Annotated in this window: 45 protein-coding genes and 1 riboswitch (1 of these 46 running past the window's edge); of the genes, 11 read left to right on the plus strand and 34 right to left on the minus strand. The window is 51.7% G+C overall.

The genetic code is table 11. The features are described 5' to 3' along the window. The 9 genes from AC50Y3_RS27445 to AC50Y3_RS27485 all read right to left on the minus strand — a co-directional run. A protein-coding gene (locus AC50Y3_RS27445) for a cob(I)yrinic acid a,c-diamide adenosyltransferase (RefSeq protein ID WP_494821896.1) crosses the window boundary here: on the minus strand, positions 1 to 41 show its start. Its footprint begins 535 nt before the window's first position; only the first 41 of its 576 coding nucleotides appear in the window; it begins with the start codon at positions 39 to 41; the stop codon falls past the left edge of the window. 169 nt (positions 42 to 210) lie between these two features. Beyond that, a complete protein-coding gene (locus AC50Y3_RS27450) occupies positions 211 to 1,392 on the minus strand; it encodes an MFS transporter (RefSeq protein ID WP_494821897.1) in 1,182 nt (393 codons plus the stop codon). A gap of 89 nt (positions 1,393 to 1,481) precedes the next feature. Next, positions 1,482 to 1,694 (minus strand): aspartyl-phosphate phosphatase Spo0E family protein, encoded by a 213-nt coding sequence (locus tag AC50Y3_RS27455; protein WP_475781310.1) that lies wholly within the window; start codon positions 1,692 to 1,694, stop codon positions 1,482 to 1,484. Positions 1,695 to 1,802: 108 nt separating this feature from the next. Further along, a complete protein-coding gene (locus AC50Y3_RS27460; protein WP_494821898.1) occupies positions 1,803 to 3,020 on the minus strand; it encodes an aminotransferase class I/II-fold pyridoxal phosphate-dependent enzyme in 1,218 nt (405 codons plus the stop codon). Between the two features lie 14 nt (positions 3,021 to 3,034). Next, positions 3,035 to 3,526, minus strand: coding sequence for an Lrp/AsnC family transcriptional regulator (locus tag AC50Y3_RS27465; protein WP_090977785.1), 492 nt, complete (start codon positions 3,524 to 3,526; stop codon positions 3,035 to 3,037). A gap of 226 nt (positions 3,527 to 3,752) precedes the next feature. Next, complete coding sequence (locus AC50Y3_RS27470) at positions 3,753 to 4,175, minus strand: spore coat protein (protein ID WP_494821899.1); 423 nt, start codon at positions 4,173 to 4,175, stop codon at positions 3,753 to 3,755. Between the two features lie 19 nt (positions 4,176 to 4,194). Next, positions 4,195 to 4,419, minus strand: a complete 225-nt coding sequence (locus AC50Y3_RS27475) for a hypothetical protein (RefSeq protein WP_494821900.1) — start codon at positions 4,417 to 4,419, stop codon at positions 4,195 to 4,197. A 115-nt stretch (positions 4,420 to 4,534) separates the two neighbouring features. Continuing rightward, entirely contained in the window at positions 4,535 to 5,200 is a 666-nt protein-coding gene (locus tag AC50Y3_RS27480; RefSeq protein WP_090977246.1) for a DUF2642 domain-containing protein, read from the minus strand. A gap of 480 nt (positions 5,201 to 5,680) precedes the next feature. Beyond that, complete coding sequence (locus tag AC50Y3_RS27485) at positions 5,681 to 6,304, minus strand: DUF6897 domain-containing protein (RefSeq protein ID WP_494821901.1); 624 nt, start codon at positions 6,302 to 6,304, stop codon at positions 5,681 to 5,683. A gap of 1,162 nt (positions 6,305 to 7,466) precedes the next feature. Here AC50Y3_RS27485 and AC50Y3_RS27490 point away from each other — a divergent pair. Continuing rightward, entirely contained in the window at positions 7,467 to 8,540 is a 1,074-nt protein-coding gene (locus AC50Y3_RS27490) for a CotH kinase family protein (protein WP_494821902.1), read from the plus strand. A 170-nt stretch (positions 8,541 to 8,710) separates the two neighbouring features. On the opposite strand, the gene cysK is transcribed toward AC50Y3_RS27490, so the two are convergent. From cysK to AC50Y3_RS27515, 5 genes are all read right to left on the minus strand, one after another. Beyond that, entirely contained in the window at positions 8,711 to 9,628 is a 918-nt protein-coding gene (gene cysK, locus AC50Y3_RS27495) for a cysteine synthase A (RefSeq protein ID WP_494821903.1), read from the minus strand. Between the two features lie 21 nt (positions 9,629 to 9,649). Further along, entirely contained in the window at positions 9,650 to 10,978 is a 1,329-nt protein-coding gene (locus AC50Y3_RS27500) for an MFS transporter (RefSeq protein ID WP_494821904.1), read from the minus strand. A gap of 124 nt (positions 10,979 to 11,102) precedes the next feature. Then, positions 11,103 to 11,651: a hypothetical protein gene (locus AC50Y3_RS27505; RefSeq protein WP_494821905.1), complete on the minus strand. Its 549-nt coding sequence runs from the start codon at positions 11,649 to 11,651 to the stop codon at positions 11,103 to 11,105. A 176-nt stretch (positions 11,652 to 11,827) separates the two neighbouring features. Further along, positions 11,828 to 12,247 carry a DUF350 domain-containing protein gene (locus AC50Y3_RS27510; RefSeq protein ID WP_494821906.1) on the minus strand — a complete coding sequence of 140 codons (420 nt, stop codon included), beginning with the start codon at positions 12,245 to 12,247 and terminating at the stop codon, positions 11,828 to 11,830. Positions 12,248 to 12,265: 18 nt separating this feature from the next. After that, positions 12,266 to 14,632 carry an endonuclease MutS2 gene (locus AC50Y3_RS27515; RefSeq protein ID WP_494821907.1) on the minus strand — a complete coding sequence of 789 codons (2,367 nt, stop codon included), beginning with the start codon at positions 14,630 to 14,632 and terminating at the stop codon, positions 12,266 to 12,268. A 220-nt stretch (positions 14,633 to 14,852) separates the two neighbouring features. Between AC50Y3_RS27515 and AC50Y3_RS27520 the strand changes: the two genes are divergently transcribed. The 3 genes from AC50Y3_RS27520 (at position 14,853) to AC50Y3_RS27530 (ending at position 16,632) form a co-directional block, all read left to right on the plus strand. After that, positions 14,853 to 15,206 carry a phage holin family protein gene (locus tag AC50Y3_RS27520; protein ID WP_090977267.1) on the plus strand — a complete coding sequence of 118 codons (354 nt, stop codon included), beginning with the start codon at positions 14,853 to 14,855 and terminating at the stop codon, positions 15,204 to 15,206. A gap of 102 nt (positions 15,207 to 15,308) precedes the next feature. Continuing rightward, entirely contained in the window at positions 15,309 to 15,698 is a 390-nt protein-coding gene (locus tag AC50Y3_RS27525; protein ID WP_494821908.1) for a cupredoxin domain-containing protein, read from the plus strand. 253 nt (positions 15,699 to 15,951) lie between these two features. Further along, positions 15,952 to 16,632 carry an SDR family NAD(P)-dependent oxidoreductase gene (locus tag AC50Y3_RS27530; RefSeq protein WP_494821909.1) on the plus strand — a complete coding sequence of 227 codons (681 nt, stop codon included), beginning with the start codon at positions 15,952 to 15,954 and terminating at the stop codon, positions 16,630 to 16,632. A 77-nt stretch (positions 16,633 to 16,709) separates the two neighbouring features. Here AC50Y3_RS27530 and AC50Y3_RS27535 read toward each other — a convergent pair whose 3' ends face one another. From AC50Y3_RS27535 to AC50Y3_RS27565, 7 genes are all read right to left on the minus strand, one after another. After that, entirely contained in the window at positions 16,710 to 20,486 is a 3,777-nt protein-coding gene (locus AC50Y3_RS27535) for a hypothetical protein (protein ID WP_494821910.1), read from the minus strand. Positions 20,487 to 20,685: 199 nt separating this feature from the next. Next, entirely contained in the window at positions 20,686 to 23,130 is a 2,445-nt protein-coding gene (pheT, locus tag AC50Y3_RS27540; RefSeq protein WP_494821911.1) for a phenylalanine--tRNA ligase subunit beta, read from the minus strand. Positions 23,131 to 23,149: 19 nt separating this feature from the next. Continuing rightward, the gene (gene pheS, locus AC50Y3_RS27545) at positions 23,150 to 24,181 is read right to left on the minus strand and encodes a phenylalanine--tRNA ligase subunit alpha (RefSeq protein ID WP_494821912.1); all 1,032 of its coding nucleotides are present in this window, start codon (positions 24,179 to 24,181) and stop codon (positions 23,150 to 23,152) included. A 1,360-nt stretch (positions 24,182 to 25,541) separates the two neighbouring features. Then, the gene (locus AC50Y3_RS27550) at positions 25,542 to 26,324 is read right to left on the minus strand and encodes a YcnI family copper-binding membrane protein (protein ID WP_494821913.1); all 783 of its coding nucleotides are present in this window, start codon (positions 26,322 to 26,324) and stop codon (positions 25,542 to 25,544) included. A gap of 134 nt (positions 26,325 to 26,458) precedes the next feature. Further along, positions 26,459 to 27,118, minus strand: coding sequence for a response regulator (locus AC50Y3_RS27555; RefSeq protein WP_494821936.1), 660 nt, complete (start codon positions 27,116 to 27,118; stop codon positions 26,459 to 26,461). Positions 27,119 to 27,179: 61 nt separating this feature from the next. Next, positions 27,180 to 28,040 (minus strand): sensor histidine kinase, encoded by an 861-nt coding sequence (locus AC50Y3_RS27560; protein WP_494821914.1) that lies wholly within the window; start codon positions 28,038 to 28,040, stop codon positions 27,180 to 27,182. A gap of 20 nt (positions 28,041 to 28,060) precedes the next feature. Continuing rightward, positions 28,061 to 29,713, minus strand: a complete 1,653-nt coding sequence (locus tag AC50Y3_RS27565; RefSeq protein ID WP_494821915.1) for a copper resistance CopC/CopD family protein — start codon at positions 29,711 to 29,713, stop codon at positions 28,061 to 28,063. Between the two features lie 446 nt (positions 29,714 to 30,159). Between AC50Y3_RS27565 and AC50Y3_RS27570 the strand changes: the two genes are divergently transcribed. From AC50Y3_RS27570 to AC50Y3_RS27585, 4 genes are all read left to right on the plus strand, one after another. Next, entirely contained in the window at positions 30,160 to 32,385 is a 2,226-nt protein-coding gene (locus AC50Y3_RS27570; RefSeq protein ID WP_494821916.1) for a ribonucleoside-diphosphate reductase subunit alpha, read from the plus strand. Between the two features lie 221 nt (positions 32,386 to 32,606). After that, positions 32,607 to 33,644 carry a ribonucleotide-diphosphate reductase subunit beta gene (locus tag AC50Y3_RS27575; protein WP_090977289.1) on the plus strand — a complete coding sequence of 346 codons (1,038 nt, stop codon included), beginning with the start codon at positions 32,607 to 32,609 and terminating at the stop codon, positions 33,642 to 33,644. A 195-nt stretch (positions 33,645 to 33,839) separates the two neighbouring features. Then, positions 33,840 to 34,712: an AraC family transcriptional regulator gene (locus tag AC50Y3_RS27580; protein WP_494821917.1), complete on the plus strand. Its 873-nt coding sequence runs from the start codon at positions 33,840 to 33,842 to the stop codon at positions 34,710 to 34,712. Positions 34,713 to 34,841: 129 nt separating this feature from the next. Further along, positions 34,842 to 35,576 carry a hypothetical protein gene (locus AC50Y3_RS27585; protein ID WP_494821918.1) on the plus strand — a complete coding sequence of 245 codons (735 nt, stop codon included), beginning with the start codon at positions 34,842 to 34,844 and terminating at the stop codon, positions 35,574 to 35,576. Positions 35,577 to 35,589: 13 nt separating this feature from the next. Here the strand turns inward: AC50Y3_RS27585 and AC50Y3_RS27590 are convergent, their stop codons facing one another. From AC50Y3_RS27590 to AC50Y3_RS27615, 6 genes are all read right to left on the minus strand, one after another. Beyond that, on the minus strand, positions 35,590 to 35,997 hold the full coding sequence (locus AC50Y3_RS27590; protein ID WP_494821919.1) for a gamma-glutamylcyclotransferase family protein: 408 nt from the start codon (positions 35,995 to 35,997) through the stop codon (positions 35,590 to 35,592). A gap of 32 nt (positions 35,998 to 36,029) precedes the next feature. Beyond that, a complete protein-coding gene (locus tag AC50Y3_RS27595; RefSeq protein WP_494821920.1) occupies positions 36,030 to 38,159 on the minus strand; it encodes a putative bifunctional diguanylate cyclase/phosphodiesterase in 2,130 nt (709 codons plus the stop codon). A 108-nt stretch (positions 38,160 to 38,267) separates the two neighbouring features. After that, positions 38,268 to 39,065 carry a LamB/YcsF family protein gene (locus AC50Y3_RS27600; protein WP_494821937.1) on the minus strand — a complete coding sequence of 266 codons (798 nt, stop codon included), beginning with the start codon at positions 39,063 to 39,065 and terminating at the stop codon, positions 38,268 to 38,270. 39 nt (positions 39,066 to 39,104) lie between these two features. Further along, positions 39,105 to 40,145, minus strand: coding sequence for a 5-oxoprolinase subunit C family protein (locus AC50Y3_RS27605; protein WP_494821921.1), 1,041 nt, complete (start codon positions 40,143 to 40,145; stop codon positions 39,105 to 39,107). Further along, positions 40,142 to 40,849, minus strand: coding sequence for a 5-oxoprolinase subunit PxpB (pxpB, locus tag AC50Y3_RS27610; protein WP_494821922.1), 708 nt, complete (start codon positions 40,847 to 40,849; stop codon positions 40,142 to 40,144). The genes AC50Y3_RS27605 and pxpB overlap by 4 nt, the downstream gene beginning before the upstream one ends. Before the next feature lie 146 nt (positions 40,850 to 40,995). Then, positions 40,996 to 42,387 (minus strand): VWA domain-containing protein, encoded by a 1,392-nt coding sequence (locus tag AC50Y3_RS27615; protein ID WP_494821923.1) that lies wholly within the window; start codon positions 42,385 to 42,387, stop codon positions 40,996 to 40,998. A 160-nt stretch (positions 42,388 to 42,547) separates the two neighbouring features. Here AC50Y3_RS27615 and AC50Y3_RS27620 point away from each other — a divergent pair, with 160 nt between their 5' ends. After that, entirely contained in the window at positions 42,548 to 42,850 is a 303-nt protein-coding gene (locus AC50Y3_RS27620) for a hypothetical protein (RefSeq protein WP_494821924.1), read from the plus strand. Positions 42,851 to 42,935: 85 nt separating this feature from the next. Here AC50Y3_RS27620 and AC50Y3_RS27625 read toward each other — a convergent pair whose 3' ends face one another. Further along, positions 42,936 to 43,517, minus strand: coding sequence for a TetR/AcrR family transcriptional regulator (locus AC50Y3_RS27625; protein WP_494821925.1), 582 nt, complete (start codon positions 43,515 to 43,517; stop codon positions 42,936 to 42,938). Between the two features lie 274 nt (positions 43,518 to 43,791). On the opposite strand from AC50Y3_RS27625, the gene AC50Y3_RS27630 reads away from it, so the two are divergent. Further along, entirely contained in the window at positions 43,792 to 46,716 is a 2,925-nt protein-coding gene (locus tag AC50Y3_RS27630; protein ID WP_494821926.1) for an efflux RND transporter permease subunit, read from the plus strand. Between the two features lie 60 nt (positions 46,717 to 46,776). Here AC50Y3_RS27630 and AC50Y3_RS27635 read toward each other — a convergent pair whose 3' ends face one another. Beyond that, positions 46,777 to 47,391 carry a hypothetical protein gene (locus AC50Y3_RS27635; RefSeq protein ID WP_494821927.1) on the minus strand — a complete coding sequence of 205 codons (615 nt, stop codon included), beginning with the start codon at positions 47,389 to 47,391 and terminating at the stop codon, positions 46,777 to 46,779. Between the two features lie 100 nt (positions 47,392 to 47,491). Then, on the minus strand, positions 47,492 to 48,280 hold the full coding sequence (locus tag AC50Y3_RS27640; RefSeq protein WP_494821928.1) for a phytanoyl-CoA dioxygenase family protein: 789 nt from the start codon (positions 48,278 to 48,280) through the stop codon (positions 47,492 to 47,494). A 141-nt stretch (positions 48,281 to 48,421) separates the two neighbouring features. Between AC50Y3_RS27640 and AC50Y3_RS27645 the strand changes: the two genes are divergently transcribed. After that, the gene (locus AC50Y3_RS27645; protein WP_494821929.1) at positions 48,422 to 49,312 is read left to right on the plus strand and encodes a helix-turn-helix domain-containing protein; all 891 of its coding nucleotides are present in this window, start codon (positions 48,422 to 48,424) and stop codon (positions 49,310 to 49,312) included. A 57-nt stretch (positions 49,313 to 49,369) separates the two neighbouring features. Here AC50Y3_RS27645 and AC50Y3_RS27650 read toward each other — a convergent pair whose 3' ends face one another. The 4 genes from AC50Y3_RS27650 to AC50Y3_RS27665 form a co-directional block, all read right to left on the minus strand. Next, complete coding sequence (locus AC50Y3_RS27650) at positions 49,370 to 50,335, minus strand: aldolase catalytic domain-containing protein (RefSeq protein WP_494821930.1); 966 nt, start codon at positions 50,333 to 50,335, stop codon at positions 49,370 to 49,372. A gap of 106 nt (positions 50,336 to 50,441) precedes the next feature. Continuing rightward, positions 50,442 to 51,977: a methyl-accepting chemotaxis protein gene (locus tag AC50Y3_RS27655; RefSeq protein WP_494821931.1), complete on the minus strand. Its 1,536-nt coding sequence runs from the start codon at positions 51,975 to 51,977 to the stop codon at positions 50,442 to 50,444. 73 nt (positions 51,978 to 52,050) lie between these two features. Further along, a riboswitch (cyclic di-GMP riboswitch) is annotated at positions 52,051 to 52,140 on the minus strand. A gap of 108 nt (positions 52,141 to 52,248) precedes the next feature. Then, positions 52,249 to 53,628, minus strand: coding sequence for a class II fumarate hydratase (fumC, locus tag AC50Y3_RS27660; protein WP_494821932.1), 1,380 nt, complete (start codon positions 53,626 to 53,628; stop codon positions 52,249 to 52,251). 169 nt (positions 53,629 to 53,797) lie between these two features. Beyond that, positions 53,798 to 54,187: an acyl-CoA thioesterase gene (locus tag AC50Y3_RS27665; RefSeq protein WP_494821933.1), complete on the minus strand. Its 390-nt coding sequence runs from the start codon at positions 54,185 to 54,187 to the stop codon at positions 53,798 to 53,800. Positions 54,188 to 54,856 lie beyond the last annotated feature (669 nt).

A 54,856-nucleotide genomic window follows, 5' to 3' on the forward strand; every position in this document is an offset into this window, starting at 1 on the left:
GATGTATCTCCACTATCTCCGGTGCGTGTATATAGTTTCAAGGTGCTCACCTTCCTGGCGATTGAATAATAGAAACGGCTACAAAGGCGAACGCTGACGCTTCTGCACAACGATTCCGCCCACTTCGCTGCTTTTTCCGCTTGTTCTTTAGTTCAACTAATTTCGCAACACAATAGCTCCACTATAGCACATATGCTTGTAAAGCAGACATCATTCCGACCAGCTGGCGCGCATTTCCTGCGAGTCTGTGCTTTGCTGCTTGCCATAGATAGAGAGCAGCACCAGGCTGAACAGCAACGCGCAGAATGACAGCCCTGCAATGATCAAATAATAGACATGACCGGTGACCGACTCATATACCCAGCCGCCTGCGTAAGAAGCAACGATACCGGATACGCCGAAGAACAGCAGCGCCAGCACGGTTTGGCCCGTTGCGCGCCACTCCTCCGGCACGATACGGTATAGATATTGTATGGCCGCTGTATAGAAAATCGGGAACGTAAAAATCTGCAGCACTTGCAAATAAGCCAGCAAATGCGGATCTGTAATCCAAGCGGAGAGGAAGAAACGCACAAAGTAGAATAGGCTGGCGAAAGCGATCAGTGCCAGCTCCCTGCCCTTGCGCATCCACCAGAAGCTGAGCGCAAATACGAGAATTTCGGTCCCGGCAGCGAGGAACCATGCTTGTCCAATCAGCTCCGGACCACCGCCAAGCTCGCGCAGGTAGACACCTAAATACGTATCATTAATCCGAGATGGAACTGCCGCAATGAAGATCAGAATGAGGAACATCAGCGTTTCGCGATGAGTTAAAAATTGTCCAAGCTTCTTCAGCTTGACCGGTTTGCTGGCAGCAGGTGCATCCGCTAAAGTGAAGCATACGAGAAAGCTGATCAAGCCGATGACAGCGAAGAGCGGCGCCATGCCATCAACGCCGAAATACTTCATCACATAACCGACAGCCAGCGACATCACGGCATAACCCAATGCGCCGAATGTTCGGATAGAACCATAGCTAACGCCTCTGGCTTCAGCCGTTTGAAAATTCAAGCTTTCCGTTAATGGATCCATCGAAAGTAAGAAGAAGTAGAGCAGCATCGTAAAGACGACGAGTAAAATAAAGCTGCCTGAGGCATAGAGCATGTAACCGATTATGGTGGAACAGAAGATGAGTAACAGGAGCACTTTGCGTATGGTTTTGGTCCGATCGCTAATCATTCCCCAGAGCGGTGAAGCGAAGAGCGAAACAAAGCCGCCTGTGCCAATAATAAAGCCAATCTTCGTCGCAGGAAGCCCTTGCGCATCCAGATAGACCGGCAGAAACGAAATAAACATCGCAAGTAAGGCAAAATACAAAAAATTGAATATTCGTAAATTAGCAGGTGATTTCATGGTAGTTCTTAACTCCTCTTCAAGTTGCAAAAAAGAAAAGAAGTCCTGTTAAGGACCCCTCTCAGGCGAAGAATGAAAGGCATCTGTCATTAAGACTGCTGTGCCCAGCTTCTTCTAAATTGCATATATTCATTTATTTTCTTATCCAGACGGCGGCTTAAGTCAATCACTTTCTCGGAGCCGAATGTCGCTTCTTCTACGTAAGATTGTTCCATCTTCATGCGCAGCGCATATATTTCGTCTTCCAATCGGCGTATAGATGATGAGGACACAAGCTTAAGACCCGTTTTCGCACAAGTCATGGCCATCCCTCCTGTCATCACTCAACAAAACCTAACGACGCTTGTGCATTGCGTTTATAAAGTTTTATTAAATTATAACAAAGTCTGACAAAAATGAGTATCCCTATTTTAATTTCCCTTAAGTTTCCTCACATAATTGCCAATCCGCTCAATCGCTTCCGTTATTTGGTTCACGGAAGTCGCATAGGAGCAGCGCAGATGACCTTCACCGCCAAGTCCGAATACATCACCTGGCACCGCTGCAACCTTCTGATCGTTAAGCAGTCCCGTAGCAAATTCCTCCGAAGTCAGGCCGAGCCCCGCTATAGATGGGAAAGCATAGAATGCGCCTTGCGGCTCGTGGCATTGCAAACCAATATCCCGGAACCCTTGCACCACGAGTCGACGACGTTGGTTGTAAGATTCCACCATGCGGTTCTTTTCATCCATGCCGTTGCGAAGCGCCTCAAGTGCTGCCACCTGCGACATATTGGATGCGCACATAACCGTGTATTGATGAATCTTCAGCATAGCCGAGATAAGATCGCTGTGACCGCATGCATAACCGATCCGCCAGCCCGTCATCGCAAACGACTTCGAGAAACCGCTGACCAGAATCGTACGATCCTTCATGCCAGGCATCGAAGGGAAGCTGACATGTTTGGAGCCATACGTAAGCTCCGCATAGATCTCGTCGGAAATGACGATTAGGTCATTTTCCTCTACGACTTTAGCAATCGGCAGCCAATCCTCATACGTCATAATACCGCCTGTCGGATTGCTCGGATAACACAGGATGAGTACTTTCGAGCGAGGCGTAATCGCTGCTTTGAGCGATTCTGCCGTCAGCTTGAACTGATCCTTCGCGAAGGTTTCTACCCCGACCGGAACCCCGCCGCTAAGTGCAGTTATTGGAGAGTAGGAAATATAACAAGGTTCTGGAACCAAGATTTCATCCCCCGGCGAGATCAAAGCGCGCAGCGCCAAATCGATCGCTTCACTTCCACCGACGGTTACGAGAATCTCATTCGCAGGATTATAAGCGACATCGAATTCACGGTCCATGTAGATTCCGATCTCTTCACGGAGCTCCGGTGTCCCCGCATTCGAGGTATATTGTGTCTTGCCCATTTCAAGCGCATAAACGCAAGCTTCGCGCACATGCCATGGCGTTACAAAATCAGGCTCACCGACACCAAGCGTAATAATATCTTTACGACCGCTTGCTAAATCGAAAAACCGACGGATACCCGAAGGTTTGATTCCTCTAACTTGCGGAGACAAATAATCAGCCATCGACGTGCGGCGCGTCAGCGTACCGCTTTGCTTCTCTTCATCTTTTATCATAAGCAATTCACCCTTTACGGCGAGACGAGAAGACGGTGATCGTCCTCATGCTCTTCGAATATAATGCCGTCCTGCTTATATTTTTTGAGAATAAAAAAGGTCTTGGTAGAAAGTACGGCATCAATCGGCGACAGCTTATTGGAAACGAAGGAAGCCACGTCTTTGAGCGTTTTCCCTTGCACTTCAACGAGCAAATCATAGGCGCCGGACATGAGATAAACCGATTTCACTTCCGGATATAAATAAATGCGTTCCGCAATGCCTTCAAAGCCGCGGCCGCGCTCTGGCGTAATTTGGACTTCAATAAGTGCGGTTACTTTCTCATCTTCAACCTTGCTCCAGTTGACAACGGTCGCATATTTGACGATGACGTGATCCTGCTCCATCTCCGCAATCGCCTGCTTCACCTCCGCCGCTGGCGCGTCCAGCATTGTCGCGATCAGTTCCGCGCTGCGTCTTGCATCTTCTTTCAGCAGTTCAAGTATTTGCATTTTCCGTTCATTCATCGTCAAACCCTCCTGATTCTTCAAATCGTCCCGCAAGCTTACAAGCCTGCGATGTGAAATAGCTATAAAGACTATATTACAACGAATCCAAGCATCCTGCAAAGAAGAAAAGCACAGCAGCCCGCCTGCAATAGACAACCTTTTCAAGCAGTCAACCGGAAAATAATGCAAGAGCTGTCGCATTTCGCGGCAGCTCTTGTGTTTAACAGCTATAGGGCGACAAGGTTTACATGTAATACGGATTGGGATTTCCCGGCATTGGACTTTGATTGGCGGGTTGAGGCGGATGATATTGACCGTAAACAGGCGCGCTACGGTAACCGCCATACCCCAGATTCAGTTGCTGCAGAAATTGCTGCGTTTTCTGTGTGGTTTGTTGATTTTGCTTAAGCTGCTTGTCTATTTCTTGGCGCAGTGCACCTGATGAGGCGCTGTACATATTGTTTTGTTCCATTATTTTATAGAGATGTCCCTGCATCTGAAGTGTACTGTTCATCAAATTGGTGAACAGCTGACGAATTTCCTGACAGTTAGACTCGGTGGCTGCTGTTGCATACTCGCGTACAACGCGCTTGAGGTCTGCTAAGACCGTGTAAGCCAGGTCTTCGTCTGACAATATCGGCTGGGCTTGTCCTGGTTGTTGAAACATGCTGCTCCTCCTATAAAAGTTAATTCTGCGGCTGTGTCGGTGCCAGCGGCTGGTGCTGGCTGAGCGCTTGAAGCAGCATTTGTGTATGCTGCTGGTGGGTTTGAATCATTTGCAAACTTGCTTGCTTTAACGCCGGCGTAGTCGCCGAAGCGGCCATGACCGCATTTTGTTTGATGAGCAAATCTTCGTTTGACAATGAATCCACCACATACTCCATTTCTTTGGCAGTAATCGGTTGAAGCAATGTATTCCCTCCTGTGTTTCCATTTCATGTCGTACTTGAATACCATTCCCGCAATAATCATTTCCTATGTAGCCGACCTCTTCATTTGGAGGGAAGAAGCCGGTGAAGGTGTCTTTTAGGGCAGATGAACTGTCTTTACGTGATCGAAGTGCAGATATACGGCATTCCCGCCCGCTGTCGATAGTTCGATCATATTTTGGTCGAGACCTTTGAGCACACCTATCTTGTTTGGATTCTCGCCGAGATCCAAAATAACGAACTCACCAATGAGCTTTCTTAGCTGCTGATCAAAAGTACGTGCAAGCGTTATCGGTGATGGCTTAAGCGGAAACTGCTCCGGGGTCAACGTGTACGGTGTCACATTTGGATTGTAAGGAATTAAATATTTGAGGTGATGCAGTGAAATGATGACAGAATGATAGACCGGTGAATAAAAGACGAAGAAATCATTCATCACGCTTGTGAGGTAGCCATGGATAGATTGATTGCCGGTAATATAAAGCTCAGAGAACATCCCTTTGGCATTCATCAGCACTTTGCGATAGGAGATAGGATCATTTTGCGGTTCGAAAGGCAGTTCCGGTACGTCTATTTCTTGGGCTTCACTTTTGGCAAGACGGAGCTGCTGCAAATGGATTAAAGGAACATAGAGAAATTGCGTACCGTTATGAAGCACGAGAATATCTTGACCTATATCAATCAATTTGCCGCGAATAGGAATTGTTTTTCCCGAAATATCAAGCTCGACATAACGGTCTAATAAAGGGTGACGATGTTTCATGAAAATCGACCTCCTTTCATCCTATTAATTGCGTTCATGCATATAGACAAAGTAGACTGGCAAGCAGTCCTGCCGGGATGACAACTTCATTCGATCGGCACCCCTAGGCCGGATCCATAGGAAGAACCCAGCCCGGGCTGCCACGACAACCTTAATGCCAAATCGTTAACAGCTGTCATTCGACAATCGATTCGAGTTAAGTATGCCATTTCATGCTGCAGGCTTAATCCGTTAGTAACATAGATACGATCTCTGCTGCCGACGTGTCTCGTAGACTTAAACAACGCGATAGGTCGAGATACGTCTAGGTATTTGTGTGCGGTAATTAAGATACAGCAGCCCTGATAGAATGAGTGCATCCGGATAAATAGATGAACAGATGAATGGCATTTGTAAACCTAGTGATGCATGAAAATGAGAGGCACAGCAAGGCTGCTGCCGGGGCTGGCAGAATTCGTTAGCCCCGGCTTGCAATCAGCCTTATTTACCACCATAGTAGCCGGTTTTTTTGTTGCCTTTTTTACCAGCTTTCTTCGTTGCATTGTTGCGTCCGGAACGATTACCGCCGCTGCCGCCGCTTCCACCGCTGCCGCCGCTTCCACCGCTGCCGCCGCTGCTTTTGTTGTTGCCGCCGCTGCCGCCGCTGCTTTTGTTGTTGCCGCCGCTGCCGCTGTTGCCTTTGCTGCCATTGCTGCCTTTGCTTCCGCCGCTTGCGTAAATACCAGCTGTTTTAACCGTTTTGATGTGGTACAACGGAATTTGCACCAATTCTGGTCCAACTACGAGGAGCAATGCATCGTTGCCGACGCCAGCTACGAAACCTTCGATACGTTCCGGACCGCCCCAGTTAATTTGAACGAATTTTTTAGTCAGATCACGAAGTACGCCTACAAAGCTGCCTGCTTCAATAAATTTAGCATGGGATAGACCTGTGGAGCCGCCAGGAAGATCTGTAATACTTTTTACGTGAGATGTGCTGACGTAAACTACGCCTCCTGTTGTTTTCAGAACCAGATAACCTTGTCTCACAGCGAGCAAACGACCTTCCAACGATTCCGGACCGCCTCGGTTGATTTTAACCATCATACCTACTTGAGCATCCAAGAAATTGTGACCTCCCGATTGATGACTTTTTTGACTCTTGTGGCTGTTGTTGTTGTTGTTGCAGCATGAGTTTGTTCCTACCGCTTGAAATCCACTTTTCATGTTGCTTCTGACATCCATACCAAAATCCCTCCGTAATTAATAGATTTTGACCTGTACCACGCAGACCACCGGCGCAAATACGTTACGATCACGACTACCAAAATACCGGTTCATCCATCTCGCTTCGACATTCATCCCTCCATTACTTGCCCCGGTGAAATCTATCATGGGAGACAATTTATAATGTATTTATATGTATCCCATATGTGAGCGGTACTAGATTGATATCTATTTTCTATAAGATTAAGCATATAACCCAGTGCGATTACTAGATTCGCGACATAGCTTGTATAGAATCTATTAAAAGGAGATGAATTCTCAATTGTCTAACAACAACAATAAATCGACAAAAGGAAGCAACGGCTCTCGTGGCTCCCATGGCACTGGCGGTACTCAAGGCTCCCGCGGCTCCCATGGTTCCCGCGGTTCTAACGGTTCGCATGGCTCTCATGGCACTGGCGGTACTCAAGGCTCCCGCGGCTCCAACGGTTCGCGCGGTTCTCAAGGCTCTCGCGGTACTCAAGGCTCCCGTGGTTCTAACGGCTCCAATGGTAATAATGCTTCGCGCGGTTCCCAGGGTACTGGCGGTACTCAAGGCTCCAATGGTTCTTGCGGTTGGCCTGGCGTAGAGCCAACACAAGATACGAACGGTTCCTGGGGCTATTCTTATGCGTTGCTGCTTGGTCCAGTAGCGGTTAACTCGCGCGGATCCAACGGTTCCCGTGGCTCCCAAGGTTCCCGTGGCTCCCAAGGTTCTCGCGGTTCCCAAGGTTCCCGCGGCTCCCAAGGTTCTCGCGGTTCCCAAGGTTCCCATGGCTCCCATGGCTCCCAAGGTTCCCGCGGCTCTCAAGGTTCTCGCGGTTCTCAAGGGTCCCGTGGCTCCCAAGGTTCCCGCGGCTCCAACGGTTCCCGTGGTACTGGCGGCTCCCAAGGCTCCCGCGGTTCCAACGGCTCCCGTGGCAGATAATCTGTGACCAATAGACATCTACCCGCATAGTGTAAATAAGCTGAAGCCTATCGAATGCGATAGGCTTTATCTTTTGCCTAAGGAGATGGTCTAATGTCCGGGGAAGGACTGCCTACTCGAAAAATAACGATAAACAACGAGGACTTGCAGAGGCTCGAATCCAATGTATGGAGCAATGAATTTGCTCCCGTTAAGCTGGAGATGAACGGTAAGACGATAGATGCGCAGCTGCGGTTCCGCGGCGGTCATACCCGCAATTATCCGAAGAAATCCTATGAAATCCGATATGGCAATAATCAAATCCTGCACTGGAATGCGGAGTTCGACGACCCATCCATGATTCGTAACGCGCTGTCGTTCCATTTCTTCAATATGATCAACGTGCCTTCGCCAAGAACCAGACATATGTGGCTGGAATGGAACGGCTATCCGCACGGTGTTTATTTAGAAATCGAATCGGTTGACGATACGTTCTTCCGAAGAAGAAACATCGGCTCGCAAGCCCTCATCTACGCGGTCAACGATAAAGCGAACTTCGGCCTCTACGATTCGGAAACCGGCGAGTTGAAAGAATCGCTCTTCGACGGCTACCGGGTTATGAAAGGCTCCGATGAAACGAAGACAAAGCTCGTCAAGTTCGTGAAACGGATTAACAATCCTGCGAACTCATCCTTAAAGAACTACCTTGCGTATCGGCTTGATACCTACTTATATTTGAAATGGCTGGCTGGTGCTGTTTTGACTGGCAATTATGACGGGTTTGATCAGAACTACGCTCTCTACGAGCATACGAAAACCGGCAAGTACCGCATTATTCCGTGGGATTATGAGGGGACATGGGGCCGCAACTGCTATGGGAGACTGTGCGGCAGCGATTTAGTGGAAGTGAGAGGATACAATACACTGACCCGGAAGATATTGTCCTACAAATCGCACAGACAAACCTACCGGAAAATTCTATCCAATCTACTCGCAAGCAAATTTACGGTCAAAACGATTGAACCAATCATCGCCGATATGTACGAGAATTTGAGACCCGCCATCCGAGATGATTTCACGCGAAAATGGCCCTTATACGCTTTCGATGATGAGCCGCAATTGTTTATCAGCTATATCGAAGAACGCAGGGCCATTGTGCAGGATGAGCTTAAAAATTGGGTGGATTAGGAAGAATGATCTGCTAAGAAGCTTAGCTTCGTTGCAGCATTCTTCAAACTGAATGTTCGCGGACGCGATCATTCACCTAACAGATCGGCTTGCGTACGTAATACGGACACAGCATTCTGCTTAACAGATTGGTTTGCTTCAAAGCGTAGCTTCGTTGCAGCATTCTGCTGCTAAAACAATCCCATACTTAGGTATCGCTCGCCGCTGTCCGGGGCGATGCAAAGTACACGCCCGCCATCTCCAATTCGGCGGGCTTCCGCCATTGCCGTCCAAACGGCAGCTCCCGAGGAAGGACCCAGGAGCAGCCCTTCCTGACGGGCTAAACGACGCATCGTTTCGATGGCGTCTTCATCGGATACCTGCACGATTTTATCGTAGATGGATGTATTCAGAATGGCAGGTACAAATCCAGGGCTGGTGCCGACAAGCTTATGCGGTCCCGGCTTACCGCCCGACAATACTGGCGACCCCAAGGGTTCCACTACAGCTACATAAAGCCCGGGAATCGCAGCCTTCAGCGCCTCGCCGGTTCCCGTAATCGTGCCGCCGGTTCCTGCCGTTGCCACGAAGACGTCGAGACGGCCTTCGGTCTGGCGAATGATTTCCTGTGCGGTGGTCCTGCGATGAATGGACGGATTCGCCGGATTCTCGAACTGGTTCGGAATATAACTTCCCGGACGTTCTGCCTGCAGCTCGAAAGCTCGCTTGATCGCTCCCGGCATGCGTTCAGCAGCCGGTGTGAGTTCAACCTCGGCGCCATAGGCCTTCAGCAGGCCGATTCGTTCCTTCGTCATGTTATCGGGCATAACGAGAATAAGCTTATACCCTCTCGCCGCCGCATTCATCGCGAGGCCAATACCGGTATTGCCGCTGGTCGGCTCGATGATCGTCGCACCCGGCTTCAGAACGCCGCTCGCTTCCCCCGCCTCGATGAGCGCGAAAGCTGCACGATCCTTTACGCTTCCGCTCGGATTGAATCGCTCCAGCTTCACCAGCACTTCCGCCGCACCCGGCTCCTTCAGCCTGCGAAGCGCAACAACCGGCGTATCGCCGATCAGCTCGGTCACATTATTTACAATACGGGGCATACGCAGCCCTACCTTCCATTGTCAGCCTCGCGAAGAGGCTCGTTCATGATTGCCATTCACCCTCCCCAGCACGGAACGCATCAGCCACCAGCCCACAACCGGAAAGGCACCTACGATCAGCATTAGTGATGGAACAACATAAGGGGAACGGTTAATATACGGTAAAATAAGCAAATACGAGGTCACTCCGATGATACGGCCAACAGTTAAACCGGCCTCGCGAAGAATGACATACTCCTCCCGCTGGCGCGCGCTGTCCTCATCACTGCCGATGAGATCAAATACAGCCGAGGTCATCGGGATGATATATAACGGCATAAAGAGCGCCGTACCCAGACCCCAGATTAGAAGCGTTCGATAGCTAATCGGCCAGAATAAAACGCCAATAACAGCCGTAATCGCGACGGATCCAATCAGCATTGCCAATCGTCTTCGGTTCGGCTTCAATATACGTCCGATCAGCCAGAAGCTCACTAATGCAACTAGCGAGGTAATCAGCGAGAAGTTGCCGAGTTTGCCTTCATTCTTCGTTGCGATGTAGACAAGCAGGCCAATCAAGAACATAAATACGCCTTCGCGCACCCCTTGCGAAATAATCGAGGGAACCGCATAACGCCAAGGATTGCCTCGCTCCTTGAGCACCCGAAATCCTTGAAACCACTCGTATTTCCCACTTGTTTCACGCTTCTTCAGCCAGAAGCTAAGTACCACGGCGACAGCAAAGATAATCGAGGATACGGTGAAAATAATGCTGTAGCCCCGTTCCCCGCTGTTAGCCGTAATCAACCAGCCCGATATCCATGGCGCAATGATACCAGCGCCTGAGCCAAGCAGACCTGCCCAGCCATTAAAACGGTCCCGATTGCCAGGCTCCGTAATTTCGAAATAAACAACATTAAACGCGAGCCAGAAACAGCCATTGCCAATGCCAATCATCACGCCAAGCGGGACAACATACGTGATCGCCGACTTCCCCAGCATTAATACGACAAAATAGAAAACTCCGGACAGCGCGACGCCGAGCCGGAGGCTGTTCATTTTGTTATGCTCCTTCACCCATTTGCCAGCCAGCCAGAACGTCAGTCCGCTTACAATAAACTGCGTAAAATTAAACCAGCCGATTAAAGCGAAGGATTGGCTCGCTTTCCATAGATAAACCGGCAGAAATGTTCCGGATAACGCATTCGCTGTGCCAAGCAGCGCTTGGACGGCAAGCAGCAATATCGCTTGGCTGTCCAAAGCGGTGCTATTCGAGTCACGTTTGCTGCCTCCGCCTGATACAGTCCGCAGCTTCTCCCGGGATTTTCCCGCGAACCAACGTGATTGCACAGCATGTTTGCCTTGCTCCAACAGAATCCCTCCCGCCTGCTGCATGGTGCTGCAGCTTTCTAGGCGTAAGTTGCCCCCATTAGAGACCTAACATGCCGGAAAAGGCTGAATTACAATAAGTTTCCAATCCTTCTTGTCAGTCGTTCTAGTCTTCCAGATCGACAGCTTTGGTCAGCAGCTGAACCAAACGCTCTTGATCTTGCACGGACAGACGGTTCTGAGTATGGAAGCAGGACGGGCATACATAGAGCTGCAGCTGGAACGGCGTCGAAACAATTGTTTCTCCGAGCGCTGCAGGCGTTCTTGGCTTGAACTGCTCTTGCGTGATGATTTGGGTACCGGCCTCTAGCATAAACTCCCGGCAGGACGGACATTCCGGTGCTTCCAGCTGTTCATCCAGAATACGCGCCATCGTTTCTTCAAGCGCGAGCTGGTCGCGGTTATAAGGTCTTAGATCCGACAGATCACGGGTTTCATCTTCGTCCCAGCCGTCATCCTCGTCCAGATCCACTTCCTCTTCCATTTCATCGTCCAGATCCTCGTCTGGTTCTGCGCCGCCAAGCGTCAGCGTCCGGTAGCCGGACAATTCATTGTCGCAGTGCGGGCAATTCCGCTCCGGTCCGATCTCTTCATCCCATACGATTTCAGTGTGGCACCATGGACAGATTGGCTGCTCATCATGTTTATCGCTCATGCCGATTCCTTCTTTCTATTTCACAATTATTGTAGTAAGTAAAAAACGCCAAAAATAACAAATAAAGCCGCTAATGCAAATAAAGTTCCCCATAAATATTTCATCGGTCGAGCCTCCGAGCCGTTAATGAGTTTCGTGTTAGATCTTGAGTGATGCTAGTCTTGACGTTGTCGTGTTTAGGCAATCGTGGCACCGATGACGTAAGAAAGCGATACAGAAATAATCATGGCAATAAACCCAACCGCCCGATTGTCCTTCTCAATTTCTTCATCAATCCGAAATACAGGTGTCAGAAATTCGAATAAAAAATAAGCGGCAATAAGCAGTGCGAACCCATACGTCGCCCACACCAAGCTATGATACACGCCTTCATTAGCTTCAATGGAGAAGCGGAACAGGTTGCAGATCCCGAAGATTTTGCCCCCCGTAGCCATCGCCACAGCCAGATTGCCGCGTTTAATTTCTTGCCAGCATTTATAGCGGGTAACAAATTCAAAGAAATACAGGAAAACAAGCAGTGCCAGCACCGTCACCGAAACATAAGCAAGCGAGGCTGCAAAATGATTGCTGAGCAATTCGTCGATTTCTTGTTCCATCTCGAAGTCCCACCCGCCTTACTTAAGTTCCGCTACCGTTACGCCAGAGCCGCCTTCACCATATTTACCAAGGCGATAGCTCTTCACATGCTTATGTCTGCGAAGGAAATCGCTGATGCCTGAACGCAAGATGCCTGTTCCGTTGCCGTGAATAATATAAACCTGCCCGAACCCGGCCAAGAACGATTCGTCGAGGAATCGGTCAACCTCCAGCATCGCTTCTTCCAAGTTCGTACCGCGCAAATCAAGCTCGGAGCGAACATTCTCGTCGCGTGTCCGCTTGAGACTTGCTGCGATCTTGGGCTGTTGCGTCTTGCCGGTCTCCGCCCGTTTCATAAGCTCCAAGTCGCTAAGCGCCACTTTCATCTTAAGAATGCCAAGCTGCACAAGGGCTTCGTTGCCGTTCACCTCTACAACATGACCTCGCTGACCGAGGCTGTACACCGTCACCTCATCGCCGCTCTCAATCCGCTGCGGTTTATTCGACTTGGTCTGTTGGCCTTTCGCCGACTTGCTCTTCTCAGGCGTTGCTTCATCAAGCTTACGACGCGCTTCGGTCAGTTTATGATCTTTAACTGCCGCGCCTTCTTCTTGCGCTAATTTACGCAGATCGGCAATAATTTGCTCGGCCTCACGTTTCGCCTTCAGCATCACTTCACGCGCTTCGTCCTGGGCTTTTGCCAACAGCTTCTCGCGCTGCTCTTCGAACTTCCGGCGTTCGCTTTCGTGACGGGCGCGTTCCATTTCAAGCTCTTTGCGAAGAGCCTCGGCAGTGTTACGCTCGGCTTCGGCTCCGATACGATTCTCTTCTAATGAAGCAATCATCGTTTCAACGCGTACATCCTCTTCGCTAACCTCGCCGCGCGCATGATCGATGATGCCGCGCTGCAGGCCAAGACGCTCGGCGATTGCGAAGGCATTGCTTCGTCCCGGCACCCCAATCAACAAACGATAGGTCGGGCTAAGCGTCGCGATATCGAACTCCATGCTCGCATTGATAACGCCTTTGCGGTTATAGGCATAAGCTTTCAGTTCGCTGTAATGCGTCGTTGCAACGATACGGCAGCCGAGCTTGTGCATATGCTCCAAAATTGCGATGGCAAGTGCCGAACCTTCAGCAGGATCGGTACCTGCGCCAAGCTCATCGAGCAGAACAAGACTTTTTGGCGTCATATTTTTAAGAATGCGGATGATGTTCGTGAGATGACTGGAGAATGTACTTAGATTCTGCTCAATGCTTTGTTCATCGCCGATATCCGCATACAACGCGTCAAATACACATAACTGACTGCCGTCTTCAGCCGGAACAAACAAGCCGGACATCGCCATAAGGCTGAGCAGGCCGATTGTTTTCAAGGACACCGTTTTACCGCCCGTATTCGGACCGGTTACGATGATGGTCGTATAATCATTGCCAAGCTCAACATCGATCGGAACGACATGTTCGCGATCAATCAGCGGATGGCGGCCGCGGCGCAGCTTGAAGTAGCCCCGATCATTCATCCGGGGCAGCGTAGCACCCATCACGTGAGCCAGACGTGCTTTGGCAAAAGCAAAATCAAGAAGTCCCAACAAATCCAAATCAAGCAGCAAATCATCGGCGTATTCTGCCGTCAGCGCCGTTAATTTCTGAAGGATTTTCTCGATTTCACGCTCTTCGGCCAAACGCAGCTCACGCAACTTATTGTTAAGCACGACAATTGCTTCCGGCTCAATAAACAACGTTGCCCCGGAACCGGATTGATCGTGAATAATACCGCCGAAGCTGCCGCGGTATTCTTGTTTGACCGGAATAACATAACGATCATTGCGGATCGTAATAATGGATTCCTGCAGCATCTTCTGAACGGATGAAGAGCGAATCATGCTCTCCAGCTTCTCCCGCACGCGGCCTTCGCCGCTGCGAAGCTCTCTGCGAATGGAAGCCAGCTCCGGACTTGCGCTGTCCATCACTTCCGCCTGATCATCAATACACATTAAGATCGCGTCTTCCAGTGCTTTATGTTCAGTCAACTGCTCAGCCGTAGCGGCAAGCAGCGGGATGGGATGATCATCGTGCAGTCCCTGAATATGACGCTTCAGTCGACGGGAACCTCTTACCGTCTCTGCGATTTCGAGCAGCTCCGCCGGATTCAGCGTTCCGCCGATCCGTGAGCGCAGCAGCGAAGGTTTGATGTCGGCAATGCCTCCGAAAGGAGCGCTGCCTTTGAGTCGGTCCGCTTTGTAAGCTTCATCCGTCACTTGCAGCGCATGCTTCACATCTTCTAAATCGGAGCTCGGATGAAGCGCATCCACGACTGATTTTCCAAGCGCGGTTGCGGCATGCTGTCCTAATTTATATACAATTTTGGCATAATCCAGTGTTTGTAATATTTTGTTGTCCAAGCGAGAACACTCCTCTCGTTTCCTATTATAGCCGAACAACGCGGTGTATGCCACGATCCTGAGCTTACATGAATGGCAGAAGCAAAAAAGGAAACAATACCTGTACACGAGAAGGTAAGCTTCTCCGAACACTGGCCAATGCTTTTGATCCATGCGCTTGTAGGCGCTCAAGTGTGGTCAGGAGGCTTTTGTCAAAAAACTTTGTAGGAGGTTTTTCACTATGCATTTCCTGGGTCACGTGGTCAGATTCATTGTATCAGCGATCGTGTTAATGATTGTCGGCTATATTGTACCTCAATTTAGCGTTGGCGGTTTCTGGAGCGCGCTCTTCCTAGCTCTTGTCATCGCCGCGTTAGGCTGGATCATCGAGGGCATCTTCGGCAAACGCGTCTCGCCTTTCGGTCGAGGCATTGTCGGCTTCTTGTGCAGCGCCCTTGTCATCTGGGTTGCACAGTTCATTGTTGGCGGCGTTTCCGTCACTTGGCTGGGAGCCATTCTGGCTGCGCTCGTGATCGGAATCATCGACTTGTTTATTCCGGTCAGCACGCCGTATGAGGCAGGACGCGAACACTAAGCTGCTGCTGAACAGCATTCAACAGATCGTCACAGTAATTTGTTTCCGGTAACGGTATACTAGAGGAGTTCATAACCATCCGATTCGAAGGAGCGTTCTCTAGTGAAAAAATTACTGCTCATGTCCTTTATGCTTGTTACAGCCGTACTTGTCTTAGCCGCATGCGGTTCGAAAAGTTCCGACAATAACAATGCAGGTTCCGGCGTTGAAGAAACCGGTACAGCTGCTTCTGCAAGCATCGTAATCAAAGCATCGCGATTCGAGTTTGATCAGCCGGTTTATAAGATCAAGAAAGGCGAACCGACTGAAATTACGCTGGAATCCGAAGACGGCGTTCACAACATGGAAGTGCCCGACCTGAATAACCTAACGGTTAACAGCGGTAAACCGAAAGTCGTCACCATTAATGATGCAGGGGAATACGAATTCCATTGCGATATTATGTGCGGCACCGGCCATTCCAAAATGATTGCCAAAATCGTCGTCGAGTAGACCAGCAACGCTTAGCTAATTGCAAGAATAACCCGTCCAGGATGCGCTGGACGGGTTATTTTGTATTCCCGGCGTATTCTAATAATTAATACACTTCATCAGGAATCCTAATGAAGGTTATTTTTAGAGCAGCTTTGAAGCATATATCGATTTCACAGTGAGCAGCATATAAGAAAGACTTATAACTCAGCTATTCCACCTGCTTATGTTGTTTGCTACGATGTTTGCAACGATAACGAAGAGGGTGGACTACATGAGAACAGTGGATGGACGAGTAGTACTGATAACAGGTGCGGGCACAGGTCTTGGCCGAGCAACGGCGATCGATTTTGCGCGTGAAGGGGCTCAAGTTGTACTCCTAGGTCGACGCCAAGGAAAGCTGGAGGAAACTGCTGCTCTTATCGAGGAAGTCCGTCCAGGCAGCAATGCTCTTGTTATTGCTTGTGATATTGCGAGCGGCGAGGCTGTGCAAGCTGCTGTCAGTCAAGCGATAGCGACATTTGGTCGTGTAGATATTCTGATTAACAACGCTGCTGCTTTAGAGCCCGGACGAGTCATCGAGCTCACTTCCGAGGAATGGGCGACTCAAATCAGCATTAACCTGACAGGACCTTTTCTCATGACCAATGCCGTGCTGCCTTCCATGCGTCAAGCGCGTTATGGCCGAATCATTAATATCACTTCAGGCTTGGCGTCAAACGGAGCCGGCGGATATGCCGCATACAGTGCTTCCAAAGCGGGATTGGAGTCACTCACGCGTACTACAGCGGACGAGGAGCAGGAATACGGCATTCTCGTGAATGCCTTTAATCCCGGAACCATCCGTTCCGAGATGCATGCAACCGGCAAGGACCCGCATCTAGTGACAGGTGATCTGCTTCGTTTGGCCGCATTGCCTGCCGATGGGGCGACAGGAGCAATTGTTGTTTATTAATCAAAAAGAGGGCTGTGCTGCTCGCAGGTTTCGTAGTGAAACCGGCGTACAGCATAGCCCTCTTCTTCTCTCTTCGACTAGCTGTCAGCGAGAAGTTCAATCCACTCATTGTACTCCGTCTGAAGCTTCGAGTATTCAATCTTGAGCTTACCATGCTCAATCTGAAGCTGGTCATGGGTCGCTTGCAGCTCATTAGCTGAGGCAAGAGACGCTTCCAGCTCTTCAAGTCTTAAGGTAATCTGCTTGGCTTGGGCCTTCGCCTTCTCTGCTTCTTCCTCCGTTAAGAGGAGCTGCTCAAGTAAGCCCGCTTCCGCTTCGGCATGTGCCGCTGCTTGCTGTTTGGCAAGCGTAATTTCCGAATCAGCTGCATGCACTTGATCCATCAGCTTCACATTGGCTTCGTCCGCGATTCGCTCCGCTTCAGCCATCTGCTGCCGTGCCTCGCGCATCAAGTCCGCCGCGCGATCTTCCGCTGCCTGCAGGCGTTCGGCAAGCTGCTCGTTACGACCCTCAAGCTGTTTCGCTTCGCGCATAATACGTTCATGCTGCTCTTCCAGCATCAATTGCCCAAGCTGGCTTTCTTCCACTGCCTGCTGCGCTGCTTTCAGTTCGCTGCGCAGTACATCCAGCTGCTCTTCCTGCTGCTGAAGCGCTGCGCTGCGGCGGCTTTCCTTCTGCTGCTGATCGGCTAGCCACTGCTCCACTTGTTCTGCTCTGCTCTCATGCTCACGCAGCTCTTGTTCAAGTCGTGCCACCTTGGAACGAAGCGCTTCGCCCTCTTCTGCCGCTTCCAGCTCAAGCAGCTCGGCCTTCTCTTGCTCCTCGACAAGCTGATCTTGCATCGAGCGAAGCTCCTTGCGCGTTTCGGCAAGCTGAGCAGCGAGCTCATCGCGCTCTTGCTGCCATGCACTCTCGCGGTTCTGCTGCTCCGCTTGGAGCGAGAGATAACGGCTATCCGCTTCTGAACGGCTAGCTTCAAGCTCTCGCTTGTAGGCAGCCGTGATGGAAGCCGCTTCCGCTTCGCCTTCTTGAAGCGCCTGATCAAGCAGCAGCTGTCCGGTAGCTCGCTCTTGCTCGAGCAGCGCAGCTGCATTAGCTTGCTCCCGCTCCAAGAATGCGGCTGCTTCCGCTTGCGCCTGTTCGAGCTCTTCGCGAGCAGCTTGGCTCTGTTGTACCAGCTTCGCCTCAGCTGCGGCGGCGTGCTCCGCAGCACGCTCGGCCTCGCCGCGCATCCGTTCTAAGCGCTCGCGAGCAACCTGGCGAATGCGTTCCACATCGGCCTCCGCTGCGATACGCACCTGCTCGATCCGAGCTTGCATCTCCAATCTTGTCTCTTCAAGCTGCCCGGCCGCCGCTTCTGCGGTTGCTTCCTGCAGTGACCGTTCTTTCTGCAGCTCTTCTTGATGAATGGCATGCAGTTGTTTAAGCTCAACTGCCGTATATTCTCGCTCCTGGTCAAGCTCAGCTTGCGCTGTTTCACGCACTTGCTCCAGCTGCGCTTCCATGGCGAACTTCGTGCGCTCCAGCTCTTCGCGCGCTTCGATAACGGCAACCGACTGTGCTTCAACTTCCAGCTCCAGCGTAAGCTGCAGCTCTTCAAGCTCTAATCGATGTGCGTCGCGTAATTGAGCAAGCTTCGCTTCTGCTGCTTCGCGTTCAGCAAGCAGCTGTGCTTCTGCGGCTGCATGCTCACTTGCCAGCTTCGCTTCCACTGCTTCTAGCTCACTAGCCAGCTTCGCAACTGCTGCATCACGTTCAGCAAGCAGGTGTGCTTCTGCGGCTGCGTGCTCACTTGCCAGCTTTGCTTCCACTGCTTCAAGTTCGATAGCCAGTGCAGCAGCTGCTGACTCACGTTCAGCTTGCAGATTCGCTTCTGCGGCTGCGCGCTCACTTGCCAGTTTCGCTTCCACTGCTTCGAGTTCGTTAGTCAGCACGGCTTCCATTGCTTCAAGTTCACTAGCAAGCTTAGCAGCTGCTGCCTCGCGTTCAGCTTGCAGATTCGCTTCTGCGGCAGCGCGCTCACTTTCGAGTTTCGCTTCCACTGCTTCGAGTTCTCTAGTCAGCGCAGCCTCCATTGCTTCAAGTTCACAAGATAGCTTAGCCGCTGCTGCCTCGCGTTCAGCTTGCAGATTCGCTTCTGCGGCAGCGCGCTCACTTGCCAGCTTCGCTTCTGCCGCTTGAATCGTTTGCTCCATCCGGCCTTGCAATGTCGAGCTGACCAGCTCCAGCTCTTCATGAGCCGCTTCCTGCTCACGATCGAACTCTTCCTGCAATTGCTCAAGTGCTTTGCGCGATTCCGCTCTTACTGCTTCCAGTTCGGCTGCGAGCTCTGTGCTTACGCGCTCCAACTCCGCTTGTGAAGCGGCTAGCTCACTTTCACGTTCAGCGGTGAGTTCCACCCAAACCCGCTCAAGCTCTGCTTGCGAGGCATCCAGTTCACGTGCATGCTGCGCTTCCAGCTCTGTTCTCGCGTGCGTAAACTCAGCGCGTGCTGCTTCCAGCTCACTTGTTAATTTCGCTGCCCATTCCGCAGTCACACGTGTAAGTTCCTCCTGCGCCGCTACCTGCTCAAACGAAATCTCTGCCTTAAGTTCCGCTCTTGTACGTTCAAGCTCCTCCAGATAAGCGAGTTGCTCGCCTTCTAGTTTCGCGGTCATTTCCAGTTGAACTCGGGCCAGTTCCGACTGAGCAGCAGCTTGCTCGCTTTCTAGCTTCGCGCTCAGCTCCTGATGAACACGAGCCAGCTCCGCTTGGGCTGCTGCTTGCTCACTATCCAGCTTCCCAGTCAGCTCCTGCTGGACTCGTTCCAACTCTGCTTGAGCTGCGACTTGCTCGCTTTCACGCGCTTCTTGCATTAAAGCCAGCTCGAAACGCGCTGTCTCTTGTATTTCATCACGTTCAGCAACTAGCTCAGCTCTTATACGCTCCAGCTCAGCACGCGCTTCCGCTTGCTCACGCGCAAGCTCCGCTTTCAATCGCTCGATCTCCGCTCGCGAAGCCTCTTGCTCGCTTTCGCGCTCCGCCTGCACGCGCAGTTGCTCCGCCAGCGCGGCTTCCTGCTCACTCGCCAGTTTCGCTTCCGCTGCGCTGATCGCTTGCTCCAAGCGCCCCTGCAGCATCGCGCTTGTCTGCTCCAGCTCCTCGCGCGCCGCCTCGATCGCCGCTTCCGCCTCTTCCTGCTCCGCGACTAGCGCCGCCTCCGCACTCGCTCGCTCCGCAGCCAGCGTCGCTTCCGCACTCGCCAACGCCGCCGCTAGCGCCGCCTCCGCACTCGCTCGCTCCGCAGCCAGCGTCGCTTCCGCACTCGCCAACGCCGCCGCTAGCGCCGCCTCCGCACTCGCTCGCTCCGCCGCCAGCGCCGCCTCCGCATTCGCTCGCTCCGCAGCAAGCGCTGCCTCTTCACTCGCTCGCTCCGCCGCCAGCGCCGCCTCCGCATTCGCTCGCTCCGCGGCCAGCGCCGCCTCCGCACTCGCTCGCTCCGCCTCCAGCGCCGCCTCCGCACTCGCCAGCGCCGCATCCGAGCTCACCCGCTCAGCTTCGAGCTGACCGTGCAGCGTATCCACGATCAGTTTAACCTGCTCCAGCTCCGCTACGGCCGCTTTCCGGCGCTCCTCGGTTTCGTGCATCCGTTCATTTTCGACGCGCAATCTAAAAACATCTTCAGCCATATGTACTGCAGCAAGCATAGCGATCTTAGGCACATCCAGTCGTGGATAGCCCTTAGCCAGCTTATTCATATTCTCGTCAACAAGCGCTGCAATGCGCTTGATATAGTCAGGGTTATTGTGACCAGCTAATTTGAATTGGTTTCCAAATATATCAACAGTTACACGTGTCCGATCGGCAGCGTTCATGAGGGCATGTCCTCCTATAGGTTCAAGGGTGAAAAATGAGTTCAATGCGACAATCGTTGCCTTCTTCCACTTCTAAAGCATTCCGGGCAAGCCTTGCTATACAAGCTTTTCCATGCCGATAATCCAGCAAAATAGAATAAAGCCGCACCGAGATTTGTTCGCAAGGAACTAATTCGATGCGGCAAAGGGCAACTCCTGCCTATTTACGCAATTCCGCTGCAAAAGATTGTTCCAATTTTGTTACAACCTCTGCATGACGCTCTGTTACTTCTTCATCCGTCAAAGTACGCTCTGCATGACGGTATACGAGTGAAAGCGCGACGCTCTTCTTATCAGCGCCCAGCTTCTCTCCGGTAAAGATATCAAAGATACGAACCGACTCCAGCAACGCGCCTGCTGTCTCTTGAACGGCATCGATCAGCTTGCCTGCCGCCACGTCGCGGCTCAGCACGACTGCGATATCACGTTCCATAGCCGGGTAACGAGGCAGAGCCTTATATACGATGTCAAAATCAGCAGCGGCATAAAGCGGCGCCAGCTCGATTTCGAGCACATACGTATCAGCCAGATCATGATCAATCTGAGTAGTCGGATGCAATTGACCCAAGTAACCAATGGTTTGTGCGCCACGTTCGCCTTGGAATACAACCGCTGCCGTGCGACCCGGGTGCATATGCTCCGGCTGAGCTGCTTCATAACTAATCGAGCCGCTAACGCCCAGCACTTCTACCAACGTTTCGAGAATGCCTTTCAGATCGTAGAAATCATAAGCTTCTGCTTTACGGTTCCATTCCGTAACATTCCGGTTGCCTGTGAGCAAAATGGCAAGACGGTGCTTCTCGTGAGGCAAACGAGTAAGTGCCTCTTCATCCGTATGGAAGACGCTGCCGATCTCAAAGATCGCTACATCGTCGTTTTTTCGATTCCGGTTGTACGCGGCTGTTTCCAGCAATTGCGGAAGCAAGCTCGTACGCAATACACTGCGGTCCTCGCTCATTGGAAGCGCCAGTCGAACAGGGAACAAATCCGCTCCAGCCAGAGCCGGGAACAGTTTCGTCCGATCCGGATGGGTGAAAGAATAGCTAATTACCTCGTGAAGGCCGGCATCCGTCAGACGTTTGCGCAGCTCGCGGCGAATGGCCTGCGGCTTCGTCAATGCCCCCGGTGTTGCAGCGCCTTCGATTGCCGTCGTCGGGATATTGTCATAACCGAACAACCGCGCAACCTCTTCGATCAAATCGACATCGCGTGTGATATCGCCGCGTCTGGATGGAACACTTACAGTAAATACCCCATCAGTCGACAATTCAAACGGGAATTGCAGACGGCCAAAAATCGTTTCGATTTCGAGCCTCGCGAGTTCCGTTCCGAGGTAACGGTTGATTTTGGCGATGGATACGCTGATTACCGCATCTTTCGGCTGTTCAGTCAGTTCTTCCACGATGCCTTCAAGCACGTGGCCGCTTGCATATTTCGCCATAAGCGAGGCCGCGCGATCAAGTGCCGGTACAACGCGAGCCGGGTCAACGCCCTTCTCGAAACGCACGCTCGATTCCGAACGCAGGCCGACTTGACGCGAGGTTTTGCGAATCGTACCGCCATCAAAGCGAGCCGATTCCAGCAAAATATTTACCGTCGAAGCGGTTACTTCCGAGTTTGCGCCGCCCATAACGCCCGCAAGTGCCAGTGGCTCTTGACCATTCGTGATAACCAGCATATGCGGCTCAAGCTTACGGTCTTGGCCGTCAAGCGTTGTCAACACTTCACCTTCGTTAGCCATACGTACAACGATACGTCCGTTTTCGACTTTATCCGCATCAAAAGCATGCAGCGGTTGGCCATACTCCAGCATGACGAAATTCGTGATATCAACTACGTTGCTGATCGGACGAATGCCGGCAGCCATCAGACGATTCTGCATCCATTGCGGCGAAGGACCGATTTTCACACCTGTAATATAACGCGCCGAGTAGTGCGAGCATTGTTCCTTCGCCTCGATGCGAACCGATACATGAGCGGAAGTTTGCTCCACCGAATCGTTCACACGGTTATCCGGCAGCTTCACGCTGCGGCCCGTCAACGCACCGATTTCATAGGCAACGCCGAGCATGCTTAGGCAATCCGAACGGTTTGGCGTTAGATCAAGCTCCAGTACCTCATCGTCGATACCGAGCACATCCAGAATGGAAGCGCCGATCGGCGTACCTTCCGGCAGCACGAGGATACCTTCTTGTTGTTCTTTAGGCAGAAGCTTCTCGTTAAGGCCAAGCTCCTTCGCGGAACAGATCATGCCTTGGGATTCAACTCCGCGCAGCTTTGCACGTTTAATCGCAAAATCCCCTGGCAATACTGCGCCGATCGTCGCAACCGGAACCAGCTGACCTGCAGCTACGTTCTTTGCGCCGCACACGATTTGCAGCACTTCCGGGCCGCCTACATCGAGCGTACAAACGCTCAGTTTGTCAGCATCGGGATGCTTTTCGCGTGTCAGCACATGGCCGACAACTACACCTGTAACCCCTTTATTGCGGGACTCGACGACATCGATTTCAATGCCTCCGCTTGTCATGAGCTCTGCCAGCTGATCGCCGGTATAGCCGTTTAACTCGATATATTCGCTCAACCATTTATAAGATACGTTCATAATAGTAGTCGCCTCCTTCTCACATTCGGACAAACTGGCTTAGGAAGCGCAGATCGTTCGTATAAAAATGACGGATGTCATCGATGCCGTATTTCAGCAGTGCAATACGTTCTACGCCCATACCGAAAGCGAAGCCGCTGACTTCATTCGGATCGTAGCCGCCCATCTCAAGCACGCGCGGGTGAACCATGCCGCAGCCCAGAATCTCGAGCCAGCCGGTTTGCTTACACATCCGGCAGCCGTGGCCGCCGCATTGAACGCAAGTTACGTCAACTTCTGCGCTAGGCTCCGTGAATGGGAAGAAGCTTGGACGAAGACGGATTTGCGCTTGTTTGCCGAACATCAGCTGTACGAATTGAAGCAAGGTGCCTTTAAGATCGCTCATGCGGATGTTGGGTCCGATGACAAGACCTTCGATTTGATTGAACTGGAACGAATGCGTCGCATCGTCATCATCGCGGCGGTACACCTTACCCGGGCAAATGACTTTAACCGGTTTGCCATTCATGGCTTTCATGGTGCGAACCTGAACCGGCGAAGTGTGCGTACGCATAAGAATATCGTCCGTCACGTAGAACGAATCTTGCATATCGCGAGCAGGGTGATCCTTCGGCAGGTTCAATGCTTCAAAGTTGTAGTAGTCGGATTCGACCTCTGGACCTTCCGCGATCGTGTAACCGAGACCGATGAACACATCCTCGATTTCTTGCGCTACTTTGTTCAAAGGATGAACCGCGCCAGCGGATTGTTTCTTACCCGGCAGTGTCACGTCGATCGTTTCCGCACGAAGACGGTTCGCCGTTTCAGCTTGCTGGAACACGGCTTGCTTGGTTTCAATGACTTCTTCAATTGCGGCGCGCACCTCATTACCGACTTGCCCGATAACCGGACGCTCTTCAGCACTCAGGGAACCCATGCCGCGGAGAATTTCCGTCAGCGCGCCTTTCTTGCCTAGGTATTTAACACGCAGATCATTCAATTGCTGCGGTCCGTCAACCTGCTGCAGCTCCTGCAGCGCCTCGACCCGCAATGCTTCTAAACGCTCTTTCATTCCATCCAGCCCCTTCTTTAACCAAATAACCTTACTCATGTTTACAGATGTTACTCACATTTCTGAAAACAAAAAAACGGCTCCTTCTCCCCGTAAGGGACGAAAGAACCGTGTTACCACCCTAATTCAAACTGCCTCAGCCTAGTAGTAGGCTGAGCAATTCCTCAAAGTCCGAATATCGGCCGGAACCCGGTACTCCCTACCTTGTGCGGCCTTAGGAGCCGTACACCTTCAAGAGTCTGCTCGGAAGCGAACTTCGGCAGCCTGATTTCCTAAAGACGCTCTCAATCTGCGGCGTCTTCTCCCTGTTAAGAAAGCACTGCGTACTCTTCTTCCTCATCGCGTTAACGTATATAACACCTATTATACAAAGTTTTCATACCCTTTCGCAAGGGCGGATTGCCCTCCTTGCGTTTAAGCTTTCACGCGAACCTCCGAGTGTTGAAAAGCACCCATCGATCACACGCTTTAACCTCGATTCACCCTCGGTCAAAGCCGAGAGTCGGATTACACGACTCTCAGAAGCAAAAGCGCCGATTTTCCGTGCCGAGAGTCGGAAAATCCGTCTCTCAGTCACCAAACTAACCCCGTCTCCCCCTCTTCCGAAGCCGAGAGTTCGTTTTCGAGACTCTCAGCAGAAAACCACCGGGTTTCCGTGCCGAGAGTTCATTTTTGAGACTCTCAATCACCTAACTAACTCGATTTCTCCCTCTGTCGCAGTTGAGAGTTCATTTTCGAGACTCTCAGCTGCAAAACCGCTGGCTTTCCGTGCCGAGAGTTCGATTTCGGGACTCTCAGCAGCAAAACCGCGGGTCTCCGTGCCGAGAGTTCGATAATTCGACTCTCAGTCACTAATCTCACACCCATGATCTTAACCACTCAGTATCGGGGTACTCCACTCACTCGTAGCAGTATAGCCAGACTCCAATAGGTTGAGCCATTCCGAGAGCGATATATCCGCTTAAGCTCAGCTATTCCATCTTGTTTTGCTGCTTTAAGCGGCATATCCGCTTTCGGCTCCCAGAAAAGGCGACTTTACTCGGGTTTCGACGTTTGAGCCACTTTGAGAGCGGTATATCCGCTTAAGCGCAGCTGTTCCACCTTGTTTTGCTGCTTTAAGCGGCATATCCGCTTTCGGCTCCCAGAGAAGGCGAGTTTACTCGGGTTTCGACGTTTGAGCCACTCCGAGAGCGGTATATCCGCTTAATCGCAGCTATTCCACCATGTTTTGCTGCCGTAAGCGGTATATCCGCTTTCGGCTCCCATTCGCCGGTTCGGTTCATCCACCATGAGTGCCGGCGCACAAAAAAAGGCGGACTCACAGGTCGCTTGCACGCCTTTGAGTCCGCCCTATTCTTAATTAACGCTGTCTCTTACGAGAAACCGCGACACCAAACGCTGCTGCCGCCAGTGCTACTGCGACGATCGACAGTGTACGGTTCAGTTGATCCGAGCCGCTGTCAGCTTTTTCGTCTGTAGCATTTTCTTGCGCATCCGCCGCGCTGTTATCTGCCGCAGGTGCTGTTTCCGGCGTACCCGCATTTGCAGAGGCATCCGTCGTTGATGTGTTGCCCGTGCCTTCCGAACCCGAAGACGTTCCCGCATTCGGTTCTGAGCCTACGGATGCATCGCTGCCGCCGCCGTGGCTGTGTCCGTCACCTTCGCCGGAAGCCGCCGTCACCGTCGTTACCGATGCCGGATAATCCGCACCGTCACCGCCTACCCACTCCACAAGGGAGTTGTCGCTGTAGGTTTGGTACGCTTTCCAGACCAATTGCTTCGCATCATCCGCCACTTTGCCCGATACGCGGAAATCCGTAAATTCGGTTTGGCTCAATCCATCGCCTTCTGCTGTCCATGTCACAGTAGTAATAGCTTTGGTGTCCGCATTGCGCTCAAGCTCGTATTTCCAGCCTGCTTTGGGCTCGACACGGCTAACTTTCACGCCGTCCGGCACTTTCACTTTGACAACCTTCGTCGTCACGTTTTCCTTCTCGCTCGGCACGCGAACGGAGAACACCTCATAGCTGCCTTGTGCCGCTTCACTCGGCTGTACGGTGACATGAGCGCTCGCGATTCCTGCAAACAGGAACATCGAGAGCAGCGTCGTGCCTAGCACAGACCATTTCTTCATCTTCATCATTGGGGCATCCTCCTGCTCGATTCATCTAAAAGCAGTATAGCGTAGATATGGCCAACTGCCATGACTCGTTCGAGCTATACGATTGTTACAAGTTTATGTCTGGGCTTGTCAATTACAGGCATGTCAGTCACGTGCTACTCCTTCGCAAGCCCCTTCTCCAGCGCATACCGGGTGAGCTGAACCCGATTCTCAAGATGCAGCTTTTGCAAAATATTTTTCAAATGATTCTTTACCGTATGCTCGGAAATTCCGAAGCTCTCCGCAATTTGCCGGTTGGACCCGCCAAACGCCACTCGCTCCAACACCTCGCGTTCCCGCTGTGTGAGCGCTGTGTGCGCTGCACCTTGCTCCGATACCACAGCATTGTCGCTCCGCGCGACCTCAGCGGCAGCAGCTTTCCCGCCGCCTGCCTGACCCGTACTTCCCCCGTTAAACTCCTGCAGCATGCGAAAAGCAAGCTCTTTGGACAAGGGCGCTTCATCTACTGTGACAGCCCGCAAATACTCCAGCCATGCCGATGGCGACAGATTCTTCAGCAGATAGCCCTGCGCCCCGCGTTTGATCGCTTCGAAAAGGTCGGAAATATCGTCCGAAACGGTCACCATGATGATCTTGATGCGCGGATCGATCGTCTTGATGCGCTGCGTCGCTTCCATGCCGTTCATCACCGGCATATTGATGTCCATCAGCACCAAATCCGGCACTAGCGACGCCGCAAGCATGACCGCCTGCTCCCCATTCGACGCTTCTCCTACTATTGTAAAGGAAGCGTCGCCGCTGAGGATATCGCGCATCCCTTCCCGTCCGTGCGGATGATCGTCGACAATTAGCACCGTTATCTGTGTTTCGTTCACGTCAGCGCTCCGCCTCCTTCTTCACTTCAACAATAGTGCCCTTAGCGGGAAGCTCGTCTTCTGCAGCTCTAACCCGCACTTGAAACTGCCAGCCCATCGACTTGGCACGATCCTGCATCATCCGAATGCCGTACCGCCCCTTTGCCATGAGATGGGCCGGCTCAGCGCCTATCCCGTCATCCTCGATGGTGCAGCGAAAGCCGCTTCCGCCATCCGAGTCAGGCAACGCATGCACCGCCAACCATGTAGCATTCGCATGCTTGCGCACATTCAGCATCGCCTCGCGAACGATTGCGAGCAGCTCCACCTTCTCCTTGCTGCTTAGTTTCCCTTCGGACAGCTGCCAATTCAGCTCCACCACAAGACCGCCGCGCCGCAGCTCCTCCGCCATTTCCCGAACCGCCTGCATCCATTGCACGTCGGTTTTGGAAGGCTCGCTGCGAAGCGAAGCGATCGACTGTCGCACATCTTCATAGACATGCCGCACCGTGCGGCGGAGCTGCTGCGCCGTCTCCATCACCGCTTCATTATCCTTCGCCTGCTCCAGTCTATCCAGCTTCACGGACAACAGGAAGAGCGACTGCGAGATACCGTCATGGAGCTCCCGGGCAAGCTGCTCTCGTTCCATGAAAGCGGCCTTAGCCGCTTTCGCCTGCTGCAGCGACTCGTTAGTGGACTCCAGCATGCGAAATAACTTAATTAAAAGCGTAGCTGTTACCGTCATTACGATCACCGGAGCAAGCGCATTGCCGAGATCCATCGAAACGTAAGGCAGTAGAAAGGTATGCCGCAAATATTCCCACAGCGCGATCGTTAAGGTCGGCGTCCACAAAATGAACCATTTTATTCGGTTATAAGTCATTTTGCCACCTTCCGCCTCTATTAATAATTCCGGAACTCAACCTTCTGCACTTGCTCGTTATCGTCTTTATCCAACACGCGAATCTCGGCCTGCCAACGGCCTGCGAATGGTACGAATGGGCCTTCTGCTTTGTATGCTGCCTTCACGTAGCCGTCAAAGGAAGTAATTTCAGTATCTTCGAAAAGCTCAATTGGCACCTGAATCGGGCCTAGCTCCTTCTTCTGATCCAGTGCATACAAGCGCATTGTAACGGATTTCGGCGCGCCTACCGCATCCGGCAGCCATACCTTCACGATAAACTGGTTATCGCCCGGCTTATTCGGCGTTACGCGCAGGGACAGATGCATGGTGTCACCCATTTTGTGATAAACAACCGGTTCGTTCGCCGGCAGCGGACTTATATAGGTAAAGAGTGCGGCCGCCACTATGATCAGCGCCATCAGCCCGGCATCTATGCGAAGCAGCACGTTTGTCGGCAGATCGCCTCTGCGTACACGCAGATGAAGTATGCCGCCAACGATTAACACGAGCAGAACAAGCCCTGTTTTGACAAGTAAGATCGTTCCCCATGCCGTGTAGAACAGGTAGGCAAGCGAAGGCAGGAACAGCAGCGTCATGCCAATTCCCGACAGGATAAGAAGTGCAAGCGACAGCAGAGCCGCTCTGGAGAACAAGACGGCGAAACGTCCGGCTTCCTTGCGATCCACCCGCCAAAGTACACCTAGCAGGATCAATCCGCCTACCCAGATCGCAGCAGCAGCCAAATGCACGAAATCAAACATGACCGAAGCGATTTTCGGTGAGAAAACCGCAGCATGGCCGCTCCAGCTCTCAAGGGCAAGAATAAGTAATGCCCAAATGGTCTTCAAAATGGCAGGGAAACGGACGATGATAAATCCTAGGAGTACAAGAACCAACAGAGCGATCCATTCGCGTCCGATGTTGGTCTGCAAGAAGAGCTTGCTGTATTCATCTCTCGGATAACCGGTCAATATCTCACGGGCATGGACAAAAATATACACAAGCGAACCAACCAGCAGTGTCCGCATCGCGATCTGTTCCCATTTTCGCTGCATGTCGGGCAGCAGTTTGCCGCGACCTCGCGTCAGCAATGGCCATAGCATGAGTCCCGCTGCCCAGAGCAGCGAACCATAATAAACGATACGGGCTGCGTAAATAATAAATTGCCCTGTCGTCAGCTGCGTAGAGGCGCTGTGTCCTTCGTGACCGAGCTCCTTGTGGGGATCAAATGTGGCTGCATCCACCCCCTCCTGAGGATTTCCTACAATAAAGACGTAAGATCCGCTAATGGGATGGCCGTCCTCGGAAATGACAGAATAAGACACGGTGTACACGCCTTCGCCAAGCGATGGAAGCGGCAGTGTCAGCGAAGTATGATCCTTGCTTGCTTGCGCGCTTTCGCTCGTAACAGGTCGTGATTTGGAATCGAGTACTTCTATGGAGCCTACTTTAGCTTCGATGGATTCGTTAAAACGCAGCTCAACCGTCTTCGGGCTTTGCTCGTATTTGACGTTAGCCTCCGGTGTGGAGCGTTCAAGCTCAGCGTGTGCCGAAGCCAAGCCCGGGATGCCGATCAGTAGGAGGCACATCCAGATGCACAAGACGATGGCTTGAATTGCGGAAGGGGATTTATATCGAATATGGCGGTTCATGATGTCGTGTAGTCACGTCCTCTCTTTATATATGAACAATAAACTCAGAATAAGTGTACTAAAGCTGATGGGCGAACACCAACGAAAAATCCAAACGTTGTTTGAACATCTTTTCATGGCTAGAAGCGGCCCATCTTTATCCCTATTATTGTCACCACACAGCCCCTACAGTTAGTGCTATAATTAGTGTCCGCAATTAATATAGTACTCACTTTTTTATATTAGCTTCTTTTATAGAATTAGCTGTCCCGATCGATAAAAAATGCCGCAGCCGTACGTTTTCATGGGCTTTTCAACCCCTCAAAACAGCAGTAACGGCAAGGCCAGTTGTCGAATAGTATAACTTGACAGCTACTATATATTGGTGTAATTTAGGGTAGTACTAACAACATATTGTGTATAAGAGGTTGTCAGACGACATCCTTCGACAAGGAGTGGCTCTGCTCGTGGATATTATTAAGAGGAACGGTCAGAAAGAAGAATTGATTTTTTCAAAGCTTAAGAAAGTTATTGATTTCTCGTGTGTCGGCTATAACGACTGCGATCCGCTTGAGCTGGAAACTGCTTTGCTTCCTTATTTCCGCAACAACATTACAACCAAAGAAATTCAGCGTACACTCACACAGGTTGCGGTAGAAAAAACAAGCATCGAACAGCCGAACTGGCAGTACGTTGCAGCCAAACTTCTTGTGTACGATCTTTATAAAGAATCTGCAATCAATCGCAAATACGGCTATTTCGGCTACGGAGACTTCTACTCGCTGATTACGTATTTGACAGACAAAGGGCTTTACGGGAGTTACATATTAGAGTATTACACCCGTGATGAAATCCGTGAGCTCGGCAATTACATCGTGCCTGAACGCGACTACTTGTTCAACTACATCGGCCTCAAAACACTAGCAGACCGCTACTTGATCAAGAGCTTTAGCGGCGACGTGCTTGAGCTTCCACAAGAATTGTTCATGGGCGTAGCGATGCATCTGGCTATGAAAGAAGATGACAAGCTCGCTTGGGCACGCAAGTTCTACGATGTGCTCAGCCGTCTTCAAATGACAGTTGCTACTCCTACACTTGCAAATGCACGCAAACCGTTCCACCAGCTTTCCAGCTGCTTTATCGATACCGTGCCAGATAACCTGTGGGGCATTTACAACGTAGACTCCAGCTTCGCGCAAGTATCCAAATTCGGCGGCGGCATGGGTATCTACATCGGTAAAGTACGTAGCCGTGGCTCCAACATCCGCGGATACAAAGGCGTTGCCGGCGGCGTAGTGCCTTGGATCAAGAACTACAACAACACGGCGGTTGCCGTTGACCAGCTCGGCGTTCGTTCCGGTGCAGTCGCGGTTTACCTCGACGTATGGCATAAAGATATTTTCGACTTCCTTAATCTTAAAACAAACAACGGCGATGACCGGATGAAAGCACATGACATCTTCCCTGGTGTCTGCATTCCTGACTTGTTCATGCGCAAAGTACAAGAGCGTGACTCCTGGTTCCTGTTCGATCCTCACGAAGTACGCAGCTATATGGGCTGGGCACTTGAGGATTCATGGGGCGAAGAGTGGGAACGTCGTTACGAAGAGTGCGTGAACAACCCTGCGATCTCCCGCGATGAAGTACCGGCTATCGACATCATGAAGAAAATTCTTGCAAGCTCCTTTGAAACAGGCACACCATTCGTGTTCTACCGCGATACGGTAAACCGCGCGAACCCGAACAAACATAAAGGTATCATTTATTGTTCTAACCTTTGCACGGAAATTTGCCAGAACATGAGCCCGACTGAATACATCACAACCACTCATGAAGACGGCGTTATTACTACGCAAGTGAAAAGCGGCGACTATGTCGTGTGTAACCTCTCTTCCCTTAACCTTGGCCGTTCCAGAACGAAAGAGGAAATCGAAGAGGTTGTTACTTGCCAAATGCGGATGATGGATAACGTTATCGACCTTAACCACTACCCAATCCCGCAAGCGGAAATTACGAACCAGAAGTACCGTGCGGTCGGACTTGGTACGAGCGGTTACCACCAATGGCTTGCCCTTAACGGCATTGCATGGGAATCCGAAGAGCATTTGGATCGTGCTGACGAACTGTATGAGTGGATCAACTACTGCGCAATCAAAGCATCGATGGAAATCGCCAAAGAAAAAGGCGCTTACCGCGTATTTGAAGGCAGTGAATGGCACACGGGAGAATTTTTCGATTCCCGCGGTTATGATGCGCCGCACTGGCAGAAACTGAAGAAGGATGTAGCTGAGAACGGCGTCCGTAACGCATGGATGTTCGCGATTGCACCTACAGCCTCCACTTCCTTGATCGCCGGTTCCACTGCAGGTATTGACCCGATCTTCAACAAATTCTTCGTTGAAGAGAAGAAGAATGCGGTCATTCCGCAAACTGCGCCTAACCTGAACGAAGAGACGTTCTGGTTCTACAAAGAAGCGCATCACATCGATCAGCACTGGAGCATCCGCGCAGCGGGCCGCCGTCAGCGCCATATCGATCAAGCGCAATCGTTTAACTTGTACATTACGCCGGAATACACGGCGAAGGAATTTATGGATCTGTACATGGCAGCTTGGGAGAACGGCCTCAAAACCGTTTACTATTGCCGCAACAAGAGCTTGGAAGTTGAAGATTGCGTAAGCTGCAGCGCTTAAAGAGAATGTTGAAATAACGTGCCCTGCGGGCAGTATGGGTCTCCAATCGCTGTTGCAGCCGGATTACTTTTGAACAATTAACCATTCTATGGTTGTAATCCGGCTTGCAAAGGCGACCGCTAACGCTTTTCCGACTCCATACTACCCTCCGGGCACCTTTTCAACGTGATCTTTTGTTTGCAGCTTATTTTAGGAACGAACAGAAGGAGGCAGCCCATTTAATGGATCTGCAAAAGAAGAAATTGTTCAATGAAGAAGGCGACCGCGATTGGGGCATGCGTCGCATGATTGGCGGTAATACGACCAATCTGATTGAGCTTAACAATGTGAAATATGACTGGGCAACGAAGATGTATCGTACGATGATGAATAACTTCTGGATTCCGGAAGAAATTCCACTTGCTCAGGATGCTAAAGATTACAGAAACCTGTCGCTCTCCGAGCGTAACAGCTACGATAAAATTATCAGCTTCCTTATCTTCTTGGATTCGCTTCAAACGGCTAACCTGCCGAACGTAAACGAATATATTACAGCGCCTGAGGTAAACCTGTGCTTAACGGTCCATACTTTCCAGGAAGCTGTTCACAGTCAATCCTATTCCTATATTCTAGACAGCGTGGTTTCTCCGGAAGTACGCGATCAAATTTATAACCTGTGGCGCGAGGACAAGAACCTCTTGAAGCGGAACCGGTTCATCACCGATCTCTACGAGAATTTCATTGCGAATCCGTCGTCGCAAAACCTGATCAAAACAATCATGGCGAATTATATCCTGGAAGGGATCTACTTCTACAGCGGATTCAGCTTCTTCTATGCACTTGGCCGCCAAGGCAAAATGCTCGGTACCGTCTCTGAGATCAAATATATCCAACGGGATGAATTGACTCACTTAGCGTTGTTCCAAGGTATTTTCCGCGAAGTGCGCAAAGAAAATCCGGAGCTGTTCACGCCGGTTCTTATCGAAGAGCTTCGCCAAATGATGCGCACAGCTGTTGAGCATGAGATTGAATGGGGTCAATACATCACAAACAACACCATTCCCGGCCTCACTGACGAAATCATTGAGAAGTACATTAAGTTCCTATCCAATGAACGTCTGCGCAAGCTGAATCTCGATATTCTGTATCCGGAAATCGTCGAGCATCCAATGAAATGGGTGGAAAGCTTCAGCAATATGAACGGGATGAAAACCGATTTCTTCGAGCAGAAAGTAACCAACTACAGCAAATCGTCCAACCTCAACTGGGGCGACCTGTAAGATTTAATATAAGGTATAACGGCTTTCGCCGATCTTTCGGCACAGACGTACGTTTCATTCCGGAGAACTATAAGCTCAAGCCCTCTCCACCCGAGAGACTTGGGCTTTTTTTTCATGCTCGGTACAGTTCAGGATCAGCACGCTTCGTGATACAATAGAGATATGGCGGGACATGCAGCGAGGAGTGAATCGAGGTTGGATGCAGGAATGCAGCAGCTTATTAGCGAGATACAGCCATTCATCCGCATCGGGCATCACTATCAGTTCCCTTACGAGCGAAACGAGTTCGAATACGGCCGCTTCGGCTATTGTTATGCCTTTCATCTCGTCGATGGGGGCAGAGGAAGTATTACGATAAACGGGCAGACGTACCCGCTGAAGAAGGGCGATCTGATCTTTTTGCCGCCGCAGCTAATGCATTCCTTCTTCACCGACCATGACAATCGATTAGCTACTTATAATCTGTATTTCGAGCTTTGGAATGAGAAGCCGCGGTCAACCGAGCATCACTTGTACTGGCATCCGGCCGATCTGCTCCCAGAACTATTAACAACCGCGCGCGCAAAGACCGTCCTTGATACATTGCCGCATCTCTTTCATTTGCAGCATCATACCGTCTTGATGGACTTATTTCCCCATATTGTGAAGCAGCATCAACAGCAGCGCGCATATGGCGATATGGTCGCACACAGTCTGCTCAAAGCGTTTATGCTGGAATTCATCCAGATTGCCGGCGAAAGCTGGCACAGCGACTACCGAATGACAGCGATTATGCACCGCATCGATAAAGAGGCGCATGCAGGATCGAATTATACGAGCTGGCTGGCACAAAGCGGGCTTCAGAAAACACGCTTCCACTCCCTCTTCAAGCAGACAGCAGGCCTCTCACCGAAAGCCTATTGGAGCCGTGCGGTCATGAAGCAAGCAGCAGCCGCACTCTGGGAGAGTAACCGGACCATCACTGCAATTGCAGAGGATTTAGGCTATGCCTCTATTCATCATTTTACGAAGCAGTTTACCGCCTACTATGGGGTGTCTCCTTCGCAATATCGCAAACGCAAGGAATAAATTTTATAATGCGCATACTACTACGACCTAAGTCCAGTTACAGCACTGGACTTGCGCCCGTTCTCGAACCATAGCGCTTCCAAGTAAACTAAAACTAGTTCATTCCGTGGAAATGGGGGGAAACCGAATATGTCCACACAAGTGTATGTCATCAATGCGGCGATGGCTGTTCTTTTACTTTTGCTGTCTCTCTTTGCAGGGCTCTCAACAGGCAGCATGGCCTTCCGGCGTACGACTCACAGTCTGCGACGCACTGCCATTCTAACGCTCGCCATGCTTAGCTCCATGACGCTCCTGGCTATAGCCAAAATGATCATGCTGATCGCGACGTATTCCTACCGCAACTGGTTTGTGCTTGATAATGCTCTGATGTTCTTCGCGCTCATCATGCTTCCGACTGCTGCCATTGCCTTCTATTCCGTCTCTCGGCTTCTCAATTTGGCTCGGCTTACCGTGAAGCACCCGGATGATGCTGTGAGCCGTACAAAGCGCCGTGCGGCGTCTGAAGTCGCGCTGGTAGTCCCGATTCAGGTTCTGGTCATCGAAGCGTTCCTGTACGCTTCCATAAACGTATTTCCGCTTGGCATGGCTTACCGGAAGCAGATGATTACGGTTGGGCTCATTATCCTCGCAGCACCGTTACTGCTCATCTGGCGCCAATCGATTAGACGCAGACGAATCCACCGTGATGACGGAACGGCTGTCATTCACAAAGTAAAACGCGTGATCGTCTTTACGATGGCTTGCTTGGTGCTCGCCTTCGGTATCATCCATACGTTCAACAACGCAAAAACGCTCAGCAAGGCAACTGAGCGTAATTTATCCTTACGTATATCGATGTCGATTCCGACGCCGAACGAGTAATCGCATATGTAGGTCAGCCCCGCTTGCGGGCATAGAAGTCAGGCCAATAATCCTCCGCGATTGGCGGGCAGCCTCTCGGCGTATCCCATACATAAACCCAGCCGCTTTGTTCCGGCTGACGGATGTCTGTTACCCAAACCCGATCGTAATCGTTCACCTCTTCAATTCCCGCGAACTGTTCCAGTTCATCCATCCGTTTCAAACCTTGCTCATTCACGACAATCCACAACCCACGAACACTGGCACCGCTTGTGAAAGCTGCGGCATCCCGCAGCATCGCGGGGTAAGGTCCGTAATCGACCAGCCTTCCATGAATGACACCCGGAGCAGCAGATTGAATGAAGCCGGCACAGACATGATGATTGCTATGGCCCGGCAAGAGCGAGCCATAGATGAATACCGTTGTTAGCCGTTGCTGCATAGGTGAACACTCCTCTTAAGCCTCTTAAGAGCTTAAGCCGTTTGACTACTGCGATGCCTGTACCAGTTCTCGAACAAATTTGCCGGAATCGGCTTGGTGAAGTAGAAGCCTTGCGCTTCCTCGCAGTTGCGCTCACGCAAGAACTTAATCTGTTCGTCATTCTCTACGCCTTCGGCTGTCACTTTAAGCTTTAAGTTCTTGGCCATCGTTGTAATGGTGGAGACAATCGCCGCATCGCTGCCGCCTTGCGTCAAGTCGCTGACGAAGGAGCGGTCGATCTTCAGCTTATCGATTGGAAACCGTTTAAGCGAGATCAGCGAGCTGTAGCCCGTACCGAAATCATCAATGCTGATCTGTACGCCTATCTCCTTCAAGCTGGTCAGTGTGTCGCTGGCGAAATCCACATCACTGGTCATACTCTCCGTAATTTCCAGCTCCAGATACTTCGGCGGCATACCCGTTTGATCCAATATGCCTTTAATCCGCTCCGCCAGCTGATGCTGTCTAAATTGTCGCATCGACAGGTTCACGGACATCATCATTGGCGGCAAGCCTGCTTCCTGCCAAGCGACGTTCTGTTTGCAGGCGGCTTTGAGCACCCATTCGCCTAGCTGCAGGATAAGCCCATTCTCTTCCGTAAGCGGGATAAAATCACCCGGCGGAAGCAATCCCCGCTGCGGATGATTCCAGCGTACTAATGCCTCGACGCCAATGACTTTGCCTGTGCTTAAATTAACGAGCGGCTGGTAAGCCAGCGTAAACTGCTCCTTCTCGATCGCCCGGCGCAGATCGCTCTCCAGCCTTAGACGATCATGCGATTTACGATTCATCTCCGGATCGTAGCTGGAGAATTCATTGCGATGTGCCTTGGCGCTGTACATGGCCGTATCCGCATTCTTGAGCAGTACCTCCACGCTTTCGCCATCTTGCGGAAAGAAGGAAATGCCAAGACTAATCGTAATATGATATTCCGCTTCGCCCAGCACAAACGGTGCATCGAAGAGTCCCATCAGCGCTTTAGCTCTAGTTTCTACCTGCTCGGTCTCCGCGTCTTTAATATCCGGCATTAAGAGGACAAACTCATCCCCACCCATGCGGAACACATGATTCGATGGGCCGGCTGCCAATCGCAGCCGCTGGGAAACGGCCTGCAGCATCTGATCCCCGAACGAATGGCCCAGCGCATCGTTGAAGGTTTTGAACCTGTCGATATCCAGTAGAAATACAGCCAGCTTATGATTACTCTGCTGCGCGCGCACGAGCTCCGCACCGAGCTGTTCTTGCAGCTGGCGCCGGTTCGACAAGCCCGTGAGTTCATCGTGATACGCCAGGAAATTGATGCGCGATTCCGTCCGTTTATGTTGTTTGAACGGCTCTTCGAGCGTGACGTAATAGATTCCCTTCATCAGGAAGTAGAAACCGGCCAATTTATATACATGCCCCAGGAGCATATCCGTGTCCACGCTGCCAGGGCTTAGGATGAACTGTAGATTGGCAAATAAGAAGAAAACAAGCGATTGGATAATAGTTAGCAGCGCTTGAGGCCGCTCATTGCGATTCAGGTAAAGCACCATGCCGATCGTACTCAGGTAAGAGAAGATGATGACGAAATAAACTAGTACTTTCAACAGCTCGAGCGAATCACCCGTGAGCACGGCAATGTTGGCCCGATCAGCCAATGCAAAGTAGGCGAATCCGATAACAGTTGCAGATCCGAGTGATATCAACACGGCCGGAAGCCGTTTCCTTGCCGAAACGGGTGCATCATTCTTGCGGAAGATGATAAACAACCCGACAGAACCTATGAACTGGGCAGTCATGGAGAACAAAGCGGATAAATTAGTTTCCCCAACGCGATGGAAGAACGGCATACCCTCTGCAGTAAGTCCGTGAAGCATATCGAACACGCCTACAGCACCGAATAATGCAGCCGTATAGAGCCGATGCTTCGATAAAGACTTGACGAAGAACAGCCAACCCAACACCAGCATGGTGAAGCTCACTGCATAACTATTAAATTCGATGCCGGAATGCACAAATAAATAAGCTCGACCCGCAATCGGCCGATAGAGTTCGCTATGAAATACCCGCATGAGTATAAAGCTGATGATGGCGGCAAAAGCCGTCCACATCGTTATTTTTTCCGCCCTATTTATAGACATGTTGTCTTGATGTCCTCCTTCAACAAAGAAAGCCGATGCTGCCCTGCATGCCCGTGTAAGTATGTTCGAAAGTTATGAGCAGAGCAGTATCTTCTCGAAAGCGGCAAGTTACCTGCGTGATGTCGGCGATTGAAGAGCGATCCCCGCTGCTTCTAAGCCTTTGCGCAGTGCAGCGGCAATTTCCGCTGCACGCTGACCGTCGCCATGGAGACAAACGGTGTCTCCTTGTATAACGATCTCTTTGCCTTCGATTGTCCTTGCTGTCCCCGTTGTTATGATGCTAAGCGTCTGGAGCAGCGCTTCTTCAGAGGAGGCCAGCGTCGCCCCCTGCTGATTTCGGGGAGTAAGCGTCCCGTCCTCTTGATACGAACGATCCGCGAATATTTCCGATGCCGACTGCATGTGCTGTTGATCCGCCGCTGTGAGGAGCGCGCTTCCCCATTGTCCATAGATAATGAGGGAAGGATCGTACACGCGCACCGCACGAACGAACGCTTCTGCAAGCTCTTCCCTGCGGCCTGCCATATGATAGAGCGCGCCATGTGGTTTCACATGGCGCAAGCTGACGCCGGCTGCACGAACGAAAGCATCTAACGCGCCGATTTGGTAGAGCGTCATATCATAGACTTCCTGGGCACTGACCGCCATCTCGCGGCGTCCAAAGCCCAGTCTGTCCGGTAGGCCGGGGTGCGCGCCAATTGCCACTCCTGCCTCAGCCGCGCGATACACCGCTTCACGCATCGCATGAGGATCTCCGGCATGGAAGCCGCAGGCAATATTCACAGAAGTCACATGCGCCAGCAGTTCACTATCATGACCAAACGTATATATGCCGTAGCTTTCGCCAAAATCACAGTTCAGATCGATCACCTGCCGTGACCGCGATAAATCGGGGATATTAGTCATATCGGCTTTTGGCGGTCCTTTCATGATCCCAAATTCAACTTACTTGCTTCTTTTGCAAATGGCGAGAATTGCAGCAAGCTGTCGCATGCCGCGTTCTTGCTCCCGATCGATCAGCTGGGCTTCTTCCAGCGTCACTTCTTCGAAGGTGATATAATCGCCCGGCTTGCACTGCGCGAGCAGCGGCAGGTCTGCCGTAATGACATGCGCGAGCTTCGGATAGCCGCCGGTCGTCTGGCAATCTGCGCCGAGGATAATCGGCGCGCCGCCGCGCGGCACCTGTATCGTGCCGGCGATGACGCCATGGGACAGCAGTTCTTCGCTGTCCTCCATCTCGAGCGGGGGTCCATCTAGGCGGACCCCCATTCGGTCTGATGCGGGAGCTACGCGATAGCGCTCCCGCATGAGCGCCGTACGGGCCGCTTCGCGGAATTGCCCGTACTCGGCGCCCGGCATCACGCGCAGCCGGATGCCGGCGGGGTTTGCGCTGCCGCGCAGCAGCGCCTGCGCCTGCGGCGGCGCGAACCAGCCCGGGGCCGCCCAGCTGCGGCGGCCCTGCGGCGCTGCCGAGGCCCGCGCGGCTAGCGCGGCGTGCCACGCCGCCGCCCAAGGCGCGGCGCTGCCGAGCGGCAGCACGTCGCCGCTGCGCAGCTTGCGCCCCGCGATGCCGCCGATGCCGGCACGCGTGTCCGTGCTGCGGCTGCCGAGCACCGCCTCGGCGGCAATGCCGCCGGCTGCCGCGACATAGGCGCGGCACCCGCTAGCTGCGGAACCGAAATGGATGACCGTTCCGGCGTCAATCCAAACCGGCCGCTGCAGCGGGAGCGCCTCACCGTCGATAGACGGAGTCATGTCGGCGCCGCACACGGCGATCAGCATCGCCGCTTCCGCCAGCAGCAGCGGGCCGTTCAGCGTAAGCTCAAGCCCAGCTGCGCCCGGCGCATTACCGACAAGCAGATTCGCCGTCCGCAGCGCGATCTTGTCCATTGCGCCGCCTTCGGGAATGCCGAAGCGCCGCCAGCCGGGTCGTCCCAAATCCTGTACCGTTGTATGTAATCCCGTTTTGATTATTCGCAGACTCATGGCGCTTCACCTTGCTCCTTCATGTCCTCCTCGGAAATCGGAACAAACCGCAGCGCATCGCCCATGCGCAGCAGAAAAGGCTCCGCTCGCTTCGGATCAAACAACCGAAGCGGCGTAAGACCAATCAGCTGCCAGCCTCCCGGCGTCGATAGCGGATAGATGCCGGTCTGTCCGCCGGCAATGCCGACAGCCCCGGCGGGCACGCTGCTTCGCGGCGCGGCAAGACGCGGTTGGCGGAGCGCTGCCGGCAAGCCGCTCAAATAAGGGAAGCCCGGCATGAAGCCGATCATGGCGACGCGGTACTCCGCAGCAGCATGACAAGCAATGAAGCTCGCTTCCGTCATGCCTGCACGCGAGGCGCACGCTGCCAGATCGGGTCCATATCGCCCGCCGTAGCAGACCGGGATTTCGATAAGCCTAGGTGCAGCAGCATAATGCTGCCGCGTACCCAGCAGAATCCGCTCCACATCGGCGGCTGCCTGTTCATAGTCGAACCCCTCATAAACAACGGTGACCGTAGCGTAAGCCGGAACCACATCGACGAGCCAAGTCAGCCCTGACTCGCGCAATAATTCCGCCATGCCGGCAGCAAGCAGCCAACGCTCGCTTTCAGGCCCTTCATCCTCCAAATATACGACAAGCGCCCGATCTCCGAGAGGCCTGATTCTGAACCTTCGCTCCGCAGCCTCGATCACAAAATTCACCAATTTTCTCATATTTTCAACATTGCAATTATGAATTGGAAGGTAATTCCGATTTCGGATAATCTCCTCTAGTTTGTACCATTACGTGCCTTTTTGTCCAGCATCTTTACAAAGCTTTTCTAAAACATTTTCCGACAATAAAAGTTCTATTCTGACGTGTACCGACTGATGACGTCCACAAGTAAATCATTGAGACGTTTCACCTCATATTCCCCGACGGCCGGCTCCATATGATCATTTCCGATCCCGCTGTGATCCGTTAGAAATAAATAAGTGCCCCCTGTCGCCGTAGCCATGAAGCGCATGAGATATTCCGTTTGAACATCAACGCCGCTTGAGGCAACCGGAATGATCCGTATTCCTTCTGCCGCGGCTGATTCCATCAGCTCATGAATGCGTTTCGTAACCTTGCGCTCGTGATGCGGCGGAGCGTCAAGAACGAGGAACAACAATCTGGCCCTTGCATCGCCGCTCCATTTATGATCATTGATCGCATTGTCCAGTGCCTCATCTACCGCTTCCGGGAAATCGCCCCCACCTGCTGCGCTTTGCTGAGAAATCTGCTTAACGGCCGTATCGATATCCTTCGTGAACGGATAATCCTTGATGAGATATTTATCGCTCCGATCCCGGTAGAAATTCGCGCTTACTTGAATATCCAGCTGCTGGCCGTTATCCCTGCCAACGCGGGCGACGACGTCCTTCAGCTCCGACTTCAGAAAATCCAGCTCATCTTGCATGGAACCTGTTGTATCGACAACGAGCATCAGATCAACGCCAAGCGACGGCTTCACCTGTTCGTCCAGATCGACCTGCAGCGCGGAACCTCTTGGAATCTGCACATTCTCATACTGCTTCTCTTGATTTCCCGAACGAATGATAACCCCGTACTTCTCTTGGTCCTGCTGCTCATCGAATAGTCCTGCGTAGGCTGATGCTTCTCCCTCAATATTGGTTCGAGACTCCCACACCGTATCGCCATCCTCATCTACAAGGCTGACCTCCGCATCGGATACCGGCTTACCGCCTCCGGTCACAACAACCTCTAATCTATTTTGCGGAAAAAAGGACCAGTACGATTGCTGCTCTCTGCCTTCACCGCTGTTCAGCAGCTTTATCCATTCCCTCCACGAGGTAAGGTCGTTCCACTCCCCTGCAGTCAACTGGCCCGGCTCTGAGTCATCGTACTGGCTACCCGGTGGAGCCGTCTCCTCTGTATCACCGGAGGAGTCGTCTGTCGCGGGAGCAGGCTCTTCCGAAACGGACGAATCTCCGCTGTCTTTACTGCTCGAATTGCTCGTGTTACGGTTACTGCTACTGCTGCTATCTGCCGCGGCGCTGTTATCCGTTGTTTCCGTGGCCGTATTGCTGCTCGAACTATTGGATGCGGAATCATTCTGATTATCGGCGGAGGAGCACCCCGCCAGCACGAACGTTAGTGCAGCAAGCAGCAGAAGCGACGCCTTGAGCTTTCCTTTTCCCGTTACCTTCTCATTACTCGGTGCATGTTCTCTGTTTATTCGTTTACGTTGTTGCATCCGAATTCCCCCTCGATTCTAATGGAAGCCAAACCATTTTATGTAAAAGTCGGCTTATAACCATCGACGGAATCGGGTTTCAAATTGTTGCATTATCGCTGGCACGACAGTACAATCGGGGGAAGTATATTTTGGGGGAAGAAAGGAGCGCTGCTGCCTTATGGAAACTTACTCATTAGCAGAGCTGAACATTACTTATAACGACGTAACCACGAAGTTACTTTATAGGTCCGCCCATTTGGTGGTAGTCACGGACGCCGGCTATAAGCTCTGGTACATAGAAATCGACGGTATGACCCAAGCCGCACTGCTTCACATGTTCCATGAATCCGAGGACATCGGCATATCCTTATCCGGCATAACCGCCGGCGGCAAACCGTTCCAGGCCGGCGGGTATTTCCATCCGAATGCCCAGCATCAAGCTGCAGCCATCCGAGGCGACGGCGAGCTCATCGGCTTCTAACCGCGTTTACTAAAAAAAGCAGCTCCGGTAATCATTCTGCAAGGGAATGATTGAACCGGAGCTGCTTTTGTCATATTAAGGGGGGTTACTGCACGGCAATCCCTTTGAAGAAGAGTTCAAAGGTAATGGCCATTCGGTTATCGAGTGTATCCTCGTTCTCCTCCATCGACCAGACGAAGAGCGTGCCGAAGTAAGCTTGAAAGGCTTGCTGGGCCATCATCTCAGCCGGCATATCTCTGCGAAACTCGCCGTTCTCCTGCCCCTCGGCAATAAGCGGCAGCAAGGCTTCTTTGAGCGTCGTGAGCATCGAGTTATGGGCATCAAGCGCCTTGGCACTGCCCAGCATGGCTTGAAATAATGCGCGCGTAAGCGGTTTGCTAAGCTCGAATTGTTTCACGATTTGGAATAACAGCAGCTGTAGACGGGGCACCAAAGGACCGGGCTTGTCTTTGAGCTTCGCCACCTCGTTTAACGCAAAGATCGCTTGCAAATCGCAGATCAGTTCATCCTTGGAAGCGAAATAATTGAAAAAAGTGCCTTTCGCAACGCCGGCTTGCTTGGCAATGCTTTCTACGGATGTCTGCTCGTAACCCAGCTCAGCAAATAAAGAGAGCGCAGCTTCTTTGATTCGAATGCGTGTCTGTTCTTTCTTGAGCTCGCGGTTCATCGCTATATCCTCCATCTAAGTTGTTCGCGTTCAGTTCATGCTAATTGTAGCATAGCCCATACACGCCGTAAACACGAGTTGACCAACGGTATAAAATTCAGCTTTATACATAGAATTCAATCTATTGCGATGAAACCGAATTCATGGATTAGTCTGATTTCTGTACCTGTGAAATAATTATGACCGTTGGTACAAAATTATTGACGGATGGTTTTGTCTTGCGCTATAACTATTCATAGAGAACATGTTAGTTCAGTTTCGAGGAGGTATTAAAATGTCTGAACGTATCATTCGGGGAATCGCCCGCGCCAAATGGGCAATCCTGATCGGCTGGCTGGTGATTACCGTCGCCTCCATGTTTGCACTGCCTGATCTTGCGGCCATTGTCCGTCAAACCGAGCAGAAATTTATTCCGGCCGATTCTGAATCCGTCGTAGCCAAGCAGCTCATGGAACAGATCAATCCGGAGACAACCACCAAATCCAGTGCGATCCTTGTCTATTCCCGCGAAGGCGGCATGACCGAGCAGGACCGCAGTTGGCTCAAAGCCAAAGCTGCCGAGCTTACGCTGCTGAGCGGCAAGGATGGCTTTAAGTCGGTACAGTCTGCTTACGAAACGCCGGAGCTTGCAGAGAAGTTCCGCAGCAAGGACGGTACGACCGAGATGCTTATCGTCGGGTTCACCCGTGCGGATAATGATACGCTCACCCAAGAAGCGGTAGATATACTAGCTGCTAAAGTAAAAGGTGCTCCGAACGGAAGTAAGGTAGAGCTCACGGGGAGTGCCCCAATCGGCAAAGATTTTCAACAGAGCTCTGAGGAAGGCTTGAAGAAAACGGAGCTGCTTACCGTCGCGCTCGTGCTCGTTATTCTTCTCCTAGTTTTCCGTTCCCCTGTCGCGCCGTTCATCCCGCTTATTACGATTGGCATTTCCTTAGTCATCACACGCGGGCTCGTAGCGCTGGCAACGGATTACGGGATGCCGGTTTCGTCCTTTACCGAATCCTTCCTAATCGCCGTCTTGTTCGGTGCGGGAACCGATTATTGTATCCTCCTTATCCAGCGCTTCCGTGAGGAGCTCAGTCATGACGGCGACAAAGTAGAAGCAATAGTCAGAACGATGCGGACCGTCGGCAAGACCGTTGCCTTCTCCGCAAGTACGGTATTCGTTGCGTTCTTCCTCATAGGCTTCGCCCAGTTCGGCCTTTACCAATCCGCCGTAGGCGTATCGATCGGCGTTGCCGTGACGCTTATCGCAGGACTTACATTGACCCCTGCATTATTGATGATCTTCGGCAAAGCTACCTTCTGGCCGAACAAAGTAGCGAGCGGACAGGGCCACGGCGAATCTAAGCTGTGGGGTGCAATGGCTGCTCTTGCCGCACGCAGACCAGTAGCCATTCTGGTTGTCACGGTATTGCTGCTTACGCCAATTACGTTCTTGTACCATGGCAAACGGTCCTTTGACGACTTAGCTGAGATTAATCCGCAGCTCGGCTCCGTGCAAGGCTTCCGTCAAGTGGAGCATGCCTTCGGTGCCGGAGAAGTATTCCCGCTGTCCATAGCGCTGCGATCGGATGAATCGATGCGCAATCCGGCTGCACTGGCCGCTCTCGAAACGGCAAGCGCGAATATAGCGAAGCTAAACGGCGTCAAAGAAGTGCGAAGCGCCGTAAGACCGCTCGGTGAACAGCTGGCGGACCTGACGGTTTCGAACCAACTGACGCGAACCTCCGACGCACTCAATAAAATGAAAGAGGGCGTCGATCAAGTAGCGGACGGCCTGCTTTCGGCCGACAGCTCCATTACGAGCGGGCAAGCCGATATTCAGAAGCTGACCGATGGCTTACGGACGATGGCATCCCGCACCAATGAAGCGCAGAGCGGGCTGAAGCAAATCTACGGCGGCATGCAGCAGGCGTCCCAAGGCGCCGGCCGGCTATCCGGCGGACTCAAGCAGAGCGTCGAGGTTTCGAGCTCCATGAGCAAAGATTTGCAGGCCTTGCTGAAGAAATATCCGGAGCTAAAGAATGAACCTGCCATGCAGCAGCTGCTAGGTAAGCAGCAAGGCCTTTCCGGAGGATTAAATGACCTCTATGCCGGTGCATCTAAGCTGTCGGCTAGCTTCACCCAACTGAATCCCGGCGTGAACAAGGTTGCGGACGGACTTGGCCAGCTGGCTGACGGCCAAAACCAAGCTGCCGACGGTACAGCGAGGCTCGGTAACGGACTTCAAGAGCTTACCGGCGGCTTGAAGGACGGCGCTGCAGGTCTTAGCGACATTTCGAAGGGGCTCACTTCCGTGAAGGATGCGCAAAGCACAATTGGGGACAGTCAAATTCCGGGCTGGAATCTGCCTCAGGAAGCACTCGACAGTCCCGAGCTGAAGCAAGCGCTCGATTACTATATCTCCACTGACGGGGAGACGGCTAAGATGGACATTGTCCTGTCGGTCAACCCGTATTCTCCTGAGGCGCTGACAACGGTTGATCAGATTCGAGACGCGCTGAACCATAGCTTCGAAGGAAGTGCCATCGAAGGAACGAAAGTATATGTATCCGGCACGTCGGCACAAATTTCGGAGCTGAAGGATATCTCGAAGAAAGACTTTACACGTACAGGGGCGTTTGTGTTAATCGGTATTTTCATCGTATTGATGATTCTGCTGCGTTCGATTCTAGCACCGCTTTATGTCCTGCTTTCTCTTGGCTTTAACTTCCTGGTCACCATGGGCATCGTCGAATTCATATTCGTTCAATTGCTTGGCAAGGAAGGCTTATCTTGGAGCGCTTCGTTCTTCGTCTTCCTCATTATCGTAGCGCTTGGCGTCGATTACAGCATCTTCCTCATGGCAAGGTTCAAGGAAGAATATCGACCGCGAGGCATTACGTATGCGATGACGAAGGCGATGTCGACGACAGGCGGCGTAATTATTTCCGCCGCGGTCATAATGGGCGGTACATTCGCCGCACTTATGATGTCCGGCGTGAATACGCTCCTGCAGATCGGTGCAGGCATCGTAATTGGACTGATTCTGTATGCGACCGTATTTATGGGTCTTGTCATTCCTGCTCTGGGAAATCTCTTCGGTGAAGCCAACTGGTGGCCATTCCGCCAGCGAACAGCTCCTCAAACCGAAGCGGCGAAGAACAAAGATGAAGGAAACAGCCCACGATACAAAGAGCAGACATCGGAATAATCGTTTACTAAAAAAGCTGTATCCGCTCCTTCTGGAGGTCGCGGATACAGCTTTTATGGTTTATATCGATGATTCTGCTACAGCACGTTTGGCCGCTTCATACGTATACGTAAACAACTCCATGAGCTCCATATGCTGCACATATTCGATCGCGCCTCTGGCTTCTTCGGAAATCGTCCCGCTCTCCTGCAGGGCAATCATGCTGGTTAGTGCCGGAGCCTGCCAGCGCACTTGGCGTTTCATCGTTTGCAGTGCGTCACGAATGGCACCTTCCTGCAAATCGCCTAGGATGACGCTGTTCTGCAGCCAATCCGCTACCCGTGTTTGCAAGCTCTCCATCGCCGGATGGGCGCCTGCATTGCTGAACCAGTAGTTCGCGTTGGAGAAATCACCCTCCATCCGGTGCATAATGCCATGCCAATAGCAGCCCGTCGGGTCATCTTCAATCTCTTGGGACTGTTCATGTGACGCGTCCAAGCTTTCGTTAAGCAAATGCAATCCGGCCTTCAGCGCGACGAGCGCGGGCAGCGCGGACTTGGGAGTTCCGGCGGAAATTAGAGGTAAAGCGGCTATTTCCTGATCGAGTGCAGCATCCCATACCCCTTTCGGAGACAGGGCTTGCATGGTTTGACGCGATTCCAATTGTTCGATGATTAGCGCTAATGATTTCTTCAAGCCGCATCCACTCCTTCAACAGTTCGTAACGCCAATCACTTCCATGAGTGGACTCTATTGTAATGGATGCCCTCCAAAAATTCAATGAGAATATGCCTATTTATCCATACGGCCCGCGCGGATGAAATCCGAGCAGACGAGTGAGCCGCGGATTATCTTTCGCTGCCTCAACCACATGCTGCGGCATCGTATAGGTAATGAACGGATAGAACCGCTGCGATACCCAGCGGCGGCCATAGGTCACCTGTTGGACCATCCGAATTCGGCTGCTTTCGTTGCGTGCGCCGCGATGCCAGGTCTGACCGTTGAAGATCAGCATATCGCCTTTCTTGGCGACAATCGAGACCGGTCCTTGACCGTTATATATTGGCGTTTCCTTCGGTGAGGCAGGATGCCTGCCGCTTCGGTGACTGCCCGGGACAAGCTGCGTCGGCCCCATGTCTTCTGTCACATCGGTTAGATAGTACATCGCAGTAAACATAAAGCAAGGCATCTGAATGCGCGGGTCCAGCTGGGCCTCCTCCGGAATAGGGAAAAATAGATCCTCGTCCACATGCCAGAAATCTATGCCGGTACCGGGTGTCGTGTACAGTCCGTTGTTGGAGAACATATGACAGTTTTTACCGAGCACCGCTTCAGCAAATGCCACTGTCCGCTCCTCATCGATCAGCTGCAGGAACAAATTATTTCGCTCAAACATTTTCGTGCGCAAGTTGGCGCCGTAGCCGTCAGGCTCCGTCTTCATAAATTCATGCTCGAACGCTTCCCGATACGTATCCACTCGCTCCTCGTCCAGCATATTTCTTATTACAGTGAACCCATTACGATAAAACTCCTCCAAATGGTCTTGCAAATCAAATGCCACTTGCTTGTGTGAAGCCGCATCCATACCGTTCCCTCCCCAAGTTCTTGTTCCTCATTCTCCAATTAAGACGGTTCTGCTATAGTAAACTTATTACACGATCGACTCCGCTCGATTGGGTAATTTAACGAGAAGGTTGGACTTTCTGACCACTTGGAGGGGCAGCGTATGGATCATTATGTGAACCAGCAGTTTATGGATAACCCTTCATTTCCGTTTCGGGCATTTCGTGCTCCGGTCACCGTGGATTATGAGCTGCATACCCATGATTTTGTCGAAATTATCTATGTGACTGAGGGCCAAGGCATTCATTTATTTCAAGATCAGCAGTTTCTCATTCGCGAAGGAGATATCTTCATCATCCATCGTCATGTCCCTCATGGCTACAAACGGTTGCCGGGCACGCCTCTTACCGTAAATAATATTATTTTCGACCCTTATTATTTCGAGCAGGAGCTCTCACATATGGCCGGTGTCACGGCATTTATCGATTTCTTCTACGTCGAGCCCTTTCTTAGGGAGAAAACACGCGATCAATCCGTGATGAATATCGGCAAGCTGGACCGAATGGAGGCGCTCGCCATCCTCGATCGGCTTGTATATGAAGATACGAATCGTGAATCCAACTATGAGCTAATGGTCAGAGCGCATATTATGCAGCTGTTTATCTATTTAAGCCGCTGCTATGAGCGTTCATTGAAGAAACCGATGACTGCGGCAAATGATGAAGGCGCGCTCATCCGGAATGTTTGCGATTTTACGAGGCGGCATTATGCGCAGCCGCTAAGTTTGCAGCAGCTCAGCTCCCTCTGTAACCTCAGCCAGACGACGTTCACCACCAAATTCAAGCAGCATATTGGCATGACCTTTATTGAGTTCCGCAACCATATTCGCCTGCAGGAAGCGAAGAAGCTGCTCGAAACGACTTCAGGCAAAATCATGTCCATTGCCCTTGAAGTAGGCTTCGAGGATTTAAGCTTCTTCAATCGGATGTTCAAACGGCAATTCGGCGTGACACCGAGCGAATACCGAACCGAGTATTGGCGGCAATCCTCTTAAAATCAAACAAGCTCCCGAGCCTCTAAGGGCCCGGGAGCTTGTCTATTCTTGTAGAACTTATTTGCTGTGCAGTACTTCAGGCGTAGTCAATTTATCATAGAAATCAACCGACTTGTCCTTGTCCTCGGAATTGCGAAGTGCCATTGCGGAACGAGGGTGCTCGTCCAACATACCTGTAATCATATAAGGAATAATATAGCCCCACTCTTCTTTTTCACGCAGCGTAATCATGTGCTTCTCGATCATATCCAGCACCGGACGTACATTGTACTTCGTGTTCTTCAGATGTGCGACAAGCAGTTCCGTTGGGCAGTTGCCTGCGGCGCGGCCCATTCCGTATACGGAAGCATCCAGGAACTCGACGCCTTTCTCAACGGAAACCAGCGTATTGGCGAAAGCAAGCTGCATATTGTTGTGCGTGTGTACGCCCAAACGCTTACTTGGCAGGTACTTCTGGAACTTGCTGACCAAGTAGTTGAAATCATTCGGATCCAAGCTGCCGTAAGAGTCAACCACGTATACGACGTCGACTACACTGGCTTCGATCAATTCAAAGGCTTCAAGCAGTTGGTTCTCCATAACATTGGAGAGTGCCATAATGTTAAGTGTTGTTTCGTAGCCGCGGGAGTTGAATACGTTAACCAGCTCCAGCGCCTTCGGTACGTCCTGAATGTAGCAGGCTACGCGGATCAAATCGAGCATGCTCTCTTCGCGTGGAAGAATATCGTTCTCATCTACCCGTCCGATATCGACAAGTGCAGAGAGCTTCGTATTCAGCTTCTGCGGGATGACTTTACGAAGGAAGTCGTCGTCCAGGAAGCGCCATGGACCAGCATCTTCAGCGCCCTTCAGCAGCTTTGGCGAGTTTTTGTACCCGATTTCCATATACTCGACGCCAGCTTCATTCAGCGAGTTGTACAGATGCTGAACGAACTCAACGCTGAAATCCCAGTTATTGACGAGTCCGCCGTCGCGGATCGTGCAGTCGACGATTTTACAATGACTTTTTTTTGAAGCATTCATAGCATTGTGTCTCCTTTTTAGCCAGATCTTGTCTTTTCTACTCATAATACTTGATATTGGCTATGAACGCAAAGTCATTTTTGTCAGAATTGCACTACTCTTCGGATTATATGGCGCGGAAGGATTTCCTCGTACTGACCATGATTTGATCCAGTTTATCGCTTAATTTCTCCAGCATTGCCGCCAGCTCCGACGATCTGGAAATAAGCTGATGCTGCTCATTGGAGCTGCCTGTGACCGTCTTGACACTGCCCGTTAATTCAGCGGACATGCGGGAGATTTCCTCAATATTGATGCTAAATTGCTGCGTGCTTGCCGACATTTGTTGGGAGGCCCCGGAAATATAATGAATTTGCTCTGCGACCGTTTTAATAGATCGCATAATGCGTTCGAAGGCTGCTCCCGCGTCACATACCGCCTGATTGCTTGACGAAACCTCCGTAATCACTTGATCCATGGATAGAATCGACGCGCGGTTATTGGCTTGAATATCTTGGACGAGTTCCGCAATTCGCATGGCCGATGCCGTCGTTTGCTCAGACAGCTTGCGTACCTCATTCGATACGACAGTAAACCCGCGGCCATGCTCGCCTGCCCTCGCCGCTTCGATTGCCGCATTCAGCGCCAGCAGACTGGTTTGGGAAGCGATGTCTGTAATTAAACTTGTAATATCATCTATTTCCTGCGAACGCTGACCGAGCAGCTTTACTTTGGTTGCGGACTCTTGAACGGCATTGCTCATCGATGTCATCTGCCGGACGGCCTTCTGAATGGCTTCATTCCCATTATCAGCCTCTGTCGCCACCTCATTCGAGAAATTAGAAACCGTAGCCGACGTTTCGGCGATGGTATGAATGTCGCGGAGCATCTCTCCGATCACCTTCTTGCCAGTTCGCGCGCCATTCTCCTGCAAATTCGCCGTAGCATCCACCAGCTGCATCGTTTGCACGATATCGCCTGCCAAGAGATTGAGCGTGGCCGCGTTGCAGCTAAGCTCCTTAGAGTTCATGAGCACCTGGTCCGAGGTTTCTGTCACATTCTCGATAATTTGTTTGACGGCTGCTTGAATTTTCTGTTGTTGAGCCGATTCCAGTGCATGGATGAACGCTCTGCGAGTCACGATCTGATAGGTAACGGCGCCGATAAACAAGATAACAAATACGATGTGAATGGAGACCATTGCCAGCGAGTAATCGCTGGTTCCGTAGACGAGTTCAGGGAAAAGCAGGAAGCCGAGTACGTGCTGAAGTGCGAAGATGACGGTGCTAACGAGAAGCATTGCGATGAGGTCGTAGTACAAAATAATGGCGAGTACCATAAAGATGGAGAAGTGGTATTCCACCATGCCGTTTCCGCCTGCGATGATGGAAATGCTGCTGAAGGTGAGCGACAGCGTCATGAGAAGCGGTACGGTCTGCTGCTCCTTCTGAAAACGCATGCATAATCCGGCAAGCAGTAAGAAAATAATCGGTAAAGCGAAGAACGTTTGATTCAGGTAGGAGTGAAGCATAGAGCCGTTCCTATCTGGGTGATGATCATGCTGCATGGACAAACCGAGCCAATCGAATGCGTGTACTAGTAACGATAAAAGCACAATGATTGTAGAAATGAAAAGCATGACACGGTTTTTCTCCCTAAGCATACAAAGAGCCTACCTCCCAATATTTGTATACATATAAAAAGAGTCCACCCGTGTAAGGATGGACTCCTTTTCACTCGGTAACCTGTCCACCATGGCATCTGTATCGATGCTTTAGGCCTAGGCTTTGCGTCCCAACATTTCCATTGGTTTGCCTTTGTCATATGAATAAGTAGTTGGATCTCTATAGTGATTATTAGGTTAACATGGTTAATTATAGGAGAGAAAATCCCTATTTGTACATAGCGTATTTTGTAAGGTTTTGTCGAATTTGTCAGATCATCTCTTCTGCTCTCACTACTTCGTCGAACTTGGCGGCTGTAATGAGCCCGCTTCGGATCGCAGCCTCGCGCAGCGTCAGGCCTTCCTTATGAGCAGCCTTCGCAATGGCCGCCGCATTCTCATAACCGATATGAGGATTAAGCGCCGTAACGAGCATCAGCGACTCGTTGAGATGCCGGGCGATTGCTTCCCGATTCGGCTCAATGCCAACCGCACAGTGCTCATCGAAGGAGCGGATCGCATCGCTGAGAATTCGGGTCGACTGCAGGAAGTTGTGAATAATGACAGGCTTGAACACATTCAGCTCGAAGTTCCCTTGGCTGGCCGCGAAGCCGATCGCCGCGTCATTGCCCATGATCTGACAGACGACCATGGTCAGCGCCTCACACTGCGTCGGGTTGACCTTCCCCGGCATGATGGAGCTGCCCGGCTCATTCTCCGGGATCCGAATCTCGCCAATCCCGCAGCGCGGACCGCTTGCGAGCCAGCGAACGTCGTTGGCAATCTTCATTAAATCGGCGGCGAGCGCTTTAATTGCGCCGTGCACGAAGACGATCTCGTCATGGCTCGTCAGTGCGTGAAATTTGTTCGGCGCACTTATGAATTGCTTGTCTGTGAGTCGGCTGATCTCCGCCGATACCTTCTCGCTAAAGCCCGGCGGGGCATTCAGTCCCGTGCCCACGGCTGTACCGCCGATCGCAAGCTCTCGCAGTTCTTCGCGGCTTGCTCTAATATTCCGTTCCCCTTTCTCCAGCATCCGGACCCAGCCGCTGATCTCCTGGCCAAGCGTGAGCGGTGTGGCATCCTGCAGATGGGTACGACCGATTTTGATCACATCCATGAAGCTAGCGCTCTTCTGTTCTAGGGTCGATTTGAGCTGCGCTATGGCCGGCAGGAGAAGGTCCTCTACGGCAATCAGCGCGGCGATATGCATAGCGGTGGGGAAGGTGTCGTTAGAGCTCTGCGAGCGGTTGACGTCGTCGTTGGGATGAACAGCCGCCGCATGCCCTTTCTCCTCCAGCAGCTGCGCCGAGCGCCTTGCGATCACTTCATTGACGTTCATATTGGACTGCGTGCCGCTCCCCGTCTGCCATACCGCAAGCGGAAACTCATCCTGCCACATGCCTTCTATAACCTCATCCGCTGCAACCGCTATAGCTTCCGCTTTAAGCAGATCCATCTTCCCCATGCTTCCATTCACCGTTGCTGCTGCTTTCTTCAGATAAGCAAATGCGGTAATTAACTCGCGCGGCATCTTCTCCGTACCGATTCTGAAATTGTGCAGACTTCGCTCCGTTTGTGCCCCCCACAGCCGGTGCGCCTCCACCTGTATCTCCCCCATGGAATCCTTTTCAATGCGAAAATCGCTCATCGCGACTACCTCCTCATACGAATGGTTTCATTGTATTGGCTTACTTTCTATATACCCAAAGTGAAATGGTGTTTCTTCTATTTCTATGAAAGAAGCGATGCATCTACGAGCATGCATCGCTTCTTTCCCATGATTTCCTATTTGCCATCCTGTAATACAGCTTCTCCGGCTAAAACTGACTCCGCAGCTCCGGCGGCAGCTCCCGGCTCTTGCGCGTGTTCGAATCCATCGTCACACTAGTCACGACCGCGTCCCCGCACAGCTCGCCCTTTTCGTTTACGATCTCTTGTTTGAGTACATAGCTGCTTCGCCCAGCCCGCTCCGGCATTGTCGTAACGGTCAGCCGATCCCCTTGCCTGCACTCCTTCCGGTAGTTGATATTGATGTTGACCGTTACGGTCTGAACGCCCATAGCGAGTAACACATCATAGTGCAAGCCTGCCTGCTCATACCATGCTTCACGCCCCCATTCGAGGTATTCCAAGTACTTGGCATTGTTCACATGCCCGTTCACATCGATTTCCGTTGAACGGACGATAAGCTCCAGCTTCGCTTGCATCGATCCTCACACTCCACCTTTATCGCGGCCGGCTTTTACAGTATCAGCCCTAGTTGCCTTCATGTTAGCTGTCGATTGTATGTATGTCAAAGTGTTAGAGCTTGGCGTTCCGACGTAACTAACAACTTAATGGCAACATTCTACCCCGATCCCCCGCCGAACCGTTCCACAAAAATGAGTGCCCTCGTGTGATGGATGCTGAGAGTTCGAAAAACGAACTCTCAGTGCCGAAAACTCGCCGATCTGCAGCTGAAAGTCGAGAAATCGAACTCTCAGCTTTCTAACAACCTTACTGCTTTCCTGCCAGACGTATGAGAGAGCGGCACAGTGTACATATGAGACTCCGAAAACTCTGCGCCGGGATTCTAACGAATCCTGTGAGCCTTATTTCGGTTAGAAATGCTCTATTTGGCTATATTCCCCTCAAATAAGACCTTCACGATTCGTTAGAATTAAATAGTGGCGATTTTCGAGCAAATAAGGCTCTCACGATTCGTTAGCCGTATCACCGACAACAATCAGCATAGTTGGTGTTGGTGTTGGTGTTGGTAATGGTGTTGGTGTTGGTGTTGGTGTTGGTGTTGGTGTTGGTGTTGGTGTTGGTGTTGGTGTTGGTGTTGGTGTTGGTGTTGGTGTTGGTGTTGGTGTTGGTGTTGGTGTTGGTGTTGG

This window comes from Paenibacillus sp. J22R98 (assembly GCF_059383835.1).

What these genes read in the sequence shown, in the direction of transcription:
- AC50Y3_RS27650 (WP_494821930.1), bottom strand. Translation starts at nt 50,335, where the DNA reads ATGAATGCTTCAAAAAAAAGTCATTGTAAAATCGTCGACTGCACGATC.
- AC50Y3_RS27640 (WP_494821928.1), bottom strand. Translation starts at nt 48,280, where the DNA reads ATGGATGCGGCTTCACACAAGCAAGTGGCATTTGATTTGCAAGACCAT.
- AC50Y3_RS27480 (WP_090977246.1), bottom strand. Translation starts at nt 5,200, where the DNA reads ATGAAACATCGTCACCCTTTATTAGACCGTTATGTCGAGCTTGATATT.
- AC50Y3_RS27605 (WP_494821921.1), bottom strand. Translation starts at nt 40,145, where the DNA reads ATGAGTCTGCGAATAATCAAAACGGGATTACATACAACGGTACAGGAT.
- AC50Y3_RS27560 (WP_494821914.1), bottom strand. Translation starts at nt 28,040, where the DNA reads ATGACTTATAACCGAATAAAATGGTTCATTTTGTGGACGCCGACCTTA.
- AC50Y3_RS27630 (WP_494821926.1), top strand. Translation starts at nt 43,792, where the DNA reads ATGTCTGAACGTATCATTCGGGGAATCGCCCGCGCCAAATGGGCAATC.
- AC50Y3_RS27455 (WP_475781310.1), bottom strand. Translation starts at nt 1,694, where the DNA reads ATGACTTGTGCGAAAACGGGTCTTAAGCTTGTGTCCTCATCATCTATA.
- AC50Y3_RS27535 (WP_494821910.1), bottom strand. Translation starts at nt 20,486, where the DNA reads ATGAACGCTGCCGATCGGACACGTGTAACTGTTGATATATTTGGAAAC.
- cysK (WP_494821903.1), bottom strand. Translation starts at nt 9,628, where the DNA reads ATGCCCCGTATTGTAAATAATGTGACCGAGCTGATCGGCGATACGCCG.
- AC50Y3_RS27555 (WP_494821936.1), bottom strand. Translation starts at nt 27,118, where the DNA reads ATGCGCGATATCCTCAGCGGCGACGCTTCCTTTACAATAGTAGGAGAA.
- AC50Y3_RS27590 (WP_494821919.1), bottom strand. Translation starts at nt 35,997, where the DNA reads ATGCAGCAACGGCTAACAACGGTATTCATCTATGGCTCGCTCTTGCCG.
- AC50Y3_RS27450 (WP_494821897.1), bottom strand. Translation starts at nt 1,392, where the DNA reads ATGAAATCACCTGCTAATTTACGAATATTCAATTTTTTGTATTTTGCC.
- AC50Y3_RS27510 (WP_494821906.1), bottom strand. Translation starts at nt 12,247, where the DNA reads ATGGAACAAGAAATCGACGAATTGCTCAGCAATCATTTTGCAGCCTCG.
- AC50Y3_RS27615 (WP_494821923.1), bottom strand. Translation starts at nt 42,387, where the DNA reads ATGCAACAACGTAAACGAATAAACAGAGAACATGCACCGAGTAATGAG.
- AC50Y3_RS27470 (WP_494821899.1), bottom strand. Translation starts at nt 4,175, where the DNA reads ATGTTTCAACAACCAGGACAAGCCCAGCCGATATTGTCAGACGAAGAC.
- AC50Y3_RS27565 (WP_494821915.1), bottom strand. Translation starts at nt 29,713, where the DNA reads ATGAACCGCCATATTCGATATAAATCCCCTTCCGCAATTCAAGCCATC.
- AC50Y3_RS27465 (WP_090977785.1), bottom strand. Translation starts at nt 3,526, where the DNA reads ATGAATGAACGGAAAATGCAAATACTTGAACTGCTGAAAGAAGATGCA.
- AC50Y3_RS27655 (WP_494821931.1), bottom strand. Translation starts at nt 51,977, where the DNA reads ATGCTTAGGGAGAAAAACCGTGTCATGCTTTTCATTTCTACAATCATT.
- AC50Y3_RS27550 (WP_494821913.1), bottom strand. Translation starts at nt 26,324, where the DNA reads ATGATGAAGATGAAGAAATGGTCTGTGCTAGGCACGACGCTGCTCTCG.
- fumC (WP_494821932.1), bottom strand. Translation starts at nt 53,628, where the DNA reads ATGAGCGATTTTCGCATTGAAAAGGATTCCATGGGGGAGATACAGGTG.
- AC50Y3_RS27620 (WP_494821924.1), top strand. Translation starts at nt 42,548, where the DNA reads ATGGAAACTTACTCATTAGCAGAGCTGAACATTACTTATAACGACGTA.
- AC50Y3_RS27585 (WP_494821918.1), top strand. Translation starts at nt 34,842, where the DNA reads ATGTCCACACAAGTGTATGTCATCAATGCGGCGATGGCTGTTCTTTTA.
- AC50Y3_RS27575 (WP_090977289.1), top strand. Translation starts at nt 32,607, where the DNA reads ATGGATCTGCAAAAGAAGAAATTGTTCAATGAAGAAGGCGACCGCGAT.
- pheT (WP_494821911.1), bottom strand. Translation starts at nt 23,130, where the DNA reads ATGAACGTATCTTATAAATGGTTGAGCGAATATATCGAGTTAAACGGC.
- AC50Y3_RS27595 (WP_494821920.1), bottom strand. Translation starts at nt 38,159, where the DNA reads ATGTCTATAAATAGGGCGGAAAAAATAACGATGTGGACGGCTTTTGCC.
- AC50Y3_RS27665 (WP_494821933.1), bottom strand. Translation starts at nt 54,187, where the DNA reads ATGCAAGCGAAGCTGGAGCTTATCGTCCGTTCAACGGAAATCGATGTG.
- AC50Y3_RS27505 (WP_494821905.1), bottom strand. Translation starts at nt 11,651, where the DNA reads ATGAGCGATAAACATGATGAGCAGCCAATCTGTCCATGGTGCCACACT.
- pheS (WP_494821912.1), bottom strand. Translation starts at nt 24,181, where the DNA reads ATGAAAGAGCGTTTAGAAGCATTGCGGGTCGAGGCGCTGCAGGAGCTG.
- AC50Y3_RS27530 (WP_494821909.1), top strand. Translation starts at nt 15,952, where the DNA reads ATGAGAACAGTGGATGGACGAGTAGTACTGATAACAGGTGCGGGCACA.
- AC50Y3_RS27490 (WP_494821902.1), top strand. Translation starts at nt 7,467, where the DNA reads ATGTCCGGGGAAGGACTGCCTACTCGAAAAATAACGATAAACAACGAG.
- AC50Y3_RS27645 (WP_494821929.1), top strand. Translation starts at nt 48,422, where the DNA reads ATGGATCATTATGTGAACCAGCAGTTTATGGATAACCCTTCATTTCCG.
- AC50Y3_RS27600 (WP_494821937.1), bottom strand. Translation starts at nt 39,065, where the DNA reads ATGACTAATATCCCCGATTTATCGCGGTCACGGCAGGTGATCGATCTG.
- AC50Y3_RS27520 (WP_090977267.1), top strand. Translation starts at nt 14,853, where the DNA reads ATGCATTTCCTGGGTCACGTGGTCAGATTCATTGTATCAGCGATCGTG.
- AC50Y3_RS27625 (WP_494821925.1), bottom strand. Translation starts at nt 43,517, where the DNA reads ATGAACCGCGAGCTCAAGAAAGAACAGACACGCATTCGAATCAAAGAA.
- AC50Y3_RS27460 (WP_494821898.1), bottom strand. Translation starts at nt 3,020, where the DNA reads ATGATAAAAGATGAAGAGAAGCAAAGCGGTACGCTGACGCGCCGCACG.